General features: G+C 61.7%; 40 protein-coding genes and 2 tRNA genes (2 of these 42 cut by a window edge). 24 read left to right on the forward strand and 18 right to left on the reverse strand.

Annotated features, from left to right (window positions below):
* From HS101_01455 to HS101_01470, 4 genes are all read left to right on the forward strand, one after another.
* Window positions 1-1,013, forward strand: partial view of a hypothetical protein gene (locus HS101_01455; GenBank protein MBE7504932.1) — the 3' portion only. Its footprint begins 1 nt before the window's first position; the window shows 1,013 of its 1,014 coding nt (coding positions 2-1,014); only part of the start codon is in view: it crosses the left edge, with 2 bases visible at window positions 1-2; the stop codon is at window positions 1,011-1,013.
* Complete coding sequence (locus HS101_01460; GenBank protein MBE7504933.1) at window positions 1,010-1,810, forward strand: CPBP family intramembrane metalloprotease; 801 nt, start codon at window positions 1,010-1,012, stop codon at window positions 1,808-1,810. The genes HS101_01455 and HS101_01460 overlap by 4 nt, the downstream gene beginning before the upstream one ends.
* Complete coding sequence (locus HS101_01465; protein ID MBE7504934.1) at window positions 1,810-2,250, forward strand: hypothetical protein; 441 nt, start codon at window positions 1,810-1,812, stop codon at window positions 2,248-2,250. Before HS101_01460 ends, HS101_01465 begins: the two co-directional genes overlap by 1 nt.
* Before the next feature lie 231 nt (window positions 2,251-2,481).
* Window positions 2,482-3,891 (forward strand): immunoglobulin domain-containing protein, encoded by a 1,410-nt coding sequence (locus HS101_01470; protein MBE7504935.1) that lies wholly within the window; start codon window positions 2,482-2,484, stop codon window positions 3,889-3,891.
* Window positions 3,892-3,934: 43 nt separating this feature from the next.
* Here the strand turns inward: HS101_01470 and HS101_01475 are convergent.
* A tRNA-Leu gene (locus HS101_01475) sits at window positions 3,935-4,017 on the reverse strand.
* Between the two features lie 517 nt (window positions 4,018-4,534).
* Here HS101_01475 and HS101_01480 point away from each other — a divergent pair.
* Window positions 4,535-9,118 carry a hypothetical protein gene (locus tag HS101_01480; protein MBE7504936.1) on the forward strand — a complete coding sequence of 1,528 codons (4,584 nt, stop codon included), beginning with the start codon at window positions 4,535-4,537 and terminating at the stop codon, window positions 9,116-9,118.
* Window positions 9,119-9,260: 142 nt separating this feature from the next.
* On the opposite strand, the gene HS101_01485 is transcribed toward HS101_01480, so the two are convergent.
* From HS101_01485 to HS101_01510, 6 genes are all read right to left on the reverse strand, one after another.
* Window positions 9,261-10,592, reverse strand: coding sequence for a phenylacetate--CoA ligase family protein (locus HS101_01485; protein MBE7504937.1), 1,332 nt, complete (start codon window positions 10,590-10,592; stop codon window positions 9,261-9,263).
* Window positions 10,593-10,602: 10 nt separating this feature from the next.
* A complete protein-coding gene (locus tag HS101_01490; GenBank protein MBE7504938.1) occupies window positions 10,603-11,694 on the reverse strand; it encodes a GNAT family N-acetyltransferase in 1,092 nt (363 codons plus the stop codon).
* Window positions 11,687-12,946, reverse strand: a complete 1,260-nt coding sequence (locus HS101_01495; protein ID MBE7504939.1) for an ABC transporter ATP-binding protein — start codon at window positions 12,944-12,946, stop codon at window positions 11,687-11,689. Before HS101_01495 ends, HS101_01490 begins: the two co-directional genes overlap by 8 nt.
* Before the next feature lie 159 nt (window positions 12,947-13,105).
* Window positions 13,106-14,617 (reverse strand): hypothetical protein, encoded by a 1,512-nt coding sequence (locus HS101_01500; protein MBE7504940.1) that lies wholly within the window; start codon window positions 14,615-14,617, stop codon window positions 13,106-13,108.
* A 227-nt stretch (window positions 14,618-14,844) separates the two neighbouring features.
* Window positions 14,845-16,659: an aspartate--tRNA ligase gene (aspS, locus tag HS101_01505; GenBank protein ID MBE7504941.1), complete on the reverse strand. Its 1,815-nt coding sequence runs from the start codon at window positions 16,657-16,659 to the stop codon at window positions 14,845-14,847.
* A 127-nt stretch (window positions 16,660-16,786) separates the two neighbouring features.
* On the reverse strand, window positions 16,787-17,923 hold the full coding sequence (locus tag HS101_01510; protein MBE7504942.1) for a hypothetical protein: 1,137 nt from the start codon (window positions 17,921-17,923) through the stop codon (window positions 16,787-16,789).
* Window positions 17,924-18,025: 102 nt separating this feature from the next.
* On the opposite strand from HS101_01510, the gene HS101_01515 reads away from it, so the two are divergent.
* Entirely contained in the window at window positions 18,026-18,748 is a 723-nt protein-coding gene (locus HS101_01515; protein MBE7504943.1) for a hypothetical protein, read from the forward strand.
* Here HS101_01515 and HS101_01520 read toward each other — a convergent pair.
* Complete coding sequence (locus tag HS101_01520) at window positions 18,700-19,461, reverse strand: 1-acyl-sn-glycerol-3-phosphate acyltransferase (GenBank protein MBE7504944.1); 762 nt, start codon at window positions 19,459-19,461, stop codon at window positions 18,700-18,702. The genes HS101_01515 and HS101_01520 overlap by 49 nt on opposite strands.
* Window positions 19,400-20,074: a (d)CMP kinase gene (locus tag HS101_01525; GenBank protein ID MBE7504945.1), complete on the reverse strand. Its 675-nt coding sequence runs from the start codon at window positions 20,072-20,074 to the stop codon at window positions 19,400-19,402. The genes HS101_01520 and HS101_01525 overlap by 62 nt, the downstream gene beginning before the upstream one ends.
* A 164-nt stretch (window positions 20,075-20,238) precedes the next feature.
* Here HS101_01525 and HS101_01530 point away from each other — a divergent pair, with 164 nt between their 5' ends.
* Window positions 20,239-21,297 (forward strand): hypothetical protein, encoded by a 1,059-nt coding sequence (locus HS101_01530; protein ID MBE7504946.1) that lies wholly within the window; start codon window positions 20,239-20,241, stop codon window positions 21,295-21,297.
* A gap of 804 nt (window positions 21,298-22,101) precedes the next feature.
* Here the strand turns inward: HS101_01530 and HS101_01535 are convergent.
* Both HS101_01535 and HS101_01540 read right to left on the reverse strand, forming a co-directional pair.
* Entirely contained in the window at window positions 22,102-26,547 is a 4,446-nt protein-coding gene (locus tag HS101_01535; protein ID MBE7504947.1) for a hypothetical protein, read from the reverse strand.
* 719 nt (window positions 26,548-27,266) lie between these two features.
* Window positions 27,267-27,341: transfer RNA gene (locus HS101_01540), tRNA-Pro, on the reverse strand.
* A gap of 333 nt (window positions 27,342-27,674) precedes the next feature.
* Here HS101_01540 and sdhB point away from each other — a divergent pair.
* Together sdhB and HS101_01550 are read left to right on the forward strand one after the other, a co-directional pair.
* Window positions 27,675-28,568, forward strand: coding sequence for a succinate dehydrogenase iron-sulfur subunit (gene sdhB, locus HS101_01545; protein ID MBE7504948.1), 894 nt, complete (start codon window positions 27,675-27,677; stop codon window positions 28,566-28,568).
* A gap of 48 nt (window positions 28,569-28,616) precedes the next feature.
* Entirely contained in the window at window positions 28,617-29,090 is a 474-nt protein-coding gene (locus tag HS101_01550; protein ID MBE7504949.1) for a hypothetical protein, read from the forward strand.
* A gap of 64 nt (window positions 29,091-29,154) precedes the next feature.
* Here the strand turns inward: HS101_01550 and HS101_01555 are convergent, their stop codons facing one another.
* Window positions 29,155-30,075 (reverse strand): type II secretion system protein, encoded by a 921-nt coding sequence (locus HS101_01555; protein MBE7504950.1) that lies wholly within the window; start codon window positions 30,073-30,075, stop codon window positions 29,155-29,157.
* A 714-nt stretch (window positions 30,076-30,789) separates the two neighbouring features.
* On the opposite strand from HS101_01555, the gene HS101_01560 reads away from it, so the two are divergent.
* Window positions 30,790-33,096 (forward strand): DUF11 domain-containing protein, encoded by a 2,307-nt coding sequence (locus HS101_01560; protein ID MBE7504951.1) that lies wholly within the window; start codon window positions 30,790-30,792, stop codon window positions 33,094-33,096.
* 131 nt (window positions 33,097-33,227) lie between these two features.
* Window positions 33,228-34,976: a DUF11 domain-containing protein gene (locus HS101_01565; protein ID MBE7504952.1), complete on the forward strand. Its 1,749-nt coding sequence runs from the start codon at window positions 33,228-33,230 to the stop codon at window positions 34,974-34,976.
* Window positions 34,977-35,009: 33 nt separating this feature from the next.
* Here the strand turns inward: HS101_01565 and HS101_01570 are convergent, their stop codons facing one another.
* Window positions 35,010-36,920 (reverse strand): hypothetical protein, encoded by a 1,911-nt coding sequence (locus HS101_01570; GenBank protein MBE7504953.1) that lies wholly within the window; start codon window positions 36,918-36,920, stop codon window positions 35,010-35,012.
* A gap of 32 nt (window positions 36,921-36,952) precedes the next feature.
* Complete coding sequence (locus HS101_01575) at window positions 36,953-37,747, reverse strand: cytochrome c3 family protein (GenBank protein MBE7504954.1); 795 nt, start codon at window positions 37,745-37,747, stop codon at window positions 36,953-36,955.
* A gap of 177 nt (window positions 37,748-37,924) precedes the next feature.
* On the opposite strand from HS101_01575, the gene HS101_01580 reads away from it, so the two are divergent.
* The 3 genes from HS101_01580 to HS101_01590 are packed head-to-tail and all read left to right on the forward strand — an operon-like array spanning window position 37,925 to window position 42,824.
* Window positions 37,925-40,015 (forward strand): hypothetical protein, encoded by a 2,091-nt coding sequence (locus HS101_01580; protein MBE7504955.1) that lies wholly within the window; start codon window positions 37,925-37,927, stop codon window positions 40,013-40,015.
* Entirely contained in the window at window positions 40,012-41,064 is a 1,053-nt protein-coding gene (locus HS101_01585; GenBank protein ID MBE7504956.1) for a 6-bladed beta-propeller, read from the forward strand. The genes HS101_01580 and HS101_01585 overlap by 4 nt, the downstream gene beginning before the upstream one ends.
* A 59-nt stretch (window positions 41,065-41,123) precedes the next feature.
* On the forward strand, window positions 41,124-42,824 hold the full coding sequence (locus HS101_01590) for a hypothetical protein (GenBank protein ID MBE7504957.1): 1,701 nt from the start codon (window positions 41,124-41,126) through the stop codon (window positions 42,822-42,824).
* Window positions 42,825-42,860: 36 nt separating this feature from the next.
* Here the strand turns inward: HS101_01590 and HS101_01595 are convergent, their stop codons facing one another.
* Both HS101_01595 and HS101_01600 read right to left on the reverse strand, forming a co-directional pair.
* Window positions 42,861-44,270 carry a metallophosphoesterase gene (locus HS101_01595; GenBank protein MBE7504958.1) on the reverse strand — a complete coding sequence of 470 codons (1,410 nt, stop codon included), beginning with the start codon at window positions 44,268-44,270 and terminating at the stop codon, window positions 42,861-42,863.
* Between the two features lie 68 nt (window positions 44,271-44,338).
* On the reverse strand, window positions 44,339-45,094 hold the full coding sequence (locus HS101_01600) for an HAD family hydrolase (GenBank protein ID MBE7504959.1): 756 nt from the start codon (window positions 45,092-45,094) through the stop codon (window positions 44,339-44,341).
* 240 nt (window positions 45,095-45,334) lie between these two features.
* Between HS101_01600 and HS101_01605 the strand changes: the two genes are divergently transcribed.
* The 4 genes from HS101_01605 to HS101_01620 are packed head-to-tail and all read left to right on the forward strand — an operon-like array spanning window position 45,335 to window position 47,504.
* A complete protein-coding gene (locus HS101_01605) occupies window positions 45,335-45,562 on the forward strand; it encodes a zinc ribbon domain-containing protein (protein MBE7504960.1) in 228 nt (75 codons plus the stop codon).
* A 22-nt stretch (window positions 45,563-45,584) separates the two neighbouring features.
* The gene (locus tag HS101_01610) at window positions 45,585-46,049 is read left to right on the forward strand and encodes a hypothetical protein (protein ID MBE7504961.1); all 465 of its coding nucleotides are present in this window, start codon (window positions 45,585-45,587) and stop codon (window positions 46,047-46,049) included.
* A 15-nt stretch (window positions 46,050-46,064) separates the two neighbouring features.
* On the forward strand, window positions 46,065-46,283 hold the full coding sequence (locus HS101_01615) for a hypothetical protein (GenBank protein MBE7504962.1): 219 nt from the start codon (window positions 46,065-46,067) through the stop codon (window positions 46,281-46,283).
* A gap of 54 nt (window positions 46,284-46,337) precedes the next feature.
* On the forward strand, window positions 46,338-47,504 hold the full coding sequence (locus HS101_01620) for a DUF1573 domain-containing protein (protein MBE7504963.1): 1,167 nt from the start codon (window positions 46,338-46,340) through the stop codon (window positions 47,502-47,504).
* Window positions 47,505-47,537: 33 nt separating this feature from the next.
* Here HS101_01620 and HS101_01625 read toward each other — a convergent pair whose 3' ends face one another.
* Complete coding sequence (locus HS101_01625; protein MBE7504964.1) at window positions 47,538-49,208, reverse strand: peptidylprolyl isomerase; 1,671 nt, start codon at window positions 49,206-49,208, stop codon at window positions 47,538-47,540.
* Between the two features lie 583 nt (window positions 49,209-49,791).
* Complete coding sequence (locus tag HS101_01630; protein MBE7504965.1) at window positions 49,792-50,007, reverse strand: hypothetical protein; 216 nt, start codon at window positions 50,005-50,007, stop codon at window positions 49,792-49,794.
* Window positions 50,008-50,149: 142 nt separating this feature from the next.
* Here HS101_01630 and HS101_01635 point away from each other — a divergent pair, with 142 nt between their 5' ends.
* The 6 genes from HS101_01635 to HS101_01660 all read left to right on the forward strand — a co-directional run.
* Window positions 50,150-50,821 (forward strand): ribulose-phosphate 3-epimerase, encoded by a 672-nt coding sequence (locus HS101_01635; protein MBE7504966.1) that lies wholly within the window; start codon window positions 50,150-50,152, stop codon window positions 50,819-50,821.
* A gap of 56 nt (window positions 50,822-50,877) precedes the next feature.
* The gene (locus tag HS101_01640) at window positions 50,878-51,612 is read left to right on the forward strand and encodes a carbohydrate-binding family 9-like protein (protein MBE7504967.1); all 735 of its coding nucleotides are present in this window, start codon (window positions 50,878-50,880) and stop codon (window positions 51,610-51,612) included.
* Window positions 51,613-52,105: 493 nt separating this feature from the next.
* Window positions 52,106-52,720: a hypothetical protein gene (locus HS101_01645; GenBank protein MBE7504968.1), complete on the forward strand. Its 615-nt coding sequence runs from the start codon at window positions 52,106-52,108 to the stop codon at window positions 52,718-52,720.
* Window positions 52,721-52,743: 23 nt separating this feature from the next.
* On the forward strand, window positions 52,744-53,370 hold the full coding sequence (locus HS101_01650; GenBank protein MBE7504969.1) for a PEP-CTERM sorting domain-containing protein: 627 nt from the start codon (window positions 52,744-52,746) through the stop codon (window positions 53,368-53,370).
* A 1,291-nt stretch (window positions 53,371-54,661) separates the two neighbouring features.
* Window positions 54,662-56,572, forward strand: coding sequence for a radical SAM protein (locus tag HS101_01655; GenBank protein MBE7504970.1), 1,911 nt, complete (start codon window positions 54,662-54,664; stop codon window positions 56,570-56,572).
* A 319-nt stretch (window positions 56,573-56,891) separates the two neighbouring features.
* Window positions 56,892-57,671 carry the 5' portion of a glycosyltransferase family 2 protein gene (locus HS101_01660; GenBank protein ID MBE7504971.1) on the forward strand. The gene runs 732 nt beyond the window's last position, so the window shows 780 of its 1,512 coding nt (coding positions 1-780); the start codon lies at window positions 56,892-56,894; its stop codon lies beyond the right edge, outside the window.

A 57,671-nucleotide genomic window follows, 5' to 3' on the forward strand; every position in this document is an offset into this window, starting at 1 on the left:
TGGCAAGTTCGCTCAGACAGTTTCGCCGACGAATCGCCGCAGCGGCCACGCGCTCGGTGGAGCCGCTCGGGAAGTTGCTTCCTTCGCCCGCAGTGAGCACGCTCGAGTGGTTTCTCAAGCACGCCGCCCGCCACGCACCGATCCTTTCCAGCATGGTTGCCGACAACATGCGCCGCGCAGGCGTCTATTCGGCCGACGCCCATCGAGCATACTTCGCGCAGATCGCCCTTCACATCGCCAACGCGCTGCGACTCTTCGGCAACTCGGCGACGCCCGATCGCATCGAGACACTTGTCCGCTCCCAGATCGCGCTGGATTCGTCCATCGAAATCCTGAAGAAGCTCATGGCCGAAGGACGCGGCGTCCTGCTGGCTCCGGCACACACGTCGAACTATGTGTTGACCCTCGCCCGGCTCGCCCACGAGGTGCCTGTCACCATCTACCTGCGCTGGTCAAAGGATCAGCAGAAAGTCCGCCTCAAGCACAACTGGTGCCGCGCCGCCGGCCTGCAGGTCGTCCTCGAACCGGAGAACGCCGCCAACCCCACCAGCCGCGCCGCCGCCTGCGTCGATGTCCTGCGCTCCGGCGCTTTGCTCGCCATGACCCCCGACATTGCCCAGAAGCGTGACGAAGGCGTCTCGATCCAATTCCGCGGCCACACGGCCTACCTCCCTTCAGGCCCCGCCTCCATCGCCATGCTGGCTGAATCCCCATTTGTTCCGCTGTTCGGAAGAGTCAGTGCCAATGTGCAGACACTCTACATCACCGAGCCCGTCCGCGTGCAGATGCGCTCCCGGGCCGAGGGCGGTCGCCAGGAGGCAGTGCGCCTGGCCATGCAGGCCTGGGCCGATGGTTTCGCGACGTTTCTCACGAACTGTCCCGAGGCATGGTTCCTATGGGCCGACAGCAGATGGACAAAGGTCTTTCGCGGCGATCCCGAATACGCCGGAGAGCCGGCGCCCAGACGAGTTGACGCGAGTGCCGCAGTAGTAGCCGTGGAGCACGTTGAATGATCGCCATCCTTCTGCTCTTGGCCATTCCCATCCTGATGTGGGTCGTGCAGTCGGCCCTGCTGACAAAGGCGGGACTTCCCCTTCGATGGCGACTCAACGCGGGCGACGCCCCGGCATTCGTCCGCACCGCCGGACGCATCACCACGCAAGTCTGTCTGATATCCACGATCGTCATCTACCCCGCAATCCGAGGCGAACCGATCCTCGCGTATTACGAGGGCCTGCTTCCACTCACGCGATCCTCCCTGCTCTTCTCGCACGGCGCAGCCGCCTCATCGCTTTTTCTCTGTGCCCTTTTCGGTGCATGGCTGGCCACCGATCGACTGGTCATCGACATCCACCACGCGAGAAGGAAGTGGGTGAAGCGCTTGATCCTCCTCGCCCCTACGGCCTTATTCGGCGCGCTGGTCGAGGAACTGATCTTTCGCGGCGTGCTCCTCGCCGATCTTCTCCGCTCCGATTGGCTGCCCCAGGGCGCGTCAATCATGCTCGGCGCACTGATCTTCGCCGGGGCCCATTACGTCCGCGCCGTCAAGCGACGCTGGACCTTTCCCGGCCACGTCCTGCTCGGCGTGTTGCTTTGCGTTGCTTTTTTGCGAACGGGAAGTCTGTGGCTGCCGATGGGGCTCCACGCCGGCGGCATCTTCATGATCATGGGCATCCGGCCGTTTGTTCGCTATCGCGGCCCCGCCTGGCTCACCGGCGCGAGCATCTTCCCATTCGCCGGTGTCATCGGTATGGCAGGTCTCCTCCTGCTGACCGCGTTCGTGTCGACCTATTACGGTGAGGCTCATTGATGACGATGCAGCGTGAATCCGGAATCGCCGCCCGATTGCCCGACGATGCCGCCAATCGTCAGAAGATCACCGCCTACCTGCAATCCAACGGCCTCGATTCTGCTAAGCGCTTCGCCGAAAAGGACGACGACGAGCTGAACGCGGCCATCCTCGCCGGCGACTACAAACAAGTCGTTTTCGCGAATCTCGATGAGTTGCTCATCACCATTTGGAAAGGTGAAGCCCAGTGGGATCGCTGGCGATCGTCAGGCATTGAAGTGATCCTGGTGAATCCGCCCGACGCCGCCGACTGGCTGAGCGTTGTCGATGCCGCCTACGCGAGCCTTCATGGATGGAGATCGATCCGCCGCCGCCGCCAGATCATTGCCGCTGTAATTCTGAGCATCATCGCCCTCGCCGCCATGTTTGTGCTCTTTTACTGGGTCCCGCCGCCCCGGTAATCGTCACACCTGAAATGTTCGTGGACTGACGCACATTTTCGCGAATGCACAACTTTTTTGGGCTGGCCATGCATGTGCGTCACGGCACAATGAAGGCGGTTCCCGCGAAATTCCTTTGAATGAACGATATCTCCGACTCGTCTGCCACTTCGATTTTGCCGTCAACTGCGTAGAGCGGTGATAGAATGTTTGCGAGCCACGACATTAGAAAAGTTGAAGGGATATAGGGCATTGGCATTCTCACGCACACCAAAGCGAATCAACACCGCAGCTCTCGCATGGGCATTTGTCGCCCCGGGCGCGGCAAGCGCCCATGCAGGCAACCCGTCAAACGTTCTCTCGCTCGAATCACCCGCCTGCGTCGGAGAAGATGGCGATCAGATCCAGGTGGAGTTGTGGCTCCGAAATCCATCTCAACCCATCACCGGATTTCAGGCCTTCATCCAGTTCGACCCCGGCGCCCTGACATACCTCGGCACCCCCAGTTGTTACGCCAAGTGCTCCGGCGCCATTGATCCCCCCTGCAATCGCGGCCCCTTCCAGTTGCAGTTCCCGTCGAACATCGCGAGCGCCGGCGCGTTCCCAGGCGCGATGCCCGGTCAGCTCAATATCAGCGGATCGGTCGCCCCATCCGGCGCATGCGCCGCACCCGCAACCGCGGAATCGTTGATCGCCATTCTCGTCTTTCAGGTCAACGCCGGGCAAAGCTGCGCCGGCTCACAAGTGGAGTTCCGACCTTTCGGCAACCTGAATTCAGAATTCAGCTTCCAGGGCAGTCCCATTCCCACTGCCCTGTCTCCGACGCCGGTCTTCGTCTTTGACGACACGCCGCCCGACATCTCCTGCCCTCCGGATGTCATGGTTCCATGTACCGATTCGATCGTCCCTAGTGCCACCGGTACGGCAGCGGCATCCGACACCTGTTCGCCGGCCCTCGTTTCATTCACCGATACAGTCACCCCCGGCAAGGATCCCGCCGCGCGAACCATCTTCCGCACATGGACCGCGTCCGATGCCTGCGGCAACCTCTCCACATGCCTGCAAACAATTGAAGTCATCCCCGCCGGGCCCGACACCGATTCCGACGGCGTCCTGGATTGCGCCGACAATTGTCCCCTTACGATGAATCCCGACCAGGCCGATTGCGACTCAAACGGCATCGGCAACGCATGCGACACCAACGACCCGCCCGAGATTCTCCAGCAGCCGGCGCAGCAATTCGTCTGCGAAGGTTCCGCCGCGGGCTTTTCGGTCGGCGCGACAAGCGCCTTACCGCTCTCCTACCAATGGCGGCGCGATGGCGATGATCTTGTCGATGGCCCGACCGCTTCCGGCTCGCAGTCGCCCAATCTGACACTAGACTCGGTCTCCGCAAGCGACGCCGGAGACTATGACTGCCTCGTCACCGATGTGTGTGGTGAAACAGTCACCGACGCAGCGGAGTTGGTGATGTTTGAGGCCGGAACCGGCGACCCGTCGAATGACGGACAAGTCGACGGGCTGGACATTCAGGGAATGGTGGATGCCTTCCTCAGCGGAGGCCCGCCCGCGACCGCATTTTGTGCCTGTGAATTAACCGGCGACGGAGTCGTCAACGAAGCAGACGTCGCCGCGTTCGACGCCCTGCTGCTGGGCTTGTAGCCCCGGGACTTCCTCGTGAAATCGCGATGGTCATCTGCTGGAATGCCGAAGGGGGGACTCGAACCCCCACTCCCTTGCGGGAATCGGTTTTTGAAACCGACGCGTATGCCATTCCGCCACTTCGGCGCTGTGCGAAAACGGGCCTCAAAGCCACCTTTGCTTCGCTCAGCGGGCACATTTTCGGCGAATCCTACCCATTTAAGAACCGAACGACAACAAATCAGCCGAATGGGTGATTGCCCAAGAAAGTCCCGCGATCATCGCCCTCTGGTGGCGATCCGCGGTGTTCAAGTGCGGATTCGGAAGACGAAAGTCCGAAAATTGCAGTGATCCCATTTCATCATGGCGCGATTTCTTGATATGATGGTAGGGCAGTCGCGGGTAACCAGCCAGCCTGGTGACCCGTACGGAGGGATCTTGGACATCTACCCGTGGGGAGCGGGTTCCCGCGAGAACGGTGGAGAGTCTGCACCTCGCTCGGCAATCGACGCGGGGGCGACTTAATGAGAGTCACACGAATTGTTAATCCTCGCCTCACCTCACAAAGATAGGATTCACGCGCAAATGGCTGCGCTTACCAGTTTTGAAATCAATGCATCCAAACTGAAACAGGGACGGGATTAGATTTTCAGGAGAACGCGTAATGAGTAGGAAGTATGGAATCGTCGCCCTCGCGGCCCTCGCCCTTTCGGCGATCACATGGAATTCGGCGTCTGCCCAGGTACGGATTAATGAACTTGATGCCGATCAGACGGGAACCGATTCAACCGAGTTTGTTGAACTTTATGACGGCGGCGTTGGAAATACGAGCCTCGACAACATGGTGCTCGTCTTTTTCAATGGTGTCGGAGATATTTCCTACGCTGCGTTTGATCTTGATGGAAAGAGCACGGATGCGAACGGTTACTTTCTTGCCGGTAGCCAGACGCTCATTACGATGCCCGGCAACAACAATATCGTAATCGGCAATACCAACGCCCTGCAGAATGGGCCGGACGCGGTCGCCTTATATTCCGGAAATTTCACGTCCCCCGGTGCGGCCACTGCGACCAATCTTCTCGACGCTGTCGTTTATGGCACTTCTGACATTTTTACCGGCATCATGCTGGATGAAATTCTGCTACTGGCAGGAGAACCTCCTGTCGATGAGGACGGCGGGACCGCTGGCGCGGCTGTGACGCTTTCAATTGGTCGATGCCCGAACGGCGCCGGCGGCTTGCGACGCACTTTCAATTATCGAACCGGCATGCCGACGCCCGGTATGCCAAACGATTGCCCCATGGACCCGCTCGGCGCCTGCTGTCTGGCCATGGGCCTCTGTCAGATTGAGACATCCGCCGACTGCACCACCCTCGGCGGCAATTACCAGGGTGACGCGGTCGCCTGCAACCCGAATCCTTGCATGCAGAATCCCGGCGCCTGTTGCGACGCCATGGGCAATTGCTCCTTCATCACCCTCGACAACTGCACCGCCGCGAGCGGAGTCTTCCAGGGCGAGGGTGTCCCGTGCACACCCAATCCCTGTAAGGGCGCATGCTGCGACACCATGGGCATGTGCACCCTCCAAACAGCGTCGGAGTGCGCGTCTGCATCAGGAATCTACAAAGGCGACGGTACCGACTGCACGAATAATCCCTGCGTCGGAGCCTGCTGCGAAGGCGGCGGTATGACCTGCTCGATTCGCACCGAGGCCGACTGCGAACAGAACCTACTCGGCATTTACCTTGGTGACGCCTCCACCTGTGCGGGCGCCTGTCCCCCGAACTACTCCGGCCTCCTCATCAACGAAATCCGCCAGGAAATGTCCGGCCCGGACGTCGATGAGTATTTCGAAATCGTGAATACCAGCGCCTCACCGCGCAGCCTGAATGGTCTGACCTACATCGTCATCGGTGACGAGGGCACCTTTACCAACCCCATGACCGCGACCAACTCCGGACTCGTCCAGCTCGTGGTCGACCTCAGTGGACATCCGCCGATTCCAGCCGGTGGCCACTTCCTCGCTGCCCGACCGACTTTGAACATGACCTTCTTCCCGGTGACGCCTGACCTGCTCGTTCTTGGCACGGTTCAGGAAGGGCCCGGAGAGATCTTCCACTGCTTCAGCGACAACACGACTCACATGCTTGTCAGTGGCTTCCGCGGCGATGTCGCCACGGATATAGATGCCGACGACAACTGCATGATCGACGCCCCCGCGTGGATCACCATTCTCGATAAAATCGCCCTCATCGAAGCCGACAACCCCGGCGGCATGGAGCCGGTCGGAACCGAGTGTCACTACGGCACCGGCGACCCCTTCATCGACACCCTTCGCGACGGCGCCTTCAACCCCGGCCACGTCTTCCGCCTGCCCGACGGTTCCAACACGGGCTTCGAAGACTGGCGCGTCGGTCCCTTTGCCGTCGCAAGTGGTGACGACACCCCCGGTAGCCCCAACATGCTCTCCACCGGCGCATGCTGCGTCGGTGTCGGCGGCTGTACCGATGCCGTGGAGCGCCAAGTCTGTGTTGAGGCTCAGGGCGGCACCTGGCTCGGCCGCGGCACGACTTGTGCGATCAACGGCGCGTCCTGCATGGGCGCGTGCTGTGTCTGCATGGATCCGCCGGGTTGCACGATGTTCGATTGCTCAGTCGTCGATTCATCGACCTGCGCAAGCATGAACGGTGTATATCAAGGCGCTCTGACCACCTGTTCCGTGCCGCCTTCACCGGGCGCTTGTGCCGAGTGCAAGACCATCGCCGAGGCTCGGGCCCTTCCTGCCGGAACCCCCATTCGCCTCTGCAATGTCGTCCTCTCCTCAAAGACCAACCTCATTAACACCGTCTCGTCCAAGTCCTTCCAGATTCAGGACACCAGCGGTGTGGATGGCCAGTCCGGCCTTACGGTCTTTGGCCCGACGGCCCTCATTGACGGCCAGTTTGGCGGCGTGACCGAAGGCAACCAGATCGACATCCAGGGAACAACTGGAGTCTTCAACAGCCTCATTCAGTTGCAAACCGCTCCGGCCAAGCTTCTCCAGCTCTCTCGTGACGACGGCCCCTCCGGTGTTCCGGCCGCCGTGGGTGTAACCAGCGCCGACTTCCAGACCGCCAGCCCCACCGCCGAAGGTTTCGAAAGCGAAATCGTTCAGTTGCCGTGCGTCGTCTTCCAACAGACCGGCGTATTCGCCGGAGCGACCAACTACACCGTCTCCGACGGAGCCGGCATGGTCACCGTCCGCGTCTCCACGACCTTCCAGACGGACATCGTCGGCCAGCCGATTCCCTCCGGTCCCGTCACGCTCACCGGTATCTTCAGTCAGTTGGATGGGTCCGCAGCCGGCAATAGCGGTTATCAATTGCAGCTTCGCAAGATCACCGACATCAACACCTCGCCTTCCTGCGGTACGCCCGCCGCGTGCTGCCTGGCTGGCGCCACCTGTCGCGCAGACCTGCCGGAGGCACTCTGCAACGGTCTCGGTGGCATCTTCCACGCCGGTCAGCCGACCTGTCCTCCGACACCGGCCTGTCCGGACAACCTCGACACGCGAATCACCGAGATTCGCATCGACCAGCCCGGCGTCGATGACGACGAGTATTTCGAGCTGACGGGGACGCCCAATGCCCCCATCGGAGATTTGACCTATCTCGTCATCGGTGACGGCGCCGACCTCGACAGCGGCGTCATCGAAGCGGCCGTCTCACTCGCCGGTCAGCAGATCCCTGCCGACGGCGTTTTCCTCGCCGCCGAGAGTACCTTTGGCCTCATCGCCAGTGTTGACTTCACGACGACGCTGAACTTCGAGAACGATGACAACGTCACCCACCTGTTAGTCAAGGGGTTCACGGGTGCCGTCAACAACGACCTGGATACCGACAACGATGGCGTCCTCGACAGCACGCCGTGGACCGTCCTGCTCGATAAGGTCGCTCTCATCAGCGAGCAGAACCCGCCGGTCGGCACCGAGTTCCACTACGGACCGCCGATCGTCGGGCCCTCCGGTGGAACAAGCCCCGGCCACGTCGCTCTGTGCCCGACGATACCCCCTGAGTGGCGTATCGGGGCATTCGATCCCGACTCCGGTGACGACACCCCCGGCGAGCCCAACCCGCAGACGTGCAGTTGTGCCGGCTGCCTCGGCGATATGGACGTTAACGGCACTTTGAACGGCCTCGACGTTCAGGGATTCGCCGCGGCACTCGTCGGCATGACCGGAAACGGCTGTGCCGACATCAACCAGGACGCCGTGGTCGACACCAACGACATCCTGCCGTTCGTCGATCGAATCATTGCGGCGCCTCCTTGCGGCCTTGCTCGGGCATTCGGCACGCGCATCGTTACGTGGAACCTGCTCGCCTATAACGGCGGCGCTTCCTCGAATCGCAAGACCGCCTACAAGCGAGTTCTGAATCACCTGAACGCCGACGTCGTCATCGCCGAAGAAGTCGAAGGCGCTGCCGGCGCGAGCGATTTCCTCACCACGATCCTGAACGCAAACGATGGACCGGGCGGATACTCGATGGCCGAGTTCACCAACGGACCCGACAGCGACAACGCCCTCTATTATCGTGCCGACAAGATCGTCTACACCAACGGCAACCATACCACACTGGCCACGACGCCGCGCATCATCGATCGCTGGCGCCTTGACCATGTCGGCAGCCCTGCCGGAGGTGTCTTCTATGTCTATGCGATGCACCTGAAGGCCGGCAGCGCCGGTGAAAATCCGCAGAACCCTGTGGATCGCCAGGCTGCGGCGGCAGTTGCCCGGGCCGATGCCAATGCCCTCCCGGCCGGCACCCAGATCATCTACGCCGGTGACTTGAACCTTTACACCAGTACCGAGGGCGCGTACACCGAGTTGACCGGCTCGCAGGGCGACAATGACGGTCGCTGCTTCGATCCGATCAGTGCCCCCGGCGCCTGGAGCGCCAGCGCCGGCTTCTCCGCCGTTCACACCCAGTCGCCGCACAACGATAACGCGGGCAGCCCGCCCGGTGGGTCGAATGGCGGTCTCGACGATCGCTTCGACTTCCTGCTGATCTCCGATTCGTTGCGGGATGGCGTCGGTCTGTCTTACATCACCAACTCTTATCGTGCCTTCGGTAACGACGGCAACCACTTCAATGCCGACATCAACGATCCGCCGACGATCCCGCAGGGCCTCTTCATTGCCGATGCCCTGCACGCCGCCTCGGATCACCTGCCGGTGTACATGGAGCTCGGATTGTTCGTCGGTCCCTGACGAACGCGATAGCGAAACGAGCGGCTTCGGCCGCGCATGAATTGTAAATCAAAGCGGCCCCGGACAACGACACGTTGTTCGGGGCCGTTTCTTTGTTGCTGATTAGTCGGGCCGCCGCGCCCGCGCGGCCCCGTCGTGTGATCTACAAAACCCGGCGAACCCGCTGCGTCTTGCTCTCTTCGGCCGGCAGCGAACCGCACGACGCCAGCTCAACCTCGACGCGAATCCCCAGCCGGGCAAGAATCGCCTCACCGAGCCGATCGCCGACCGACGCATCGCCGAACGAGCCGCTCGCCTCCGCACGGACGACAATCCGCCGGATGGGATCGTGCCGGTCGACGTCAATAAAGTACGCCCCCGACAGTTGATCCGAAAACGTGTTGATCACTTCGGCAATCGTCGACGGAAATACATTCAGCCCGCGCACCACAATCATGTCGTCCACCCGCCCGATCACCCGAAACCGCGGACTCGCCCGCCCGCACTCGCACGGCTCGGTGGCCAGAACCTCCACGACGTCCGATGTTCGATACCGGACAAGCGGCTGGCATTCCCGTTGAAGATGCGTCAGCACAAGCTCGCCCGTCGCACCCACGTCAAAGGCGACCGCCTCATCGGAATCGACCTTGCGAATCTCGGCCCAGACCGCGTCGCCGCCTTCAAAGTGCAGCCCGCACCGTGCGTCGCACTCAGCCCCGAAGATCGAAAGAACTTCTGCCATCCCATAGTTCGCATCAACCGCACGAAACCCCCACTTCGCCTCAATCCGCGACCTGAATCGCGGATCCTGCAAACCTGGCTCGCCGCCGAAGAGGCCAATCCGAAGCCCCAGTTCCCGTGGACTCCTCCCAAAATCGGCGAGCAGCCGTTCCTCCAGCCGGCCCAGGTACGAGGGCGTGCAGTGAATGCCTGTCGGCTTCAGCCGAATTATCGTCTCGATCAACTCAGCCGAGCGTCCGACGCCGAAGGGAATCACCCCCGCACCGGTCCTCTCCAGACACTGATGATCCGTCACCCCCCCGGACCACAGGCAGTAGTTGAGACAATGAACGATCAAATCGCCGGGCCCCGCCCCCGCTGCGGAGAGGCACGCCGCCCCGCGCTCAATCGTCCGCTCCACGTCCGCCGCCGACAGCGCGATAAGCAGTGACTTACCCGTCGAACCCGAGGTCCGGTGCACGCGCGAAATTATCGCCCTGTCCGCCGCAAGATAGCTTCCAAACGGCGGCGTCTCGTCCTGATCATTCTGCAGTTCCCGTCGCGTCGTAAATGGCAGCTCGACAAAGTCGCTCGACGTCGGACACGCCTTTCGAAATTCCCACTTCCGCTGATAAAACGCGCTCCGCCCCGCCACATACCCAAGCTGTCGATCCAGGAGCAACTCGACCGGTCGACTGATCGATGACCCGCCGCACAACCGAGGGTCAGCGGTCCGACTCGCCGAAGTTATTTTGTCGCCGCAGATAATCGTCATCAAGGAGGACCTAATACTCCCGCATCAGTTCACAAATGCGCCAATTTGCCATGTCCAGCACCGCCGGCGAATCCATCGCCACCGGTCGCACCAGAAACTCCGGCGGATTCGCAACCGCGACCCGATTGAATCCGACGTCCGCCAGTAGCGATCGCAGTTCGCGGTTGTATCGATGGTCGCCCGCGGCCCTCGCCTCCACGATCGAGAAGCCGAGGCTTTTGAAATACTCAATGCCCGCCGCAAGCAACCCACACTGAATCGCCCGCATACCCGGCCCGGCATCGGACAGCACCGCCAGATCGGAGACGAACCCGGTCCGCCGCTGTGGCTCAGCCTTGAAAATCCCCAGCCCGACGATGTCACCGCCCTCCACCGCAGCGAAAACCTTGTAAGCGCGAAACGGATTCTCGAAGACACGCCACCTGAGAAAATCAGCCGACAGATCGAGCCCCATGCCGCCGCTCTGCGACGCGAACAAATCCGCGAACTGATCCATCCGCGCATCGGGCGACCTGATTTCCTCAACCGTCACTTCGCATCCGCCCGTAAGCGCGTCAGTGCCTCGGGCCGATATCCTGTCACAGTCCGAACCAATGCTCAGCGTCATCGAGTCGAAAGTGCCCAGCGATCGAAACCCATTTCGCAACAGCGGGCGAACCGCCGTATTCGTGAACCCCCACAACATCGCGACCCCGCCTTGCTCCGCTCGCTCAATTATCAGCTCGTAAAGTCGGTCGAGAATCCCCCGGCCCCGATAGTCCGCATGCACCAGCGTGTCTTCGTCCTTGCCGGTAAGAACGCGCTCGCCCGCAAACCGCATCGTCAGCGGAATGTACGCCTGAATGCCGACAATGCGACCGCCGCTGGTTGCAACGCCATATCCCGTCGGCGGCAGTCCGCGCGGCGAGAATTCCCACGACCACTGCTCCTGGCTGCGCGGCATGGCCCCCTTCGCCCCGGCTGCCGGTCGAATCGCCGGATCGTTATAAAACGCATTAATCGCGGGAGTGTCACCGGGCCGCCACGAACGGATGACAACTTCTTCCGCGTCATGACTCGCAGATCGATCAGTCTGATCGCACGTCGCCCCGTGCTTACCCATGTCGATCACCCGTCGCCACCGGCGACAGTGGGCGCTTGGTCGCCGCCGCCTCTCGAATCGTATGGCTGAACTCAGGATTGATATGCACAATGCCGCCGCAGTCCGATTCCCCGTCCACCATTATTTTCGCCGCGTAGGCATCCTGCGCCGCGTACGTCAGCGACTCCCGGTCGCGCACGTGATACCCGATCGAATACTCCCCCGGCAGAAGATTCGCCTGAAAGTCGTAGCGAATTCGGTAAGTCTCCCCCACCCGTCCCGGCGGGCTCTCGTATCCCAGCCGCGTGCTGCTCGTTTCAAAGACACCGAGGTGGTCCTCAGACCGGACGATCGACAGCCCGAACGACGGAGCCGGAATCTCCACGTTGAAGACAATATCCATCTCGACGCTCAGTCTCTCGCCCGGCGCGCAGCTCGACGCCTCCTCGTTGCGGCTGTCCCGCACGCAAAACTGCTTGACGTCAACCAGCGGCGTCCCGTCTGCAACGCAGGAATTGAGTGACTCCGAACATGCATCATAATAGGTCGCAACCGCCTTCGCGACCGGCCCGCAAAAGACCTCCCCACCGCGCTCCACGACCAGCGCCCGGTCACAGAAGCGCGCGACCGCGCCCAGATCGTGCGACACGAAGACAACCGCCACGCCCTCCCGAAGAAACTCGCGCATCTTTCCCATGCACTTCGCACGAAATACCCGGTCCCCCACCGACAGCACTTCATCAACCAGAAGAATCTGCGGATTCACGTGCGCCGCGATGGCGAATCCCAGTCGGGCGTGCATCCCGCTGCTGTAGCGCTTGACCGGTGTATCCAGGAATGATCCGATCCCCGCGAACTCTACGATCTCGTCGAATTTCCCACGAGCCTCGGCGCGCGTCATACCGAGAATGCTCGCGTTCAGATAAATGTTCTCCCGGCCCGTCAGATCGCCGTGAAAACCTGCTCCAAGCTCAATCAGCGCCGAGACTCTCCCGTGAATCCCGATCTCGCCCTGCGAAGGCCGAAGGATGCCGGCCAGCAGTTTCAGCAGTGTACTCTTGCCGGCGCCGTTCGGACCGATGATCCCAAAGGCCTCCCCCGGCTGCACCTCAAAGCTGATGTCGTGAACCGCCCAGAAGTCGTCGGGGTGGGCTTGCCGCTTGGAGGACCTGGGTGTCAGCGCGGCGGCGACCCAGTCGCGCAGCGAGTCGTGCCGCGAGCCGCGTCGGAACCGCTTATGGACGCGCCGTAATCCAATCGCCGGCGTTGACATGAAGAAACCCGACCAACCCTTTCCCGACCAACGGTTAGCGCGCCGAGGACATTTCCCACACTCAGGCAGGGGAGTCGTCGAGCAACTCTTGCATCATAAATATCGGTCTTTGCGAGACTTCACCTTGATTCTCGCTGACGCGCGGACTCGTCCCTCATCTCACGCGCCCATCAGCCCCGAGCGATACCGCCACCAGTCCGCCGCCTGCGAAGGAGTCGGAGCCCAAACCGTCTCGTCATCGCGTATGACCACGCAAATCGCCTCAAAACTCTCGCGCCACCCCGGCTTGGAGTGCCAGTTACCGACATGCCAGTTCAAAACCGCCATCCCGCCCATCTCACGAACGGCTTCCAGATGGGCAAGCGCCCGATCAATCGCCGCCGCCGAATCGCGCGCCGGCAGATGCATATCCGCAAGCGTCATCGGAAGCTCTACGAAGTCCCGCGCGGAATCGCTCCCATCCGGCATCGACCGAAATGGCAGGCCCATGCCCGCGCGAAACCCCGGTGCGTCGTTAAATCCGATCGAAGTATCGTATCTGATTCCACACTCCGCGGCGGTCCGAAGCGTGCAAACGGGATCGCTCCGATCGAGACGCAGGTAGTGGTGCCGCATCCCCGACAGCTCCTGCGAAGACACCGAGCGAAGTCGCCCCGCCTGCCACGAAAGGCTCGGCCGATCCTCAATCGTCTCGTACGAGGCATGAAGTCCAACCTCCCATCCACCGGCCCCAAGTCGCCTCATCACTCGCCGATACCGCGCCAGGCTCGCGTCGTACGTCACATCGCAAGGATGCCCCATCGCCTTGGGCACCACGCTGAAGAAAAACGCCGAGCGCATGCCCGCGGCCTTTTCAACTTCGCAATACTCGTCAAAGTCCCACTCGCGCCGCCGCCCCGGCCCCGCAAGAATCGACTCGGATATCCCCCTCGCCCGAAACTCCTTTCGCAGCGCCCAGTAAGCCTCGCGCCGACCGCGACCTCGCCCAAGAAAAATCTGGCGAATGCACGGATGAGCGGCGTTATTCGTCTCAGGCTCATCCACGTCGTGCGTCACCACGACCGCCCACTTCTTGCCCTCGGGCCACCTGTCGAAGACGGGAACATCGAGACCCGCCATCGCCAGTCTCTGTCGCAGCCACTTCGCGTATGAATGAACTGCCGGACGCTCAAGAATGCCAAGCATTCCCGGCAAACTCTGGCCGGACGGCACCCGCCCGTGCCAATCTCGAACCCCCACCGACCGCTCGCCTTCAAGCCGCAGCCAGAAAGCGCTCAGGGCCCCCAGGTCAATTCGGATATGTCGATGTCGATCGCCGAGTACGCGCTCCCGATCCATCACCGGAATCGGCAGACCATCCGCAACGCACCACTCCGCACCCGAATAGTTAATCGCCGGATCGGCCGAGATCCACACACCGGCGCGATGGCCGATCATCGGATCGAATCCGTAATAAACCTCCGGCGACCCGGAGTCATCCATGTAAAAGGGAATATCAGCCGTCGCCAGCAATTGGCGAAGGCCCCAAGCCGCCGCGCTGGTCAAAAGCGAGCGATCGATCTGAACGTCCAGCGCGCGTGCCGCGCCCGCAGTAGCCTGCTTCGATGCGATGCCGCGTGGGAAAGGCGACCCGGTCAACCCGCTTAACCCGACCGACTGTACGATTGCCATTCAATCCGTCCGCCCCGAACGATCTCGAACGCGGAATTCAAAGCACAAGGAAAGCTCCGGATGAACTCACCGCATGACCGCAAGTTCACCTGCGCTCGATTTCCGAAGGGGCGATTCTTATATCGGCTTCGCAATGTCTTGTGGTGTCAGGGCTGCGTCAATCGAAATCTGCCGCCCGCCGGAACAGTGATTATAGGCGCATTTCTTGCCGAACCCGCCTCTATCCCTTACGTGCGCAATCGGTCAAGCCCCAACTCCCGAAGCTGCTTCGTCGACACTTCCGACGGCGCATCAGTCAAAGGACAGGCCCCGCTTGCCACCTTCGGAAATGCGATCACATCCCGAATCGAATCGAATCCGCCCAGTAGCATCACGATGCGGTCGAGCCCCAGCGCGATTCCTCCGTGCGGCGGCGCGCCGTACTGAAGCGCCTCCATAAGGAACTGAAACTTCTGCCGCGCCTCCTCTTCCGTCAGACCCAGCAGCTTGAAGACCGTCCCCTGCACGTCGCTCCGGTGAATTCTGATTGAGCCGCCACCCAGCTCAATACCGTTGAGCACCACGTCATAGGCCTTGGCACGCACCTTCAGCAGGTCTTCTTTCGGCGGCACCTCACTCGACCCCACGCCCATCAGGTGCAGATCCTCGTCCTTCGGGCTCGTAAACGGATGATGCATCGGATAGACGGCCTTCTCCTCCTCGTCATATCCAAACAGGGGGAAGTCCACCACCCAGCACATCGCCCACTGATTCTCCGGGATCATTCCCTTGCGATCGGCGATCGTGCCGCGCAGCCAACCGAGATGTTTGCAGACATTCGCCTCGGTGCCCGCCGCGAACATGATCATGTCCCCGGCCTTCGCCCCGGTCGCTTCGAGCAGTTGCTTCTTGACGTCCTCGTTTTCCAGGAACTTCGCGATGCCCGTCTGGAATACGATCTTGCCGCCCTCATCGGCGATCTTCACCAATGGAAGTCCGCCGGCGCCGATGCCCTTGATCTCCTCGGTCAGGCCGTCGATCTCCTTGCGCGTCATCTCCGCCCCGCGCTCCACGACGATGCACCGCACGACGCCGCCCGCGTCAATCGGCTCCCGAAAAACCTTGAAGTCGGTCTGCTTCGCGATCTCGGTCACTTCCTTGATCTTCATGCCGTACCGCAGGTCCGGCGCGTCGCGGCCGTACGAATTCATCGCCTCCGCATAGCTGATCCGCGGCAGCGGAAGCTTGATTTCCACCCCGATCGCCGTGCGCATCACTTCCGCCAGGCACGTCTCGACATGCCCCATCACGTCTTCCGGCTGCACGAACGCCATCTCCACGTCCACCTGCGTGAACTCCGGCTGGCGATCCGCTCGCAAATCCTCATCGCGAAAACACCGCGCGATTTGCATGTACCGATCCATCCCGCCGATCATCAGAAGCTGCTTGAAGAGCTGCGGCGACTGCGGAAGCGCATAGAACGAGCCGTGCTGCAACCGCGACGGCACCAGGTAGTCCCGCGCCCCCTCAGGCGTAGACTTGGTCAGAATCGGCGTCTCGACATCGACGAAACCGTGCTTATCGAAGTAGTCGCGGATCGTCTTCGTAATGCGATGGCGCAGCATCAGCCCCTTCTGCACCGGCGCCCGCCGCAGGTCCAGAAACCGCGTCTGCAATCGAAGGTCCTCGTTCGTCTCGATCTCGTCCGCAATCAAAAACGGCGGCGTCTTGGACTTCGACAACAGATCGATCTCGTGGGCCTTCACCTCGATCTCGCCGGTCGGCAGGTTCGGGTTCACCTTGTCGCCGCGATGAACCACCTCGCCGCGAACGCAAATGACATATTCGCTCCGCAGCGACCGCGCCACCTCGTGCGCCTTCGGGTCCGTCGTCGGGTCAAACCGAAGCTGCGTAATCCCCCCGCGATCGCGCAGATCGATGAAAACCATCCCCCCCAGGTCCCGGAAGTTGTCCACCCACCCGGCCAAAAGCACGGTCCGCCCGGCATCCCCGGCGCGCAAGGCCCCGCAATCATGAGTCCGCTCGTTGTAGGGTAAGGGCACGAGATCCTCCGAATCCTTAATAATAGATCAGGTCATCTTGGGGCCGGGGCGACCGGTATGCAAGGCCGCCGTCATTGGATGGAACCATCCCACCCAAGCCCCCTGTTTCGAATATGTATCGGTTGAATTAGTTTCCGACCACGCCCGCCGCGCCGGCCTTCCCCGATGACTTCCCGTCAATCCGCTCGCTGCCGAACCACTTCCGCAGCACTGTCTCCGCCAGCTTCCCGCGCGGCGTGTAGTTATAGTCCGTCGCGCCCCCCGCCGACTTGTCCCACTCCCACCAGATAATCCCCCCGATCGCCGGTTCCGCCGCCCACGCGTCAATGAACGATTCATAAAGCAGCGCCTGCTCGCGCTGACCCGCCTCCGTCGCCTTCTGATTCGCGTAATAGTTCCACCCCTCGTGCGCCGCGCCTTCCTGGCTGCACCACCCGACCTCCGTGAAGATGATCGGCTTCCGCACTTCCTCGCAAAACGCCAGAATCTCCTTCTTGATCTTCGACCAGTTCGCGTCCACTTCCTCCCGCTCGGGGTTCGCCGCCTCGGCAAGCTCGTAGTAGGAAGTCATCCCCACATAATCGAGCTCGCGCCAGAATCCGATCTTCGTCGTCTGGTAATGGTCCCAGTTCGCCGAATACGCCAGCGCGCCGCGATAATTCTGCCGCACCTCTTCAATCACCTTCAGCCAGCGCTCCGTGTGCACCTCCGTCTTGATCAGCTCCGAGCCGACAATCAGCACCTCGACGTTGTGCTTCTCCGCGATCCTTGCAAAGTGCACGACGAACCGCGTATACCGCCGAAACCACGTATCCCAGTCCTGCCCCTCGGGAATGATCTTCCCGCGCCACTCTTTGTTGCGCGGTTCCTCCAGCAAAACCACCGGCATCAGAATGACCCGCAGCCCCGCCGACGCCGCCAGATCGCAAAGTTTCCCCAGGCCCTCAGCGCTCGCCGTCTTCCGCGGGTCAATGTGCAGATCGAGACTCCCCCCGTGCGTCTGCCAGCCGTGAACCACCAGCAGGACCGTATCCGCGCCGAGCGCCCGAATCTCCGGAATCAGATCGTGATAGTGATCGTAAACCTCCGCCCCGCCGTGAAGCTGAATCGCCATCCCGCGAAACTGCCCCCCGGCCCCCGACGCCCGCGTTACCGCAGGTCTCGGAGACGAACTCACTTGCTGCGCAGGCCCCTGCCGCGCGCTCTGCCACGCGATGCCCAGGGCCGCTGCAAGGACGAGAATCTTTAATACCGCTCGTGCCATATCTCCATCGCCATCTTAATCGGCGTCAGCCGCAATTGTCGATCACCGCCGGGGTTCCATTCCGGGGCTCGTGGATTCCCGCCCCGCTACCGATAAATAATCATGGCGATTGTTCGCAAACATCCCGTCCTCTCGACCCTGTCCGCAGCCCTCATCGCCGTCGCATTCTCTTCCACCGCCTGCGATCGCGCGGCCTCACCCCAGCCGCAATCAAAAAGCCGCTCCGTCGCGACCACTCCATCAAGCGCATCCGCCTCGGCGACCGCTTCCGCCAGGACGCTTCGTGAACTTTACCTCGCCCGTGACTACGCCGCCCTCGCCGAACTCATCGTCCCCGATCGCCGCCGCGAAACCGTCGACCTCCTGCGCGCCATCGCCGAAGTCCTCGCCGCCGACCGCGAGCTTCGCGCCGCCGCCGAGTCCCGATACCTCGTCCCCGTCCCGCAAGACTGGGGTTTCAGCCCGCTCGAAGACGCCGCAGGCATCTTCTCCCGCAGAGTCAACATCATCGCCGAACGCCAGTCCGGCGACAGTGCCATCGTAATTGCACAACAGGGCGACAATCTCCCGCTCATCCGCGTCCGCTTCGTACGCAACGGGCTCAAGTGGCTCCTAATTCCCGACCCCGCCCCCGCGGACGTCGCCGATCGCGTTTACGGTCTGGCCCAGGCGATCCGCGAAGTCGTCGCACTGGTCAACGCCGGCGCAGACTACGAAACCTACGGCCGGGCGATCACCGGCTCCGTCATGCCCCACGTCACGCGAATCGTCCTGCCTCAATTGCCCGTCGATTTCGTCGCAGCCGCCCCCGACGATTCCCCCTGATTTACCCGCCCATCATCTATCCCCGCGCGCCGGCGGCGCAGCGCCTGCGATGCCGCGAATCGCTCGCGCAATCGCCGCTCCACCACCGCCCCGATCTCCTCAATCGACCACGCCTCGATCTCCGCCGGCGTGATCGCCTTGCAATACGTCACGTAAATCGGCGACGGCGCCGGCAGCATTCGCCGCCTCGGCCACGCATCAAATGCCCCGTCAATCACCGTCGGAACGATCGCCGCCCCCGCCCGCTTCGCAATCAGAAGTGAATTCGCATTGATCGCCCCGATGCGCCCGTCGTTCGTGCGCGTCCCCTCGGGGAACACGACAACCACCTTGTCGGACTTCAATCGCCGGAGAATCTCCTTCACCGCCCCGACGTCCGCCGCTCCGCGCTTCACCGGGAACGCATTGAGCGACTCGATCAATCGCCGAAAGCTCGGCTGATGAAACAGGGTGTCCCGCGCCATGAAGTGCCCCTCCCGATCGAGCGCCAAGGTCACCAGCACCGGATCGAGATAGCTCTGATGGTTGCAGGCCAGCATCACCCCGCCGCGGGTCGGCACATTGGCCAGCCCGTAGACGCGCCCCCGAAAGTAAAGGACGTGAATCCCCCGCGCAAGTAGCCTGAGAAACCGGTAATAAAGACGCATGCCGTCAGGACTGGGGAAGAATGTTTTTGCGGCGGACTTCCTCCAGAAGCCGTTCCACCACCTCATGAATGGTCATCTGCGTCGTATCGATATGAATCGCCGTCGCCGGCTCCAAGAGCGGCGCCCACTGGCGACGATCGTTGCCGTCGCGCTCCCGCAGATTCTCCAGAATCATTTCGTACGAAGCGTCCTCGCCGTCCGCCACGAGTTCCTGAAATCGCCGAAGCCCCCGCTTCTCCAGGCTCGCATCCAGAAAGAACTTCAAGTCCGCGTTCGGAAACACCACGCTCCCCTGGTCGCGGCCCTCCGTCACCAGCGAGCCGAGCCGCCGGCCGATCTCCCGCTGCTTCTCGACCAGCATCTCCCGAATCCGCGGTATCCGCGCCACAAAACTCGTCGCCTGGTTCACCGCCATCGAGCGAATCGCCTCGCTGACGTCCGTCCCGTCCAGTGTCACCCGCGTGTGAGTCGGGCCGCAGTCGACTTCGATCTTGGCAGATTCCGCCACCGCGACGATCCCCGCGTCGTCCTTCAGATGTATCCCCGCCTGAAGGCTCGCCAGGGCGATCGCCCGATACATCGATCCGGTATCGAGGTAGGCAATGCCGAGCTTGGCGGCCAGCTTACGGGCGGCGGTGCTCTTTCCTGAGCCGGCGGGCCCGTCAATCGTGATGATCATGCGCAAGACCCCAGGTTGTCGGCGACAGACAAACTTCGATTATACGAATGCCCTCGGCCCGGTCAAAATTGTGAATTGCCCGGATGGCACTGCTGATTACAATCCCATGCGATCGCAAAGGATGGAGCCTTTCGACAACCCGTTTCCCCCTGGAGAGATCGCGCATGTCGGGTTCCCGCGCGCGTCGCCGAGTCTCGCTGATTCTCCTCTGCATCCTCGGATGCCTGTCGGGTTGTCCGCGAAAAGAGCCCAAGTCTCCCACCACCAAGCCCGCCGAACTGAAATCACAAGACCCCGCCGACTCCGGCAGTTCCTCCCCGGCCTTGGGGCAAACTTCCGTCGACGCCGCCGATTCGCCGGTCGCCCCGGCATGCCTCCCGAAGAGCGGCGCCATCACCGGCTGGACCAAGACCGAGCCGGTCCGCGTCTTCATGGCGGGCGAACTCGCAGGCGCCGTCACGCCGTCGGAGGCCATCCGCCTCAGCTACTTCCGCGTCCTTTCCGCCGCGACCGCTGCCTACAAGACCACCGACAGCGAAGGGGCCGAGCGGCCCGCGCGCGTCCTCTACGTCGAGACCGAGTCCCCGCAGGACGCCTACGGCATTATGTCCTGTCAGTCTGACTCGACCGAGACCCTGAAGGTCGGCGGTGAAACCCGTGTCGAACGGGCCGACGGCTTTCACCTCCATTCCTGGCAGGGCAAGAGCTACATCCGCGTCTCCACCACCGCCGTCGACACCGAGACGACCGAGCAGGTCATCCGCCTGATGTTCTACATCACCGGCCAGCTCAAACGCGAAGACCGACCGCTTCTGCTGGACGCCGTTCCCACCGACGCCAACCTGCTCAAAGCGCGCTGGCTCGTCCGCCATCTGGGCAGCCTCCCGCTTAAGGCCTTCGACTTTCCCCATGCACCCGATGCCGGAAAGATGAGCAATCTCCTCGGCCTCGATGAGACCACCCTCGCCTGCGTCGCCCACTACGACGTGCCCAACGGCCGCGGCACGCCGAACGTCATCTGGGTCGTCCAGTACGCCACCGCCAAATCGGCCTACGACGCCCACGCGCGCCTGTCGAAGGCCCTCGACAGCACCAAAGAAGCATCGCTCCTCGCGACGAACATTCTTCCGCCCCACGGTTCCTACCTCGTCGGCACCTGGACCGCCGAGGAAGAATCCATCCAATACATGCTCCCCCGCGTCGCCAAGCTCCTGCCCTTCTGATTTGCGCCCAACAACGAGCCCTCAATGAGGAGCCCCGGACTTCAGTCCGGGCGATTCTGCATCCACCAGCGGCTCACATGCGCGAACAAAACGCGTCCAAACCCAAGGTGACATAAGGTGACACAAGCCTCGCGGGAATTGTGCCAACACTTGTGGCGGGCACGAGTTGGGGCGACAGGCGATTTGGGTGGTTTTTGGTGAAAAACGGCAAGGTGAAACAGGACCGGTGTATGCCCGAACGTGCATGGAAAAATTCGGGAAAGTACGTTTGTAAGTCCTTGAAAAATGAGACGGGAAGGTGACACAGAGGGGCCTTGGTGTTTGAGTGGGAATGCAAATGGGATGACACACGACGGAGCGGGGGCCGCTGGTTGGCCATCGCCAAACGGCAAGCCGCGGCGGGGCCCGGCGCGGTCCTGGGATGGGATGGTGGATGACATCGCAAAGATTACACTTGCTCGCCGTGCGCGCCGTTTGAGTTGGTTTGCAGCGATCTGGGAGGTCAACCGGGGCTCAAGCCGCGGCCTATAGCAGATTGCGCGTCAAAATAGCCTTGTCTATCAGGAAATGTTCCTTGCGATTCACGTCCGGCAGAGGCGCCGGACGCTACGCAGATGCGCAAGCCGCTTTAATGGTCCTTCGGGAAAGGCCGTCGAAGCGGCCTGTTGAGGACGAGGCTTGGAGAACAGCTTGAGAATCGGAACAAAGTAGGATGTCCCCAATGCCATGCGATCACGGCAACGTCGGATCCTGGAAGATTGCGGTGATAGTACTCGGTTGCGGCGGTATCCGCTCGACGATTCCCTACGGCGACAGGATCAGGTCGATGAGGCCCTGCACATCGAGGCCATCCGCGGCGGCGTCGTTGTTCGTGTCGGCCGCGCAGAGTTCGTCCGGCGTGGCTGAGCCGGGGTCGAGCAGGACCGCGACGAAGGGGGCGAGGTCGCCGAGTTCCACGAAGGTGTCTGCGTTGACGTCGCCAGTGGCGATTGTCGGGCAGGCGTCGCAGTCGTCGGGCAGGCCGTCGGCGTCGGTATCGAGGTTGTCGTCGAAGCCGGGGCAGGCGTCGACCGAATCACACACGCCGTCGGCGTCGCTGTCGGCCTCACCAGCGCCGTCCTGGAACTCGTATGGCCCCATGTCGACGATCGCGCAGAGGCCGATGCCGGTGTCGGGCGTGGCGGGGTCGTCGACGCGCCGAATATCCCCTGCCAGGTCGGTGAAGAGTCCGGCGGGGACTGCGTTGTTGTCGCCGGCGTCGATGCAGGGGGAACCGGCCTGCAACGAAAAATCCTCGTCTCCGGTCCCGGCAATACCATCCGGACCGAATTCATTTACAAAGAGCGGATCGACGTCGATGTTGTTGGCGCCGAGCCCGGTCCAGCCGCCCAGAACCACGCTGTGATTCACGACCATCGCCTTTCCCATGTCACTGATCGGGAGGCTAAACTGATTCGCCGACCACAGCACGCAATTTGTCATCGTCAGCGAGGTGAGAGCCGTATCGCTGCGCACAAGACTATTACCACCGTTTGGGAATGTGAATAAACAGTTGGTGACTGCCCCCGCTCCTGTGTTGTACAAGGCGTCACCACCCAGAGATGACCAGTTCGCGATGAACACGCACTGCGTGATCAATGGCGAACCCGAATTGGCCAGTCCGCCGCCTAAGATCGCGCGATTCTGGCTGAACACGCAATTCGCGACGGTCGGCGATCCCGCGTTAAGCATTCCGCCGCCCTCAGACGTTGGAGCGGATTCGGCACTGCCGAGCGTCACGGTGAATCCGTCCAGCACCGCCGTTTCATCGTCCTCGACGCCGCCGGTGACAACATGATGGCTGGTGCCTGCTCCAGAACCACTGGCCGTAATGTTGCCGCTCAGGATTGTTGGGTTCGCTGTCCAGTCGCGCTGCGCCCGGTTGGACTCGTTGCCGACAAATCCGCCGAAGATCGCGACGCCTGATTCAAGTTCAAATGATTCCTGCCGGTCGCCTGTTCCCAGCATGTAGTTGTCGCTCTTCACGAGAAAGCCGCCGTCCGGGTAGTAGGTACCCCTGGCGACCCACACCTCGTCCCCGGGGGACGCCGCGAGCAAGGCCGACTTCAGATCGTGAAAGGCGTGATACCAATTCGATCCGGTCTCCGCGCCCGGCGCGGCGGGCCAGACATGGATGACGTTTGGCTGACCGGGGCAGAGCGCGTCATCCCCGGCGCATGCGTCCATGTCGTCGCAAATGCCGTCGTTATCCGTGTCGCTTGCGGCTGTGCCGACGCATGGGTCGCAGTCGTCGGCCACGTTGTCCGAGTCAAGATCTACGCGGTCGTCGCCTCCTGGGCAGGCGTCACAGGCATCGGTGAAGCCGTCGGCGTCGGTGTCGATAGGAGCGGCGCCGGCGAATTCGAACGGGCCCATATCAACCAGGCAGTTGTTGAATCGCGGGGTCCCGGCAAAATCCGTGATCAAGCCAATCGGCACGGCGGCGTTGTCGCCTGTGTCGATGCAGGGCGACCCGGTCACAAGCGTCAGGTCGTCGTCGGCCGTGCCCGCGATGTCATCCGCGCCGTCGGCGTCCGTAAAGAGTGGATCGGCATTCAAGTTATTCTCGCCCAGGCCGCTCCAGCCGCCTTGGACGACCGAATGACGGACAACAGAGGCGCCAAAGTCTGAAATCTGCGCCGACTCATCCATTGGACCGGAGTCTGTATTTCCCCAGAGTATGCAATTGCTGATGCGGGACGACGCAGTGCTACGAATTCCGCCGCCTTCGTTTTGTTGAGCAGTATTCGCATTGAATGTGCACTGAACCAGCGAGATGTCTCCCGCGGCGGCATAAAGGCCTCCCCCATGTCGCCGCGCGACGTTTCCGGAGAAGACACATTGAACCAGTCGCATGTTACCGTGACACGCGACCCCGCCGCCTTCGTCGTTTGAGTAATTGCCAAGGAAGCGGCAGCCTTCAAATATCCCAGTGGCGCTTGCCTGGAGGCGCACGCCGCCGCCGATGTTTGTCGAGGTGTTGTTAATAAACGCACAGTCCACGACTGTCGTGCTTCCATTCACATACATTCCGCCGCCCGTGTTCGCGCCCGATCCATTTGCGTTACCGGCCGTAACGGTAAACCCATTCAACTCGCAATCAGAAGCGTTCGTCCCTACTTCGACCACGCGATAGCTGTTGCCGGCCGGGGTCTGATCGCCGTCGATGTCGCCGCTGAGGGTGACCACGTTTGCCTGTGGATCGCGCTGCGCGCGCAAGGACTCGTACCCTGCAAAGCCGCCGTAGAGCGCGACATCTGAAGCCAGTACAAACGATTGGTCGCGGTTGCCGGTGCCGGCGATCAACGATCCGCCCGAAGGCTGGTAACCGCCATCGGGATAGTAGGTCCCCGCCGCGACCCAAATTTCGTCGCCCGGCGAAGAGATCGCGATTGCAGACTTCAGGTCGCGGTAGGCGTTGAACCAGTTGGAGCCGTCCTGCGCGCCGGGGGCAACGGCCCAGACGCAGATGACGTTGGCCGGTACCGTGCATAGTGCGTCATCGCCGGCGCAGGCGTCGAATTCGTCGCAAATGCCGTCGCCATCCGAATCCGTCTCCGATGAACCGGTGCAGACGTCGCAATCGTCGGGTACACCGTCGCCGTCGGCGTCCAGCGTGTCGTCAAATCCGGGGCAGAGGTCACATCCGTCCGGCACGCCGTCGGTGTCGGCGTCGAGATTGTCGTCAAATCCAGGACAGATGTCGCAGCCATCCGGCACGGTGTCGAAGTCGGCATCGAGTGCGTCGTCGAAGCCCGGGCAGATGTCGCAGTCGTCCGGGACGGTGTCGGCATCGGCGTCGAGATTATCGTCGAAGCCGCGGCAGGCATCGACCACGTACGGGACGCCGTCGCCGTCGAGATCGGCGAGGCGCACCGCGTCTCCGGTCGTGAGCGCCCGATTGAAGAACGCCAGGTTCGCCAGCTGGCCGCGAAGGCCGAAGGAGTTAATCGTGCCGATGTACAGGTCCTGATTCGCCAGGATCGAGCCGGTCAGCACGGTGGGATCGTCGCTGCTGTCGAGCTGGCCGTCGATGTACCACTTGGCGCCGTCGACGGCGTCGCGATCAATTGTCATCAGCAGGTGATGCCAGCCGAGGTCGGTGATGGTGGTGAGCGACTCGGGCCGGAATTCGTTACCGAGGTTGTCGTCGATGCGGGCGCGAAGGATATCGTTGCTGAGGAACTGGATCTGCGTTCCGTTGCTTCCCAGGTTGTCGATAAGACCCTGCGACGCGCCGGAGTTCTGATCGCGCTTGACCCAGATCGAGACTGAAAAGTCGCCGAGACCGAAGTCGGTGAAGCTCGCCAGGGGCACGTCGATGCGATTGTCGGCGATGCTGCCATCGTTACCGAAGACCGCCGCCTGGCCGAGTTCGACGGGGACACCGACGCTGTTGAAGGTGACGTTGACGCCGACCGCGCCGTCGGCCGAGCCGGCGATGTCGAGGCCGTCACCCTCGAAGTCGTATTGGTGAATCGGGAAGCCGATGGCGGCGAGCCGTGCCGCGTCGTCAGCGGTGAGGGCTTCGGTGTAGACCTGGAGCAGGGCCAGCTCGCCCTCGAGGCCCTGCGCGCCGGCATCGTTGCGCCCGCCGATCCAGAGTGCCTGATTGGGGTCGATGTTCGCCGAGATCGATGTGGGGTCGTGCGATGAGTCGAGGAGTCCGTCGATGTAGATCGCCAGGCCGTTTATCTGATCGCGGTCGACGCTGATGAGGACGTGATGCCATGCGGCGTCGGTAAACGGGGCCGCCGTGTCGAACTCGGCGGTGTTGGCGCTGTTGTCGTCGAGGCGGACAGTCAGGACGTCGGTGCTTTGGAAGTAGACTTCCCAGCCTCGTCCTGTGCCGGCGAGGGCGTCAAAGACGCCGTCGATGCTGGCGTCGCTGTTGTCGCGGCGGACCCAGAAGGCGAGAGAGAAGTCGGCCATGCCGAAGTCGACGAAGTCGGGGTTGGGGACGGCGATGACGTTGTTGGGGGCCGTGCCGTTGGTGCCGACGACCAATGCCTGTCCGAGACCATTCGGGACGCCGGCGGCCGTGAAGGACAGGTTGGAGCCCACGCTGCCGTCGGCCGTGCCTGTGCTGTCATTGCCGTTACCCGCGAAGCGGTATTCGTGAACCGGGACGGGCTGTGCGAAGGCGGGCGTTGCCAGGAGGATGGCGCCGATCATTGCCGGCACGAGTTGTGATGTGTTTCGACGGTTCATTTTTTCACCTGTCCCTTCAGTGGGCTCCATTCAGACGACACCGGAGTGAGGCCGTCCGGGATTTGGAGAATCAGGAATCCCACCCCTCGCTGATGGATGTCGAATCCAGGCTTGGGATCGGAGCCTCTCCAAGGTTAAACACACGATCGAGGGCCGAACCCCATCATCGAATCCGGGCCGAGAAAAACGGGTCGTCGACAGAGAGTGCGACGACTCCTGTCGGAATTGCGGCGCATGCCAGGACGTAATGTCCTCGCAGCAGCCCCATTTTCCCCGGTGGTGAGCCCTTCGTAAGAACTCGATGGATTCGGCCAAGACCGAACAGGCGGCGGAAGGACGCCGCGATGGCACTTATTTTAACACAATCGGAGGGCAGGCGGCCGGCGAATCAGGTGTTTTTTTAGAGAAAAAATCTTGCCTGGATTGGTGATTAGGCGCGATTTGATTGGTCGAAAAGAAAGTAGCATCCGCGCGGGAAATCCTCAGCCAGAACGGCAAGCTGGTCCGCGAAGTCCACGACCTTTTGGTACACGTCCAATTTCTCGAACATGAAGGCCATTTATGATATCCAAGTGGAAATGAGCAGGAGAGCAGGTGAACAGGAGACCGCAGGTGTGGAGTCGACTTGGCCCGGAGGCCGCTAGACGGTCAGGGGATTTGCTTCCCTCACCTGCTCTACTGTTCCACTCTTCACCTGCTCTATTGCCGCTTCGCGGCAATCGGGGCGAGAAGATTCGAACTTCCGACCTCTGCGTCCCGAACGCAGCGCTCTAACCAGGCTGAGCTACGCCCCGTAGCGTAAGCCCCTCATCGTACTAGGCCACGGCGTGATTGCAAGTCGCCGCCGCCGTCCGGTTTCGTCCTAAAACAAACGTCATAGGGCCGTTCACCGCTGCTCGCATGGGCCGGATTGATCCGATACAAACAGCGTGGCGCATCAGCTTCATGATCCGCCGGATGAGCGGCCGGCGCAGTGAGTCGGACGACGGACTCGGCGGTCTTGACCCGTCCCCGCGATAAATGGGCGATCCGACTTCGGGAAATTTGCGGCTGTCGATGACGGCGGCACTTCCATATAATCCACCGAACCCGCGTCAGGAACGGACTCGACCCGGAGCTTTCTGAATATGGCAACACACAACGCGTCTCATCACGACGATCATCACGGCCCAGAGGTTCATCACGGCCATGAAGATCACCAACCGATCGTCTTTCGCATTGCCCGACAGGATCGACCGGGAACGGCTCGATATTGGCAGAGCTTTTCGGTGCCACGCGTTCCCGGCATGAACGTGATCTCGGCTCTGCAGATGATCGCTGCCAATCCGACGCCCATCGGGGCCAGCAGTGCGACGACACCGGTGGTGTGGGATTGCAACTGCCTGGAAGAGGTCTGCGGCGCGTGCACCATGGTGATCAACGGCAGCGTCCGGCAAGCATGTACAGCCCTGGTCGACAACATCGGTCGCACCGACGCCGGCGAGATTGAGCTGGAGCCGATGACCAAGTTTCCGGTGGTGCGCGACTTGATGGTCAATCGCCGGCGTATGTTTCGCGGGCTGGAGCGCATCAAAGCCTGGATCCCGGTCGACGGCTATTACGACGCCGGCCCCGGGCCTATTCAGAGCCCCGAGGACCAGGACGAGGCTTATCCACTTTCCGAGTGCATGACCTGTGGATGCTGCATGGAGGCTTGTCCGCAGTACACAAAACAGGACATCGCAAGATATCCGGGAGAGTCGGACGCCGACTTTTCAAAGCGAGAAGACGCGGCCTACGATCAGAGCTTCGTCGGCCCCGCCGTCATTTCGCAGACCGTGCTGTTCAATTCTCATCCGTCCGGAAAGATGAGCGCCTCATCGCGTCTGGAGGCACTGATGGGTCCGGGCGGCATCACCGACTGCGGCAACGCACAGAACTGCGTCAAGGTCTGCCCGAAGGAAATCCCGCTGACTCGATCCATCGCCCGGGCAGGACGAGAAACGAGCATCTACTCGATCATGCGTTGGCTGAGCAAGTAGCCTCGTGCTCGTCATGTGCCGTTATCGCTCCCGCAGGAATTTGTGCCGATGACCGCATCCAGTGATCAACCCGGCGATCATGCGCATCGCGGGCCGGATGACGGCGCGTCAGCGTATCCCGATTCACACTTAGCGAAGTCCGGGCGGCTCGGCACAGGCTCGCCGAAAACGAAGCTCCTATTAAGCCTGGTTCCGCTCACCGTTCTCGCTCTATGGTTCGCCTACATGTGGTTTGTCAGCGGCGTGATCCCGGCCCAGGAGAAATACTCAAGCGGTGCGATCAAGGCCGAGGGGTATTTGAAGCGCGAGAATCTGGGCGAGTACGTCCGCCACGGCCACTGGATTACTTACTTTGAGAATGGCGCCAAGTCGGGCGAGGGATCGTACGACATGGGGGCGAAAACGGGAAAATGGACCTACTGGGATGAACTGGGAGTGCAGCGTACTTCGCCGCACCCGTCCGACCATGAGGATGCGGATCGCGCGGCGACCACAACTCATCACCAGCCGCCGTCAGACTGATCTGGCAAACCTTGCCACCGCACCCGATGCATTTCGCATCGCTCCATCGGACAAGTCACCAGAATCAACGGGACCTGGCGGCTGAGGCGTCCGTCACCGGGCGAGTGTCAGATCCCAAACCATTCCACAAGTGATTCGACGCGATGGGGTCGGTCCCATCCGCGTCCGCAACGACAACGCCAACGTCATCCTGTCGATATCCCAACTCCGCGAGCGATGACAACGCGGAATGGCCGTCGGCAAAGCTCACGACCGCGCGACCGCGATGACGTGCCTCGGCCGGCGAATGCTGAATCGGACCATCCGAAGAACCGGGGCCGAACTTGAGCGCGTTCTTCTCACGGGCCAGGCGCGGTGGGTCCAGGGTGTAGGAGTGTTTTCCATGTTCGGGATGGGCTCCGCGACTGTCGGCGAAAACGACGGTCTGAGCAGTCGCCTTGATGCTGTTTTCGGATACGCCGAAATTGTCAAAGTCCGGCGGATTCGAGTCCGTGCGGGCGTTTCCCAGGTATTGATAGTTGTAGCCGTATGCGCCATTGCGGATATCACTCGCATTCGCACCGATGAGACTCGGACAATTGAAATAGCCGTTGTTTATGGTGCGCGAGAAGGAGTCGCTCCATGGCGAGGCGCCGTCGGCCGGCGGCGTGATCACGGGGCCGAGCTCAAAGGCCAGAAACCAGTGCCATCTCGGCTCAGCAGCGCCGTACTCGTTCACATATGTGACGCCGTTCACCTTTGAGAGCCGCATGGGCGGGTACCAGCCGCCCGATTTCTCAAGGTACATGACGGTCGTGACGCCCATCCGCCGCAAGTTGGACAAACAGGCCGTGCCGTGTGCCGTCTTTCGGGCTGCACTCAAGACAGGGAGCATGATGCCGACGAGCACGGCGATGACCGACATGACCACGAGCAGCTCGATGAGGGTGAAGGCCTGGCGTCGAACGTCCGAGCCAAGCCGGGCGTCGGTCGTCCAACGATTCATTTGAGGCGACCGTTGAGGGCGAGCCGCTTTCACTCGCAACAATCGAGCGGATGCAGACGGGTGCGATTCTGGAAACATCAATCGACCTTTCGGAGTGGATCTGGGCGCGCCCTCGGCGGTACCTGCTCGGTCGCCACGATTCGCGTCGAAGCGAAACAGTTTGCCGGCGTCGAGCCGTGCAGATCATGTGATGTGGACCTGGGAGCCATGGGCATTAAGATATTGAGACTCAGTCTCAATGTCAAGCCGATTGGGCCCTCGTCGGAAAATGATCATAACCAATTGTGGATTAACGAGTTCTGGCTTGCCCATACCCAACGCTTCGAATTGGGAGAATCGAGTCGGGGAGCCGCAAGGGCACTGGTTTGAATCGAACCGTCGCGGTTTGGTATGCTCACTTCTCCAGATGTTTCTCCGGAGGGGGGCTGGCTTTCGCCCCATATTTCAGTCACACGGCGCGCGCTGACGGGGGTAGGTCGGGTTCGATGGATCAAGCGTCGAACTGAGACCGCTAACATCGCTTTCGTCGATGGTTTCTGCTTTCCAGCGGCCTTCGACGTGAAGTCGTGCCCCTATAGTGACGAGTTTCTTGCACTGTGGCTCTGCGTTGCCCCATGACTTGCCTTGGGGGAGTCGGCGTGCGTCCTGCAGCCCAGGCACGGAGTTTGACGACACGAAGTCGAGTTTTGGCGCCTTCCGGGAGGGAAGCGGCAGATGATTGCAGGTAATGAGTTGGAGGCGGATATGAGTCGGCAACTGTCAACGAGAGCATTGATCACCCTCATCGCCCTATTGGGTCTGGGATCGGCAGGATGCCGGAACAGCATGCCCCATTCGGCTACATGGCCTGCAACGGGCGACACGATTCCGACGCATCCGAAGCCTCCCGAGGGCGGCTATTACACCGATTGGGACCCCTTCGCCGGCACGATTGAGATCGACCCGGTCGAGGCGGTCAATCCCGTCAAGACGCAGCATGTGCTCATCGCGACCGTGCGCGACAAGGACGGCAAGCCGCTCCCGAATCGCCGCGTCGAATGGATCATCGCCGAAGGCAGCGTCGGCAGCATCATTGAGATCGATGAGAGCGGGTTCCGCGCCAGCCGCGGCTACAAGCTGACCAACACGTTTGCGGTATCGCACACGAACAACTTCAAGCATGTCATCACGCGCGGCACCGAAGACCCTGACGATGACCTCGTTCTCGACGAGGGGCAGACCTGGTGCGTCATCAGCTCGCCGGTGGAAGGCGATACGCACATCATCGCATATTGCCCGGCCATTTATGACTGGACCAAGCACAAGGTCTTCGCCGTCAAGCATTGGTACGACGTCGGCTGGGAGTGGCCGCCTGCCGCGACCAACATGGTCGGCACGCCGCACGAACTGGTGACGCGCGTCTTCAAGCACTCAGACGGCTCACCGCTCGTGGGCTATAAAGTCGTCTACAAACTCGCTTCAGGCCCCGGCGGTACCTTTGCTCCGGGCGGATCGACCAGCGTCTCCGTGCAGTCTGACTCGGCCGGCCTCGCCAAGGTCACGCTCAATCAGGACGCGCCGGTCGAAGGCGTGAACGACATACAGATCGACATCATCCGCCCGGACGATGTGCAGTGCTGCAAGCCCGGCGGACATATCGCGACGGGGCACACGACGAAGACCTGGCTCGCGCCGCAGATCGACATTACCAAGAACGCCCCACCGCGCGCGGAGGTCGGCGAGGAATTCGACTACAGCATCGTCGTGACCAACCCCGCGCAGATGGCCGCCTCGGATGTCACGGTGCGTGACACTTTGCCGAACGGGATTTCCTACGTTGCCAGTCGGCCCGCGGCGACCGTCGCGGGTCAGGCCCTTTCCTGGTCGATCGGCGACCTGGCGGGCGGCGGCAGCGTTCCGATCGCCGTCAAAGTCACGGGCCAACGCTCAGGCACCTATCACAACTGCGCCGACGTCACGGCGTCGAACGGTCTGTCTGACAACGACTGTGCCGACACGGTCATCGTCGAGCCCAAGCTGGCCCTCTCGATGAACTGTCAGGTGGAGATGATGCTCTGCGATCCGCTCCCCTACCGCGTCGTGGTCACCAATACCGGCGACGGCACGGCTCGGAACGTCATGGTCAAAGTCGATCTCCCGGACGGCCTGGCAACCGGCGACGGCCGAGGGTCGCTGTCCTTCTCGGCGGGCAATCTCAGCCCCGGCCAGAGCAAGGAAGCCAACTTCAATCTGAAGGCCTCGCGCCAGGGTGGCTATGCACTGCGAGCCATGGCCAGCGCCGACGGCGGCCTTTCCGCCGACGCGGGCTGCGATACGCGGATCGTGATGCCCAAGCTGGCGGTCACCAAGACCGGCCCGCAGATGCGCTATCTCGGTCGCCCGGCAAGCTATCAGATCACCGTCTCGAATGAGGGTGACGCCCCCGCCAAGGACACCGTGCTTGTCGACACCTTGCCTGCGGGGATGGAGTTTGTCAGCGCCAGCGACGGCGGACACCCCGGCCAGGGCGGCATCATGTGGAACCTCGGCACGCTGTCACCGGGCGCGTCGAAGTCGGTGTCGGTGGATATGAAGGCTGGGCGCATCGGTACGATCAGCAACACCGCGACGGCCCGCGCGTTCTGCACCGAGGCCTCCGCCTCGTACACGATGAACGTCGAGGGCGTACCGGCCATCCTTCTGGAAGTCGTGGACGTCCATGACCCGATCGAGGTCGGCGCGAACGAAACCTACGAGATCACGGTCGTCAATCAGGGCTCGTCAGAGGGAACGAACATCAAGATTGTCGCCACCCTTCCGCCGGAGCAGGAGTACGTCTCCGCCGACGGCCCGACGAACGCGTCGGTGGAGGGCAAGACAGTCACGTTTGCACCGCTGCCCCGACTGAATCCCAAGGCGTCGGCGGTCTATCGACTGACCGTCAAGGGTACGGCCGCGAACGATGTTCGATTCAAGGTGATGATGACCAGCGATCAGGCCCAAGAGCCGGTCGAGGAAACTGAAAGCACGCACATCTATTGATGTGCCGCAATTGAAGGTTCGGAGGACGGCGCGACCTGTCGAAAGATGCCGGTCGCGTCCAACTCCCTTGACCGTTGTTCGAATCAGGTTGGGTCCAGCAGGCCCCAGCCGGCAGACGTAAGGAGACGGCGATGTTGCGTCAGGGACAGACGAAGTGGTTCGTGGCTGTCATCTCTACAGCCTTGTTTGCATCCATGTCGTTCGGCCAGCAGGGCGGCGATCGTCGCCCGCGAATGGGCAGCGCCGCCGAGAAGCCCGCAAGCCAAGCCTCTCATCCCGCCCCCAAGGTCGCCCCAGCGATGCCCGCAAAGGTCGAGGCTGCTCCTTCGCAATCCGCGCCAACTGAGCAAATGCGCGAAACGTCAGCGGATTCGCCGCCTGCGGCTCGTTCACTCAGCACGCCGCCCGCCGAGTCGGCGACGATGATTCGCTCAACGCCGCCCTCGCAGGCTGCGTCGGCATCGCCCGTTATCAGCCAACCGCGCCAAAACCAGGTCAGCCGCACACAGAGTTACTACCCCTCGGGCGATCGCGCCACCAGTGCGATTCTCCTGGAGCGAAGCGTTCCCGCTGAAGTCCGCGTGGGCGAGTCCTTCTCTTACGACATCACGCTCACCAATCTGACCGGCCATGACGTGAGCGAACTGTCCCTCACCGAGAAACTGCCGTCGGCGTTTGAATTGTCGAGCTCAACGCCGTCGGGCGCGTCGGCCGGAGATCGCTCGTTGAATTGGTCGCTCGGCACGCTTGCGGCCCGGCAGTCCACGACGATCAAGGTCACCGGCGCGGCCGCATCGGTCGGCGAACTCAACTACTGCGCCACCGTCACCTTCAAGACCGAAATCTGCGGGGCCAACCGCGCCGTTCAACCTGAGCTGGGACTCACGCTGACCGCACCGGCTGAAGTCATCCTCTGCGACCCCATCACGCTTAGATACGTCGTCTCAAATCGCGGCTCCGGCGTTGCACGGAATGTGAAAGTAACCGGCGCACTCCCTGACGGCTGGACCGCGCAGGACGGCCGGGCAAATGTGTCGTTCTCCGCGGGCGACCTCGCCGCGGGACAGTCGCGCGAGTTCAGTGTCACCACCAAGGCATCCGCCACGGGACGATTCAGCAACACGGCGAGCGCCGTTGAAGACGGAGGCTTGACCGCCGATGCATCCGCCGACACCGGCGTGACGGTTCCCAAGCTCGCCCTCACCAAGTCCGGCCCGGAAAAGCGCTATCTGGGCCGACCGGCCAAGTACGATATTACCATTGCGAACAACGGTGACGCCCCGGCGAAGGACACCGTCATCGTCGACGACGTCTCAAGCGGCGCGCGTGTGACGGATGCGGGCAACGGACAAGTTTCCGGTGGCCAGGTCACCTGGCGCGTCGGAACGATTGAGCCGGGCGCGTCGCAGTCACTCTCGATCTCGGTGATACCGAATCAGATCGGGACCATCACGAACAAGGTCTCGGCGAAGGCGTACTGCGCCGAGGCCGATGCTGAAACGACGACCGAAGTCGTCGGCATCCCGGCCATTCTCCTCGAAGTCGTGGACAACGACGACCCGATCGAGGTCGGGGCCAACGAGACCTACGACATCATCGTCGTCAATCAGGGCTCGGCCGAGGGGACCAACATCGCCATCACTTGCACGATCCCGCCGCAGCAGGAGTATGTCTCAGCGGATGGTCCGACCGCCGCCACTGCCCAGGGCAAGATCGTGACTTTTGCACCGCTGCCCCGGCTCGACCCCAAGGCCAAGGCCACCTTCCGCATCACCGTCAGGGGAACCGCGATGGCCGACGTGCGATTCCGGGTCTCCATGATCAGCGACCAACTCCAGTCGCCGGTCGAGGAAACCGAGAGCACGCACATTTACGAATGAATTCGTGCGCGCGATCCATCGATCGCCCTGCGGCTATTTGGCGTGACATTCCAGACAAAGCTCCACGCTGGTGACGCGAAGCGCCGCGTGAACATCTGTCGGCAATTGTGAGATCGCCCCCAGCGGTGTGCCGCTTGGAAAGAGTCCGGCCTCGTGGGGATTGTGACACGAGTAGCACGTGACCTTGTTCTCAGTCAACGGCAATCGCCCCGAGCCTGCGGCGATGATCTCCTGAATCTCCTGCGACGCCGGGCGATCGACGTGGCCGATCGGCGAAACGTCCCAATGCCGAGTGTGGCAGGTCAGGCAGAGCTTTGACGACGCGGCGTGGAGCATCGGATCGCCCTGCCGCTTGCCGTCATCGGGATTCGCCGGTGTCTGCGAATGACAGAATAGACAAGACTGCTCGATCACACTTCCATCGGCGGCCAGATTCTTATGAGGGCTGATGCGCCATGACTCGGCAGGCTTGTGGCACTGCGTGCAAAGCGCCAGCGGCTGATTCTCATCGAAGAAGCGCAGCATCCCCGAATTTTGAATGGGGCGAGTCGCGTCCTTGCTGCAATGCCGGCGAATGTCGTGGCAGGTCAGGCATCCCAAGCGTCCGTCATTGAGCGGCCAGTCGCCGGGCGGCTGAATATCTCGCGTGACGGCAAGCCGCCCTACCGGGTGCGCCTCTGCCCGTGCCCTCTTCCCGTCGTGACAGGAAAGACAGAGTGTGTCCACATCGGCTGCAAGTATGGCGCGAGGAGCGCCGGTGCCGGACGGACTATGGCACGTTTTGCAGTCGCCGGCCGACCAATGCGGGTTGATGGTTTCGCCGGCGCCCGCCGATCTCGAACCGGTTGGCTCAACTGTGCGTTCGCCGACGGCGACCGTCGACAAGCCACCCCACGCGTAAACGCGAATCCCGGGTCTGAGTAATTGCTCGGCGACCAGGACAAAATACTCGGCCCTAAAGCCTTCAGGCAGCTGCGCGCTCTCAATGGGGCAATCTCTTGCGATGCAAACACCACCCGGTACGCTCAGCGCTCCGACGCCTGTTCCCGGCTCGCCGAATGCCATCAACGGTTGGCCGCGCGAGTCGAAGCAATGCACGCGCTGAGAAGCCGCGTCGGTGACAAACATGACTCCGTCATCTCCGACGGCCACACCTTTTGGCCGACCGAATGTGCCGACGATGTCTCCCGGACCGCCGACCGAGCCGACATAAGTGCCGTCGGGCCTGAGAATTTGCACGCGGCTATTAAGTTGGTCGACCACGCAGATGTCGCCGGCCGGTGTTTGCGCCAAACCGAGCGGCATGCCGAATTGTCCGTCGCCTGCGCCGCGTTCTCCCAATGAACGGAGGTGTTTCCCCGTGGCGGCCTCGAATATCTCAATGCGATGCCCGAGGATATTTGTGACCCAAAGCTCGTCGCCGACGAAGAGCATTCCCGCCGGTCGATACGGTCGATCGCGTACACCGTACTGACGGACCAGACGACCACTCGGACTGAATCGGAGCACCGCACCGCTGCCCCCGCCGTCGGCGATCAACCAGTCGCCATCGGGCGTCGAGTTGGCGGCGACCGGTCTGGATGGCCGTGGGGAAATTTCCAGCGCGTCCAACGCACGTGACGCTTGATCCCATCGCAGGACCATTCCCAGGGCGGCGTCGCACGTCAGCAGTCCGCCAACATCCGCGGAAACCGTCAGCGGCCGGACGAACGACATCGGCGGCTCGGGCTCCTCGCCAAAGAGAATGATGGCCAACTGCCGCTCGGACTCGCTCGCCCCAGGACCGCTGCGCAGGTTTCCCAACGCCACGACACGCGGCGATTGCGGCGAGGGCGGATAGATGCGGCTGCTGGACTGGCTCAATCGCTCGCCAGAGTCCGCGCAGGAGCCGACGGCGGATGCGCCGATCGCAACCGCGACCACCAGGGCCAAGCGTAGGTTCATGCGTCTCATGCGAATCTTCACGGACTGGAAGTCTACAACCGATGGCAGGCGAGGCACAGGCGGCTTGCGTCATTGCGATCCACCAGCATGCCCTCAACCCGGTGCGAATTGTGCGGATCGTGGCAGGATATGCACTGCACCCGGCCATCGGGCAGCTTGATCCGGCCGCTTGCCGTCACGGATGCGGGGTCGTGATACGTCGGTTCGGTCAGCGGATACTTTGCGCCGATCGGGTGGCTGGTCAGACTGCCCGTCCCGATCCACGATCCGCCGATCTTCCCCGGCCCCCTGACCGCGTGTGCATAGCCATAAACATCCCGAGCCGTGATCCCGTCGTGACAGCTCAGGCAGAGAAGTGAACTGGCGTCCAGCTCGACGCCCCGCGCCTCATACGATTGGGCAGCTTGATAAACCTGCGGCCGCCGGTCGAGGAGAGGGGCCTTGCCCAGCGAGACGTGCGGAGTATGACACGGCGTGCAAAGGTCCAGCGCTGCGCCGTCGGCCTGCCGGAAGTCATGGGCGCTTCCGATCAAACCCCGCGCCCATCGCGCATCCGGTGCGGCGACCGAACCAATTGCCCCTGCAGATGACGATTCACCGTCGGGCCCTTGCTCCGTCTCGCCCTGCTCACCGCTTTGGACGCACGATGCCACCAACACCGCGACGAGTACAATCGCCCATCCTCGGGCAGGCCGGAAGAAGCGTGAACGGATACGCAGCCGGAGTCGGCCGGACATGAGCTTCAGGTGCGACTCTGGTCGTTCGTACGGCGTCAGGCTCATGAACGCCGATATATAACAGCGAATGACGCTGTTGTTAAGCCGCATCGGGACAAGTGCGAGCTGCGGGCTGACGACCGCTTTCCCCGGGGTAATCTACCCCGAACGCCTGTCAAACAATAGAAGCGCACTCATTCCCGCCACCTTGTAAGATACGCCGCCAATGCGGTCGTTCTCCGTCATGGATCCCCGTCGCCCTGCTTGTTCGAGGTCCGCAACGAGTCAATGAGGCTGACAAGCCACATCCTCCTGTACGCGGTACTGGGCACGGGCGCCATGCGGCCACTTGAGGCCCACGGCGAAACGGCAACCCCTGATAATGCGCATCGAGAGGAATCCACGGATGGCCCCGTCCCGCGCTTCATGAGCATCGAGGAACTCACCGCCGATGTGGGATTTGAGTCCGAGCTTCAGAAACGTACCGTCCGCACCGACTCCCTCGGCCGCGGCCGGCCCCGATTCGCCCAGACGAATAAGCAGTATCGCTTCCAGGAAACGCTCGGCCTCACCGGACGCGGCAGCCTGATCGACGAGCGCGTGCTTCTTTACGATGCGATGATCCGCGGCGGACTCTCGCAGGAACGCTTCACCGAGGACAGTTCGAGCCTGTTCTTCGACAAGGTGAGTGCGCCCAACGGTACCATTTTTGAATACGACTTGCGGCTGCAGGCCTTTCCGGTCGGCAAGGTCTCCGGCTCGGGCTATGCGTCGAGGCTCGATGATCGGATTCCACGGCCGTTCCTCCCGAGCCTCGATCGAACGCGCGAAAAGTACGGGGCGGGCCTTTTCTTTAACGATCCCAAACTGCCGATGCGACTCACCTTCGACCACTTGTTCGACGACATCACCAGCCGCTCGAACTATCTGCAGGACGACCAGGAACAGGGCGAGGACACACTTCGTTATGAAACGACGTGGCAACCGACCGAGAATCATGCCCTGTCGCTCGAGTTTGAGCATGAGCGCCGCAGCGACAAATACTCCGGGACGAATACTCGATTCGACACGACGCGCAATTACTTCTCGCTGAATGACGCCATCCAGTTCGGCCTCGACAATCGCAGCCGGATGGACACGCTGCTGCGCGTCGAGGAAGAGCGGGGTGACCTGCCGCGCGACGTCTTCGAATTCGCCCCGCAGTTGCGTTTGCAACATACCGACTCGCTCTTCACCAGTTACAAGGCTCAGTACCTGAAGGAAAACTACTTCGATCTGGAAACCGATACCTGGCGAGGCGATTGGGGGATCACTCACCAGTTCAAGGACATCCTGACATCCTCGTTTGGGTTCTACGGCCTGCAGCAATCGGCCGTCGAAAACGCCGACCTGAGCGAACTGGGGGCCCTGGCCAATTTTGCCTTCAGCAAGAAAAACGATACCGGCATCTTCTCCAGTAACTTGTCCTACCTTCACTCCCGGACCTCAACCGACGACGGTCGGCAAAGCGGCGTCGTCATCGATGAATCCGTCACCTTTCGCGACCCGCTGTCGAGCTACCTGGCTCATCCCAATGTCGATGTCGGCTCGATTCACGTCCGCGACGCCAACGGCCTGCGGGCCTATCGGCGCGGCATCGACTATCGCGTTCTGCGAATCAAGAACAATGTCGCGCTGCAGCGCATTCCCACCGGTCTGATCCTCGACAGGCAGACGGTGCTGGTCAGCTATCGCTATCGCGTGTTCGACGACTTCAAGGTGGATCGTGACCGAATCGACCTGCGCGTGCAGCAGGACTTTAAGATGGGTCTGACGCCTTATTACGCCCTCTCATGGCAGGACGAAAAGGTCGACCCGCAGGACTATCTCCTCTACCGCGACCGCAACATCAACCGGCATCGCATCGGCTTTACCTATCGCCGGGATAAATGGTCAGCGGGACCGGAATACGAGTTCAACGACGACTCCATCGACCCCTATCACGCCCTGCACGCCAATGCCGACGCCATTCTGTTTCAAAACGATCGACAACAGCTCAATATCCGCGGGGCGGCCTCGCACTTCAGATTCGAGGGGCAGCAGTTTCTGGAGCAGCGCTACACCACTCTCGTCGACCTGGGCCTCACCCACCGCTACGCCCTCGGCCCTCGACTGGAGGCAAACTCGGCAGCCCTCTACCGCTACCAGACGGATTCGCTCTTCGGCGAGACCAACGGCGTTGATCTGACGGCCTCCATCTCCTACAAGATCGGGTACTTCACCATCTTCGTGGAAGCGGAGTACGACATGCTCGAGCTCCCCTACTCATCCGACGACTCACTCGGCATCTGGCTCAAGGTGCGACGGGAAATCCCGATCATCGGGAGGCCGCGCGGATGACACGAACATCACGAATCGCCGCGGCACTCGTTCTCCTCTCCGCACTCGCCGGCTGCCAGGGACCGCTGCGCCCCGTCTTCGAGAAGCACGAGCCGCCGATCGTATGGCCACCATCGCCGGACCGACCGCGCATTGCGTACATCGGTTCGCTCTCCGGGGAAGATAGTCTTAACAAGCCCAAGCCGGTTACGCTCAAGTCGCTGCTCGCCGGACCAGAGCCAACCATCGGTTTTTCCACCCCCACCAGCGTGGCGGCGCGCGGCGACGACCTTTTCGTCTGTGACGGTCAGAATCAAGCGGTGTACCACCTGAACCTCACCACGCGAGACTTCCGTGCCATCACCCATGCCGATGGCGAGCAGTTTGGGTGGCCGAGTGATGTGACGCTCGCGGATCAGCATCTTGCCATCGCGGACGGCAAGCGCGCCGCGATTTTCATCATGACGCTGCAGGGTGCCGATGTTCGCACGATGGGCAAGGGGACGCTCAAGCGACCCTCGGCCGTCGGCTGGAGCCCGCAGCGCCGCGAATACTGGGTTCTCGACACGGGTGCTCATGCCTGCGTGATCTTCGACGAAGACGGCGCCGAGAAGTCGCGATTCGGCCAGCGCGGCGAGAGCCTCGGCGAATTCAACTATCCGGCGGGACTGGTCTGTGATGATCGGCTTGGCGCGCTGATTGCCGACTCCATGAATTTCCGCGTTCAAACCATCGACGCCGCCGGACTGGCTAAGCACATGTTCGGAAAGAAAGGCGACGCCGCCGGTGACTTCTCGCTCCCGCGCGACGTGGCAACCGACTCCGACGGCCATATTTACGTACTCGATAATCAGTTTGAGAATGTACAGGTATTTGACCCGGGCGGTCGGCTGCTGATGGCGTGGGGACAGGAGGGCCACGGGCCGGGCGAATTTTATCTGCCCTCCGGAATCTCAATCGACGCCCAGGATCGAATCTGGATCGCGGACACTTACAACCGCCGCGTACAGGTGTTTCAATATCTCCCAGAAGAAAGCGGGACCGCCGCCGAAGAGCAAGAAGCGAAATGAAGCCTCATTCGAAACATTTTGACGCGGACCGACGTACCCTACCCAGGGCGCGCGCTCGTTTGCTCATACTCCCGACCCTGCTACTTGCCGTCGCGTCGCTTCCCCCGGCCCATGCTGATGAGAGCGTGGTCCTGTCGCCGCACAATCTCTCCGCGGCGGGTCGCGGCACCGTGCGAGCCTTGAACGAGGGCGAGGTCTGCATCTTCTGCCACACGCCGCACAACGCAGATCCACAGGCCCCGCTCTGGAACCGTTACAACCCCACGACCCACTACCGAATCTATACCAGCAGCACGACCGACGCGCGAATCGACCAGCCCGGCGGGCCCAGCAAGTTGTGCCTCTCGTGCCATGACGGCAGCATCGCGCTGGGGCTTGTCCTGTCGCGATCCCCCACCGATCCCATCGCCATGAATCAGCCTTTTATGCCGACCGGCACGAGCAATCTGACAAACGACTTGTCCGACGATCACCCGATCGGCTTCCGTTTCGATCGCCAGCTTTCCAATCGCGACTCACAGCTCCGCTCGCCGGACCTCGTCGATCATCGCATCAAGCTCGGCGACCGCGGCGAGTTGGAGTGCACCGCCTGTCACGACGCCCACAACAACGAGTTGGGCAACTTCCTGCGAATCACCCAGCGCGAAGGCGCCTTGTGCAATACCTGTCACCGCATGGACGGCTGGCGAAACAGCGCCCATGCCCTCAGTTCCAAGACCGTGCCCTTCACCGTGACCAACGGCGTCGCCGCCCCCTTCAACTCCATGTTCGACAATGCCTGTCAGACGTGCCACCTTTCGCATAATGCCCCGCACCGCGAACGTCTGCTGCGCGCACGCCCTTACGATATTTGCATCAACTGCCACAGCGGATTTCCCGCGCGGGACATCTCCGGACTCATGAACCAGCGCAGCGGCCATCGCACCGCCCGATTCTTCGATCTGCACGACCCGACCGAAAACCCGCTCACCATGCGGCCGCACGTCGACTGCGTCGACTGCCACAATCCGCACGCGGTCAAGGCCAACCCGCTGGCACAGACACGCCTGACCGCCGCCCCCGCCGCGCTCATTCCGCCGGGCATGCAGTTCGTCCCCGGCGTCACGGCTTCCGGCAATCAGGTTGATCGCGCAAGGTACTATTACGAAGTGTGTTTCCGCTGCCATGCGGACAATCCGGTGCCGGTCGATCGGCGCATCATTCGTCAGCGCGATGCCATCGGAAACATTCGGCGCGAGTTGCTGCCCACCGTCGCGTCGGCCCATCCGATTCTCTTCCCCGCGCGCGGTGGCATGGATGTGCCCAGCCTTGTGCCGCTGCAACGTGCCCGGCCCGTCATCGGCTGCCAGGACTGCCACAATAATCCCGACGCCCGAGAGTTGGGCGGGTTCGGCCCCAACGGCCCACACGGTTCCAGGTTCGACTTCCTACTCGCGGCTCAATACGAGACGGCCGACTTCACCATCGAGTCGCCCCAGGCCTATGCGCTTTGCTATCGGTGCCACGATCGCAACTCGATCCTCGGCGATCAGAGCTTCCGCTTCCACAACCGCCACATCGTCACCGAGCGCACGCCGTGCAGCGTCTGCCACGCGGCCCACGGCGTCACCGGCCCGCAGGCGCGGCACGATCATCTCATCAACTTCGACCTCACCGTCGTGGGTGGGCAGCGCCTCTTTGTCGACACCGGAAACTTCACCGGCACCTGCACCCTGACTTGCCACGGTGTGAACCATGTGAACTTCACCTACGCACCGTAGGTACGCAGCCGACGTCACCTTCGATCAACAATCCGCCTATACGAGTTGGATCTGCACGACTTCCGCCGGGGCCTGAATCCGCAAAGGAAACCAGTTGCCCACGCCGCTGTTCACGAACAGGTCGCTCGCCCCCTGACGGTAGAAGCCGCGAATGTAATGAAACAGGATTTGCCCCAGTCCCAGGTCCGGCCGCATTCCCGGCGGGGTGAGCATGATCTGCCCGCCGTGGGTATGCCCGGAGAGGGTGAGCGGGACGCCGAGCGGCGCCATCGTGTCGAAGGCGTGAGGATGATGCGCCAGTGCGATGACAGGCCCCTCGCGCTCCACGCGGTGGCCCAGCAGCATCTCCTCGGCGGCGGCGACATCGCCCAATCGACGGCCGCGCGGCTGCGGACTGCTTGAATAATCGAGCCCGGCGATGGTGATCCGCTCGCCGCCGATCTCGATGGACCTCCGCTCGTTGATGAGCAGCGGCAGTTGGTCGCGCGTGTAGCGAATGAACGCGGCGCGGTCGTCGATCTCGTCGTGGTTCCCAATGCACACGAAAAGCCCGTGGCGATGGCGGAACTGCCCGATCGCCGACACCGCAGCCGGCAGCATGTCGTTGGAGTTGTCGATGATGTCGCCGGTGACAAGGACGATGTCACTGTCCAGCCCGTTCACCACGTCAACCAGGCGGGGAAGCAGATACGGCCGATACAAGCGGCCCACGTGCAGATCGCTGACGTGAGTAATCGTAAGCCCGCGCAAGCGATCGGGCAGCCACGGCGCGGGCAGTTTGTGGCGACGAATCAGCAGCTCGCCCTCCTCCGCGCGCCCATAGGCGGTAGCCCCGGTGAGCAGGAGAACCGGCGCGGTGGCGAAGGCGGTCTTGAGCAACTTCCTGCGGGTCAGCAATTCGGCGTCATTCGACACTGCATCAGTCGATTGCCTGTCCTGCGGTTGCGTCGGCGACGGATTTGTGCTTCTGACACGCCGCCAGACTCCCTCGACGGCGAGCACAAACAGGCGCAGTCCCGCGACGATGGGCAGGCAAAAGGCAAGTCCCAGGTGCCAGAGCGTCACCGCGCCGGCGTACCAGGTCGGGCTGCGAATAAATTGCGGCATCCGGCCGGCGATCAGCATGTAGGCAATCGGAATGTTCAGGGCGATGCCAAAGCCGGCGGTCCCAAGTCGAAGAAATCGCGACGCGCCTGCAGAGCGGATGAATCGTGCAAAACGCCGATCGGCCACGCTCCACCAAAGCCCGTTCAGGCAGACCAGCGAGAAAATGACCAGCCGAAATCCCACCGGCCGCGAAACCGGGTAGTGCGGTAACAGCACAAAAGAATAAAGGATGAGCAGCGCAAGCAAGCCCAGCATCAGCCATTGCAGGCGCGAATAGAACCGATCGCTCGGCCGTCGACTCAGCGGAAAATTCTGGGTTGCGGGGGGCGTGTCGGACATCATCTTCTCTAACGCGGGGGCCTCGCGTACGGTTCATAGGCGGATCCAATCCCGCCGTCGCGTCGAATTCACTTGGGGAGTTTAGTCGTCGATGGCGCGAGCCGCTTGGCAAAGAGCCTCTCGAACAGTCGTTCACACTTCTCCAGTACGCTTCGAAGGTGACTCGGCGGAGAAATGTCCTTTTCGGCATACGGTTCGAACCCCGTCGATTTCTCGACATTGGCATACCAGTGCTTGCCCCAGATGCCGTCGGTGGCCCGCGGACCAGGCTCCCAGCGCAGCATCGCGTCGGAAAATGGCACGCCCAGTTGCTCGCAAAGCGCGGCAAGCATTCCGGCGGGATTCTCCAGCACATCGCGCGCGAAAATGACCGGCGGCTCGCTCCCCGTCGCGGCGACAATCATGTCAAACAACTCGATCTGCTGCGGAAGGCCGGTCTCCTCGACGCCGGGAAAGGGAATCACCTTCACCAGTGACGCAAGCATGGCACTCGGCTCGCGAATCAGAAAGCAGTTCGACAGCTTCAGCGCCCAGTCGCGGTCCATGCCCGGCAGCAGATGATGGGCCATGTGTTTCTGGTAATAGATCGCCTTGCCGTCCGGGATTGCCCCCGTCAGTTGGCCGATGACCTTCCGCCAGTCGGTCTCGCACTGAGCCACGATTTCCTCCGCCCCGGGATGATCGCGCCCGGTGAGCTTGAGGTAATGGGCATACAGCGGCTCATCGCAGACGACCGTGTCCCCGCGCGAACCCCACGCCCGCATCATCGCGGTCGAGATATTCCGCGGGCCGGACCACATGGCAATGCGATGCTCAACAGGCATGAAGGGGATGGTATCAGGAAGCAAATGCCGCTGCGATCATTCGCCCGCGTGACCGATCCGTTCAACTCCGGCCATTCCTCGGTGATCCGTCATGGACCGGCATCGGTGACACGGTCAACGCAGTCGCCCCTGTCGATCTCGAGTCGCTTCATTGCGACAGGCTCTGGCCACCGATATACTCAGGATATCCTCCCGGGATGCGGATTGGCCGCCTCTCGGGATCATGTGCAGGCGGTGAACATGCCGATTTTTGAGTTTCATTGCGAGGCCTGCGATCGGGATTTTGAGGAGCTGGTTTCCTCATCCGGATCGGCAAGGGCCGTCCAATGTCCCCAATGCGGCGAGCGCAAGGCGATGCGAAAAATCAGCGTCTTCGCCGCTCAGGCCGGCGGCCAGCCCGCTCGATCTTCGGCCCCGGCCGGCGGCTGCGGTCGTTGCGGTGACCCGTCAGGCCCCTGCGGAATGTAATGCTCAACAGGACAATGTGCTCATGGTGAAGACCGCCAAGTCGGACTCCCACTCGGATACGACGGCCCCCTCAGCCCCGGTCGCAGCGCTGCTCGCGTGGATGCTGCCCGGACTCGGACACTGGTGGATCGGCCAGCGAGCGCGTGCCTTTATCTTCCTCGCCGTCATCACGGGAACATTCTGGACCGGCGTGGCCGTCGGCGGCGTCCGCACCACCGTCACTCCCCGGGAAAACGGCGCCTGGATCGCCGCCCAGTTGTGCATGGGTCCGCAGGCGTTGGCCGCGCTTTACTGGAGCAACCAGCGGCTTTCCCAGCACAAAGATGAGATCAAGGCGTCGTGGCCCGCGTCGAATATCGCGGTTGTCTACGCCGGTGTCGCCGGACTGCTCAACCTGCTGGTCATCATTGATGTCCTGGCCCGGGTTGAGTCGATGACGGCGGTTGCGCAGCCGCGTCCGCCGCCCAAGAGCGGAGGAAGGGCCTGATTCATGGAGAGTTGGTTGTCCGGATTATTTGTCCAACCGATCGACGTGACCGGTTTCTGGCGGCTCGGCATGCTCGTGCCGCTGATTCTCAGCATCAGCATTGTCTACAAGACCATGCGATGCGAGAAGCTTTCAGCGATCCCGGTTGCGAGCGTGATACTGTGTCTGATGATTTTGACGTCAATGGGACTTATCGGGGCCCTGTTGCTGGGCGCTTTTCGCCTGTTGGCCTGAGCGTGCCGCCCGTTGCGCGGCAGTGGACTTTCGTTGGTATTGGGGAGTTTCAAGATGCATCGTTGTCGAAAGCCGATTTGGACCGGTTTCTGCGTGTCGCTGACTCTCGCGGCCGCATCCCACGTTCACGCATTCCAGCAGTCCGGGAAGCCGGCCGCTGCACCGCCGGCGACCGGACCGAAGTGGGTTCTCGATGAACCGCTCCACGACTTCGGCACAGCCTGGGCGGGTCTTGTCGTCCAGAACAAGTTCGTCGTCCGAAACGAGGGCGTCGGCATTCTCAAACTCATCGAGGCCAAGCCTCACTGCAGTTGTTCCGTAGCCGACGATTACACCCGGGAAATACCTCAGGGCGAATCAGGTACGATCACCTTCACTTTGCAAACCGCATCCAAGTCGGGGCAGGTGCAGGAGTCGATTGTCGTCAAGACCAACGACCCTACCAATCCGTACATGACCCTGGAGATGAAAGGCTTCGTCAAGACAGTCTGCAAGCTCGAAGTCATCGAGGACAGCGTCGCCCGTGTCGGCACCAGCGACTTCGCCGACATTCGCAACTTCGGGGCGAACTTTGGCCGCGTCACCGCCGACCAGCACGTACGCCGGGTGATCAAGATGACCAATACCAGCGGAAGTCCACTCGAACTCAAACTGCTGGGGGTCAATCAGGGCTCGGAGCGATTCCGCGCCGAACTCAAGGAAACCAAGCCTAAGGAAGAATACGAACTCACCGTGATTGGCGAGCCGCCGTTCGTCGAGGGCTATAACTCCGGCACCATCATGTTCGGTACGAACATCAGCGACAATCCGGCCTTCAACGTCGGCGCCTATGCCTACGTCCCCGCCAGAATCGAGGTCGTCCCGCCCAAGATGATCGTCGACCCCAAGTACCCGATACAGCCGATCCGCGCCCTGCGCATCACCAATAACGGCAGCGAGCACTTTGAGATCACTTCGGTTTCATGCAGCAATCCCGGGTTTCGCATCAAACTGCTCCCGCTCAATGCCTCGAACCCGAAGACCCGCGAGATCGAAGTGCGATTGCCGCTCGGCCAGTACCGGCCGCCCGAATACGGCGACATCGTTCGCGTCGAAACCAACGACGCCGAGAAACCGCTGATTGACGTGTATGTTCTGCCCCGACTCAACATGGAGCCGGCACCGAGACCGGCCGACCTGCCCCTCGTCTTCACCCCAGGCACGATAAGCCCCGGGCGCTGACGCGTCGAGTTGTTTCGGACAAACCCGAAGCGCTTATTCCCGTTCCGCGCTGATGACAATGATGTCGGTATCGGGCACTTCCCCGGTGAGCGGGACCGCCGCCATCGCATCAACCACATCGAGACCCTCGGTCACGTTGGCGAAGACGGTGAAACCGCCGTTCTGGTTGTCCAGGTTTGCGGAATTGTCGGCGAGGTTGAAGAAGAAGCCGGACGTCGCCGAGTTCGGGTCGTTCGGCAGCTTCGCCATCGCCACCGTCCCTCGAATGTTGCTCCGCTGCGGGCTGAATTCATTCTGAATCGGCCCACGCAGTCCGCTGGGCACCACGTTTCCAGGCAGGAAGCCTCCACCTTGAACGACGAAGTTGGGTATCACGCGATGAAAGATCGTGCCGTTGTAGAATCCGTCTTCAACATACTGAAGGAAGTTGTCCGTCGTGATCGGCGCATCCGCGACCATTTGCACCACCACGTCTCCCAGCGTCGTTCGCAGTCGAACAAGATCAGGCGTCACGATTCTGAAGCCGGCCGTCAGCGTCGTCGTGCCGCCGACCGGATTGTTCACGATGATGTCGTAGTCCCCGCGAACCGCGCCGGTGAGATCGAAGGTGCCGCGAATCGACTGGGCGCTGACGAAAGCGACCGATGTTGCATCGATGACGGCGGCGCCTCGCCGCAATTGTATGGTTGCGTCCGACTCAAAATTCTCTCCGTCCAATACGATCGTAATTGAAGGCGAATCGACCTCGCCAAAGGCCGGATCGGCACTGCGCACGAAAGGCTCGATACCCACCACAGTAACCGTCCGAGTCGTCGACACGACCTGCCCGAAGTCATCCGTAATCGATAGCCGGACATCAAAACTATCGGGCGCTGCATAGGTGTGCGAAACAATAGCGCCGGATCCCGCGGCGGAGTTGTCCCCGAAATCCCAACTGAACGAGGTGATCGCCCCATCCGGATCCGCGCTCTGAGAAGCGTCAAAGTTGACGGTCAGCAGGTTGGGACCGGTGATGGTAAAATCAAAGGTCGCCGTGGGTGCGAAGTTGACGAGCACCGACCGCGTCGTGGTTCCCGTGCCGCCCCGATTGTCAGTGACGGTCAATCGCGCGACAAAGCGTCCGCTACCCTGATAAGTATGCTCAGCTGTGACGCCTTCCGCGGATGTGCCGTCGCCGAAATCCCAGACAAACGAGGAGATGCTGCCGTCCGGGTCGCGGCTTGAAAGCGCGCTAAATGTGCGACCGCCCGACACCGGTTGGTTGTTCGCGTCCAGAAGTTGCTGTACCGTGAAATCCGCGCTGGGCAGCGCATTGGGACCCAGTACGTCGACGGGCAACATGCCGGTGCCGATCAGCGCCGGCGGCGACTTTGTCACCGGATCGGCCTCGCTGAACAGATGAACTGTCACGTTGAACGTGCCGGCGCGGGCGAAGACGTGAGTCATGGTCTGCCCGGTGGCGACCGGCATCCCGGCCGCGACTCCACCGTCACCGAAGTCCCAGGTGATCTGACGCGTCTGTGGATGACGCCGCAGGTCTACCTGGAAGGTGCGCGTCAGTGTGTTTTGCGACGCGCCGATCGGAATGATGATCGGCGGCGACGTTGGCGCGAGACCTGTCCCGATTGTCGGACAGCCGCCGGTCGACATTCCCATGGAGGCGCACAACGCGCCGAATAAACATATTACGTGATTGCGCTTCATCCCTTGTTCCCCTCGCACAGCCCGACCCGGATTGAGATTTCCCCGAACGGGTATGGCTGCCCCCCGCGAAAACGAACCATCCACTCCCCATTCTATGCCCCGCCGGTGCGGCCAGTCATCTCTGGATATGGTTCAAATGTCCGTGAAGTCGGACGCATTATTGGAATGTCAGTTTTCCAGAGATCAGCAACGTTCCAACGATTAGCTTGGGGTGGGGAATTGGGGAAGCGAACCCATGCTAGATTGCCGGACATGGGTAGATTCACCCATTTTATTGAGCGTGCGGTTCTCGGAGGGTCTGCCAGGGACCAGCCGGATGGATCATAACTCTTTTTGGAATATGCTTTTAGGAGCAAAATTTCGATCTGAGGCCAACGCCGCGAGGGCCATGGCACGACCGTTGCTTATGTGAATCTCGTGTGACGAGGCAAAGGCCTGAATCACACGAGGTTCGAAAAAATCCGGGAAGCTGCGAGCGAGTGCTCCCCGGTTCAAACGTGCCAGGCCCAGAAATGGGTCGGTTGTGTAAGGGGTGGGTCCGAGTGCGAGGCGGGCCCATCCCATTTTTTTTGCCCATCGCGAATCAGCAGGGCGTCGCCCTGAAAACTCTCGACTTCACGCCGCCGGGTCCGACTTTCACCCGTACCTGCCGTCCGCATTCCGGACATTTGCCTTCATACCGATCAATCGCCGGGTCGCGGTAGATCCGCAGGTACGCTCCGCAGCATTCAAAGAGCACGCCGATCCACGGCCGTCCATCGGGGCCGCCGCCCTTCTTCGCCTCATCGCCGAGAACCACGTCGATATGCCGACCCAGGCCGCTGTCCATATCGCGGATATCGGCTGCAAATCGGAGCCGGCTCGAACGACCGCCCTTCACCCCGGACAGGCCGCCTGCGCCAGTCGCAAACCAACTGCCCCTGCGATACCATGGCACCGCTATGGCAGCGAAAAAGCCGACACAATTCGCCGGTTCCATCCTCGCGGGCGATCTGCTCGATCTCGCGGGGGCCATCCGCATCTGCGAGGAGGCGGGCTCCGATCTGCTCCAGCTCGACATCTGCGACGGCCATTTCGTGCCGACGATCAGCTTCGGTGAAGAGGTCGTTCGCCGGACCTGCGAGGTGGCGAAGATCCCGACCGAAGTGCACCTGATGGTCACGCGCCCCGAGGACTGGGTCACTCGAATGAACGGCATGGGCCAGTTTCGGATGATCTTCCACATTGAGGCGAGCCAGCGGGCGATGGGCCTTGTGCAGGCGATCAACAAGGCCGGCATGGAGGCGGGCGTCGCGCTGAATCCCGAGACGCCGCCCGTGGCGATCAAGCCGCTGCTCCCATACGTCGGAAACGTCTGCGTCATGGGCATCGCGCCCGGTTTCGCGGGGCAGGCCCTGCTGAACACGACGTATGCCCGAGTGTCGGAGATTCGCGACGACATCCGCGAGACCGGCTCGGCCGCGACGATCACGGTGGACGGCGGGGTCAAGCAGGACAACGCCGCGAAACTCGTCGAGGCGGGGGCGGACATTCTGGTCGTTTCGTCGGGCATCTTTCGGCACTCGAAGCCGACCGAGAGCCTGCGAGAGATTCGCCGGACGCTGCCGAAGTGATGCGACTTGCACATATCCGGCGGCTCGGCGCGCGGCCGAGTTGCCTCCTGGCTTTGATGATTGCCTTCCTTTGCGGCTGCGAGTCCCGCCGTTCCTACGAATGCCTGCGAACGGAGTCGGCCCCGGAGATTGACGGGCGACTCGATGACACGCCGTGGCAACGGGCCACGTGGACTACTGACTTCGTGGATATCGAAGGGGCGAAGCGACCGACGCCGACCTATCGCACGCGGGCGAAGATGCTTTGGGACGACGAATGCCTGTACATCGCCGCCGAACTGGAGGAGCCGCACGTCTGGGCCACGCTCCGCGAGCGCGACGAGATCGTTTTCAACGACAACGACTTTGAGATATTCATCGATCCCGACGGCGATACACGGAACTACGTCGAGATCGAACTCAATGCGCTGGGGACGATCTTCGATCTGCTGCTGAAGCGAACCTACCTGGACGGCGGCCCGGCGGTACACGAATGGAACGCGCCGGGGCTGCGCACCGCGGTGGCCATTGACGGGACGATTAACGATCCGTCGGATCGGGATCGCGGCTGGTCGGTGGAGGCGGCGATTCCCTGGAAGACATTCGAGGGGCTTACTTCGGTGCGGCTCCCTCCTGAGGCAGGCGACGTGTGGCGGATGAACTTTTCGCGCGTGGAATGGGAACACGAGATTCATCAGGGAAAATACTCCAGAGTGCCGGGCCGGCCGGAGAACAACTGGGTGTGGTCTCCGCAGGGATTGATCGATATGCACGTTCCGAATCGCTGGGGTGACGTGACTTTCCGCGACTGAGCCGCGAGCGTTTTTTTTTGCAGCGGTTGCACGTCTGGTGCTTCGCAATTCCAAGGTGACAATAGGCGAAAAAAAAAGGGGCAAAGGGGTCGAGGGGTCGAGGGTGAAGACGAAGGCGCTGATCGCGCGCACGTTCTGAAAAAGCGAAGGTGACATATAGTGACACACGCGATTTTTTTCGCTTGCAACTCTTGTGGCGGGCGTGTGTTGGGGCGAGTCGCGTATTGGGTGGTTTTTGATGGAAAAGACCTGAGACTTGCGGCCGGGGGCATGAGGTGCGGCGGGGTCGAAGCGCGAAGGGGTCGGTTGGTTGAGGGGGTTTTGATCTTGCACGATGCGCTACCTCGCGGGGCAATTGTTGGATTGATCTCCATTTTTGCATTCTTGCTCCGCGTGCGCGCCTTATGGCGGATTCTGGATGCAAACGCGGGCATGGGTGGCGCTGCCTGCCGATACTCAAAATGTACGACCTGTGTGCATTCAAGGAGGAATGATGGCGCACCGTATTTGCACCCTCGTGGCATTCGGCCTCTTTACCCTGTTGAGCCTGCCTTCGACATTGATGGCGGGTACGGTGATTTCGTCGTTTGACCAGCACACATTTGGCGGTAGTGCGTTTGGGTGCCCAAGTGAGAGATTCGAGTTCTTTCTTGAGCACGACTCTCAGGGATTCACGCACATCGTCACGATCGGAAAGGGCCTTCGATTTTGGGAGGACGGCGAAGTCGGCTTCTTGGACGTCACGCCGGAGAATTCAGAGGCGTTTAGCGAGTTTGCTGCCCTTATTTCCGATGGGCACGATGATTTCATCATTTCGCTGGGATATGCAGAGGAATGCGGCGGAGGAGGAGGGCCAGGCTTCATGGAGTCAGAGATGCTCGGCGGCTCGCCGGACCTGGCCCGGTGGCAATTGGAATCCGTGCGCCTGGTTGTTCACAACATGAATGTTGAGGCCTACGATCCGCCTTGTGACTGCGGGCCGGCGACCCGATTCGATGCGGATATCACCTGGGAGTTTTGGGGGACGCCTGTGCCGGAGCCGGGGATGTTTGGGTTTCTGAGCATTGTTGGGATGGGAATGCTTTGGCATTGTAAGAGGCGAGCCTGATCGGGGTTGGGAGACGTGAGGTCATGAGTTTCTTGCGATTAGCCGCGATTCTTGCCGTGGCCATTGTCGTGTCTGTGCAATCCCGAGCCTCCGCGAGTCCCATGCTATTGGCGTCGTTTGATCGGGTGTGGCCAACTGAGGATGGAGCGGGATGGGCACCTGCGGACGCGGTCGAACTTGCACTCTCTCACCTTCGTGAAAACGAATTCATTCCGACAGAAATCGGTCGCGGATTATTCTGGCTCGCAGGCCAATCCGGAACAGTGGAATTCAATTCACGTAATTGTCCGGCGTTTGCGGGGATGGTCGGCAGGATTTCCGACGGGCTCGACAACGAAGTGTTTTCCTCACTTTATGTGGGCCACGCCGGGGTCGGTGGACCGCGAAGTGAATCTATTCAGTTTGGCTTCGTACCCGACTTGGTCGGGAATGCGATATCGTCGATTCGCCTCACGGTGCGCGAAGTTGAAATTATCCCGTTTCAACATCCGACCCTTGGAAGTCGAATTCATGTCGGCGCTGATCTGACCTATGAATTTTGGGGGACGCCCGTGCCAGAGCCGAGTACGATTGGATTCTTGGGCTTTGTCGGGATGATTTGGCTACGGCGTTGTAAGCTGACAGGGGACGATTTCGCTCATCGTTCATAGCGCAACGATACAGATACCTCGAAACCACTATCATTGGCGGCAGGCATGCCGTTGTGTAGTTGGTTTTCCATCACCGGTTAATTGTAGGAGTCTCCGATCGTGGGAAGTGCATGGCGAAGCCGGCGAGGACTCATCGTGTGGTTGTTTGCGATCGCAGCCATGTTGTGTTGCGTCATCGTCTGCCTGACCCGTGAGCGGCCGAGATACGGCCTCGCGTTTTTCATGGGAACTGGACTGGTGACGGTGGCGTTTAAGATCAAGCCGAAGGACCTGGAAGGTAAGTGAGCAAGAATCTTGCAAAGGGCTGAATACTCATGCCTTGCAAGGGGCGAGTCTACTTTGGGCGCGACCTCGCGGGGTCATCGTTGGGTTAAACTGCATTTGTGCATTCTCGCTCAGCGTGCGCGCGGGGAATGGTGATCGCGCGCGGCGGGATGCGACCCCGTTGGGGTCGAGATGGATTTGGGGCCTACCCGGGTACAGGTGCGATGCCCCTGCCTACTGACTTTTGGCCCTTCGGGCCGAGGATGAGTTTGCGCGGGGTCTGCGCGCTCTCGCCAGGTAGCTGATCGGAATGATGATGCATGTATTCGCCCGGTAGGGCGTACGATGGTAGCCAGTGATTTTAATCACTGGACCCTTGCGGCCCCATTTCATTCCTGTCCGGAGGGCGGACGAACTTGGATGACCAGCCCGCGTCCGCCCTTTCGGGCGGTGAAAAAAATAAGAGGTGGATGATCGCTATCCGGTGGTTGAAACCACCGGCTACCATCGTTGGCCCTCCGGGCCGGAGTTGTGGTCGGTGCGGACACCCATGGAAAAATCGCTCGGAGCGGACGGTTTCGAGCAACGTTTGGTGCGGGCGCTCGGGAGCATCGCGATCGGGGCAGACGCCCGTGGACAAATCGCTCGGTGCGGACGCTCCTAGACCAAGCGCTTGGGGCGGATGCACCCGTCCAACGTGCTCGGCGCTGACGCCCTTGAACCAAGCAATCGGTGCTGTCGTTGCTGAGCAACGTTCGGTGCGGGCGCTCCTGAGCAAAACCCAACAGCGTTCCGAAAGCTCGCGCAGGCGGCGTGAGCGCATGGCGCAAAGGGCAGCACGAGCAGCATTGCAGCGAGCGATGGCGCCACAGGCGGCAGAAGAAAAGCGGCAAACAGGCTGTGGCGAGCCCCAATCGGCGGTATTCCGAGTAGCGATTAAGTCTCTTGGGCCGTATCATGTCGGCGTGTCGGGCTCTTTAGCCTCCTGCCCGGTGAGGCACGCCTATAGATACACCTGGAGAATCGAGTGGAACTTCCCCGCCGCAAGCCCAACGACGTTTACATCCCGGACGGCGCGCTTACCGAGATACTGAGCGAACTGCGACAGCGCAAGGACGCGCACGATCTGGCCATCGCCATCGTCTATGCCTTCGACTTTCGAACGCGGATGCTGCCTTATTGGTACGCCGATCGGCGCATGGCGCCCTGCTCGGTGCGCACGCTGGGCGACTGCCTCAACGCGGCGGGCTTCAAGAACGTCCGCATCGTCCTCCAGCAGTGGACTCCCAATTTCAAAGCCAACAAGGCCAAGCTGGGCGGCAAGCCGCTCGACATCCTCATGGTCTCGGCCATGCAGGTTCATGCCGAGCCGGCCTACGACATGGTTCGCGACGCGATCGGCATGGGAGATGACGCCCGCCCGCTGGTCCTGGCCGGCGGCCCCAAGGCGATCTACGAGCCGGTCGATTTCTTCGACCTCGGCCCCGAGCCGGGCATGAGCGCTGACTGCGTCTCGACCGGCGAGGCCTACGTCATGCTGGAGCTGCTCAAGAAGATCCTCGACCACAAAGGCGAGAAGGACTCGTGCCTTTCCGCTTACCGCCGCGCCCGAGATGAAGGGGCGCTGGAGGACGTGGCCGGCCTGGTCTATCTGCCGCCGGATGCGCCGGCGGACAAGCTCTACGCCATCAACACCGGCGTGCAGCGACTGCTGCGAGACCTCGACGAGATGCCCATGCCGGACGCGGGGTATCGGATGATCGAGCCGCCGCATCGGCGACAGACGCTGGCCGCGGCGCCGTTCGCCGCCGACAAGGTCGGCAAGGTGTCGATCGTTTCCTCGGTCATATCCACGCATGGGTGTAAGTTTGCCTGCACCTATTGCCCGATCCCGGCGGTGAATCAGCGGACGTGGCGTCACAAGAGCCCCCAGCGATTGGCCGAGGAGATCAAACATATTCATGAGAACTTCGGCATCACCGAGTTCTTCGGAACCGACGACAATTTCTTCAACAGCCGCGAGACGGTCGTCGATCTGATGACGGCGATGGCGAATACCAAGATTCGCGGCAAGCCGATGGGCGAAGTGATCCGCTTCTACACCGAGGCGACGGAGTTCGACGTCCATAAGAATCTGGACATCCTCCCGCTGTGCCGCAAGGCCGGCATGACGGCGATCTGGTTCGGCATCGAGGACATCACCGCCGAGCTGGTCAACAAGGGCCAGACGCCCGGCAAGACGACGATCGTGTACGACGCACTGCGCAAGCTCGGCATCGAGCCGATGTGCATGATGATCCACAATGACGACCAGCCTCTGCGCTCTCCGAACGGGACGCTCAACGGCCTGGTCAATCAGGCGAAGTACATGTTCGACAAGGGCGCCGTGTCATACCAGTGCACCTACCTGGGCCCGGCCGTCGGCACGCTGGACTTCGAGCCGGCGGCGAGGGAGAAGCGACTGTTCAAAACGGTGGCGGGGATGAAGATTCCCCAGGCCTTCCAGGACGGCAATCACGTGGCCGCTTCCAAGCACCCGCGGCCGTGGGAACGACAGATGAACGTCGTGCGCGGTTATGCGACTTTCTATAACCCGGCCAACATGCTACGAATCGTCCTGAATTGGCGGCACGACTCGCTGGCCCTTCGCCGATTCCTGTTCCAGATCATCGGGCAGATCGGTATCGTCATGACTTTTCCGAAGCTCTACTGGTGGGCCAGAAAACTGAAAAAGGGACCCATTGTGCTTTGGGACGGCCTCCAACCCGCCAGAATTCCCATGGTCGATATCGAGACCTCTCGCGAGGTGAATTGGGCCATCGCACACGTTCCGACCGACGGTCTCACGGTCAGCCCGCGCATCAGGCGGTCGAAAGGCTCGGAGTCGTCTGAGGCTCGTTTCTCGCGTCCCATGGCACTTCAGGCGGCCGTCGGCTGAGCCGTGCGAATCATGGCGTCGGAACAATAGGGCGACCGGAGTGCCCGTGATGTGCCGGTCCCCGTCGAAGTCGGCATTAACCCTTTTTAATCCGCATTTCACCCCCCTTTCAACTGTACCAGCCATAGTATTCGCATCGTTGGCAGGGACGAGGTCCATGTGTCATCGGACCCCCGCCGCACCGATCACGCCGTTGTGATCGGACTTGCCTGCCCGACTTTGGAATTTCCCACCGATGCAGCCAACCTTCAGCAGGTTGGCGGTTCTAAGAGAGCTACAATTGCAACGTGTGGCCTCCGGAATGCGAAGGAGCAGAAACTTGTCCGTCATCTCACTCAGCGGTTTGTGGAACACAGCGAAGATTTCCGCCGCGCCGCGCACCAAGGATCAAAGCGAGTCGCTTCGCGATGTCCCGGCGAAGCTCGGCCTCGTCGGCTTTTGCGTCGCCGTCATCTCGGCTGCATATTGGTTTGATTCGAGTCACCAGGCGATTCACATCATGTGGCACTCGCCCTTTTTGCGACCGGTCATGATCTTCGGCGCTTCGTACGCCGGTATCTCGACGATCTGGTCGGTGTGGCGATTTGTCCTGGCGGTGCGATATCGCCCGGTGCCGATCGTCGCCGATTCGCGTCTCCCGAAGATCACGGTCGTCGTGCCGGCCTTCAACGAAGGCGCGCTCGTCGGCGACACGATTCGCCATCTGGCCCGGGCGAACTATCCGGTCGATCGATTTGAGATCATCGTGTGCGACGACGGCAGCACCGACGACACCTGGCACCACATCCAGAAGGCCTCTGCCGAAGTCTCCTCCATGGTCAAGATTCTGCCGCTGCACTTTGAAGAGAACCGTGGCAAGCGATGGGTGCTGTGGGAAGGCTTCCGACGCGCTTCCGGCGACGTCTTCATCACGGTGGACAGCGATTCGCTCATCGAACCGGACGCCCTGAAGTCGGTCGTCAGCCCCATGGTTGAAGACAGCCAGGTCGGCGGCGTGGCGGGCAATGTCCGCGTGCTGAACAAGTTCGACGGCATCATTCCCCGGATGCTGTCCGTTCGATATGTGATGACTTTTGACTTCAAGCGCGCCGCCCAGAGC

This window comes from Planctomycetia bacterium, assembly GCA_015075745.1.
Classification (GTDB): Bacteria; Planctomycetota; Phycisphaerae; order UBA1845; family UTPLA1; genus UTPLA1.

Excerpts from the sequence above, each read along its gene's own strand:
- HS101_01460 (MBE7504933.1), top strand. The coding sequence starts at position 1,010 with ATGATCGCCATCCTTCTGCTCTTGGCCATTCCCATCCTGATGTGGGTC.
- HS101_01465 (MBE7504934.1), top strand. The coding sequence starts at position 1,810 with ATGACGATGCAGCGTGAATCCGGAATCGCCGCCCGATTGCCCGACGAT.
- HS101_01480 (MBE7504936.1), top strand. The coding sequence starts at position 4,535 with ATGAGTAGGAAGTATGGAATCGTCGCCCTCGCGGCCCTCGCCCTTTCG.
- HS101_01485 (MBE7504937.1), bottom strand. The coding sequence starts at position 10,592 with ATGACGATTATCTGCGGCGACAAAATAACTTCGGCGAGTCGGACCGCT.
- HS101_01490 (MBE7504938.1), bottom strand. The coding sequence starts at position 11,694 with ATGGGTAAGCACGGGGCGACGTGCGATCAGACTGATCGATCTGCGAGT.
- HS101_01495 (MBE7504939.1), bottom strand. The coding sequence starts at position 12,946 with ATGTCAACGCCGGCGATTGGATTACGGCGCGTCCATAAGCGGTTCCGA.
- HS101_01500 (MBE7504940.1), bottom strand. The coding sequence starts at position 14,617 with ATGGCAATCGTACAGTCGGTCGGGTTAAGCGGGTTGACCGGGTCGCCT.
- HS101_01510 (MBE7504942.1), bottom strand. The coding sequence starts at position 17,923 with ATGGCACGAGCGGTATTAAAGATTCTCGTCCTTGCAGCGGCCCTGGGC.
- HS101_01515 (MBE7504943.1), top strand. The coding sequence starts at position 18,026 with ATGGCGATTGTTCGCAAACATCCCGTCCTCTCGACCCTGTCCGCAGCC.
- HS101_01520 (MBE7504944.1), bottom strand. The coding sequence starts at position 19,461 with ATGAGGTGGTGGAACGGCTTCTGGAGGAAGTCCGCCGCAAAAACATTC.
- HS101_01525 (MBE7504945.1), bottom strand. The coding sequence starts at position 20,074 with ATGATCATCACGATTGACGGGCCCGCCGGCTCAGGAAAGAGCACCGCC.
- HS101_01530 (MBE7504946.1), top strand. The coding sequence starts at position 20,239 with ATGTCGGGTTCCCGCGCGCGTCGCCGAGTCTCGCTGATTCTCCTCTGC.
- HS101_01535 (MBE7504947.1), bottom strand. The coding sequence starts at position 26,547 with ATGAACCGTCGAAACACATCACAACTCGTGCCGGCAATGATCGGCGCC.
- sdhB (MBE7504948.1), top strand. The coding sequence starts at position 27,675 with ATGGCAACACACAACGCGTCTCATCACGACGATCATCACGGCCCAGAG.
- HS101_01550 (MBE7504949.1), top strand. The coding sequence starts at position 28,617 with ATGACCGCATCCAGTGATCAACCCGGCGATCATGCGCATCGCGGGCCG.
- HS101_01555 (MBE7504950.1), bottom strand. The coding sequence starts at position 30,075 with ATGAATCGTTGGACGACCGACGCCCGGCTTGGCTCGGACGTTCGACGC.
- HS101_01560 (MBE7504951.1), top strand. The coding sequence starts at position 30,790 with ATGATTGCAGGTAATGAGTTGGAGGCGGATATGAGTCGGCAACTGTCA.
- HS101_01565 (MBE7504952.1), top strand. The coding sequence starts at position 33,228 with ATGTTGCGTCAGGGACAGACGAAGTGGTTCGTGGCTGTCATCTCTACA.
- HS101_01570 (MBE7504953.1), bottom strand. The coding sequence starts at position 36,920 with ATGAACCTACGCTTGGCCCTGGTGGTCGCGGTTGCGATCGGCGCATCC.
- HS101_01575 (MBE7504954.1), bottom strand. The coding sequence starts at position 37,747 with ATGCGGCTTAACAACAGCGTCATTCGCTGTTATATATCGGCGTTCATG.
- HS101_01580 (MBE7504955.1), top strand. The coding sequence starts at position 37,925 with ATGAGGCTGACAAGCCACATCCTCCTGTACGCGGTACTGGGCACGGGC.
- HS101_01585 (MBE7504956.1), top strand. The coding sequence starts at position 40,012 with ATGACACGAACATCACGAATCGCCGCGGCACTCGTTCTCCTCTCCGCA.
- HS101_01595 (MBE7504958.1), bottom strand. The coding sequence starts at position 44,270 with ATGTCCGACACGCCCCCCGCAACCCAGAATTTTCCGCTGAGTCGACGG.
- HS101_01600 (MBE7504959.1), bottom strand. The coding sequence starts at position 45,094 with ATGCCTGTTGAGCATCGCATTGCCATGTGGTCCGGCCCGCGGAATATC.
- HS101_01605 (MBE7504960.1), top strand. The coding sequence starts at position 45,335 with ATGCCGATTTTTGAGTTTCATTGCGAGGCCTGCGATCGGGATTTTGAG.
- HS101_01610 (MBE7504961.1), top strand. The coding sequence starts at position 45,585 with ATGGTGAAGACCGCCAAGTCGGACTCCCACTCGGATACGACGGCCCCC.
- HS101_01620 (MBE7504963.1), top strand. The coding sequence starts at position 46,338 with ATGCATCGTTGTCGAAAGCCGATTTGGACCGGTTTCTGCGTGTCGCTG.
- HS101_01625 (MBE7504964.1), bottom strand. The coding sequence starts at position 49,208 with ATGAAGCGCAATCACGTAATATGTTTATTCGGCGCGTTGTGCGCCTCC.
- HS101_01635 (MBE7504966.1), top strand. The coding sequence starts at position 50,150 with ATGGCAGCGAAAAAGCCGACACAATTCGCCGGTTCCATCCTCGCGGGC.
- HS101_01640 (MBE7504967.1), top strand. The coding sequence starts at position 50,878 with ATGATTGCCTTCCTTTGCGGCTGCGAGTCCCGCCGTTCCTACGAATGC.
- HS101_01645 (MBE7504968.1), top strand. The coding sequence starts at position 52,106 with ATGGCGCACCGTATTTGCACCCTCGTGGCATTCGGCCTCTTTACCCTG.
- HS101_01650 (MBE7504969.1), top strand. The coding sequence starts at position 52,744 with ATGAGTTTCTTGCGATTAGCCGCGATTCTTGCCGTGGCCATTGTCGTG.